The following is a 54,600-nucleotide window of genomic DNA, read 5'->3' on the forward strand; positions in this document are numbered from 1 at the left end:
GGCGAGGCGCTGCAAAGCGACGACGAACTGCGTCAGTTCGTCCGCGACAACGCCTGGGGCCACCATGCCTCCTGCAGCTGCGCGATCGGCGCGCGCGAAGCCGGCGGCGTGCTGGACAGCCGCTTCCGGGTTCATGGCGTCAGCGGCCTGCGCGTGGTGGACGCCTCGGTGTTTCCGCGCATCCCCGGCTTCTTCATCGTCTCCGCGGTGTACATGATCGCGGAGAAGGCGGCGGAGGCGATTCTGGAGGATGCCAGGCGTTGAGGGGCCGCTTGGCGTATGGGTCTTGTATCCGCTACGCGGATGATGGGTTTCATTGCCGGGGCTGCCCGGCGGGCAGGAAGGGGAATTTGCTCGGCCAAATTCCCCTTCACCCCAAAGGCCGCCCTGCAAGCCTGGCCTGCGGCTTCCCGTCGGGGCCCGTCAGACCCGAGGCGCGGCTGAACTCGCGATTTGCTAACGTCAAATCGCTCAGACAAAGCAGCCGCTTAAGACCTCGGGTCTGCCACCCAACGGCAGGCTTGAAGGGACCTAGGGCGCATCGGATACGTGATTTCCTCTTGCTTGCCTCGAAATATCCACATCCGCGTGGAAAACAACACCCAAACCCTCGCTCGCGCGGAGGATGCAACTTCCATACCTCAAACATTAAGCCTGTGGAAAGAAGCCGATGAACACCCCCACCCAGCCCTTCTCCCAAGTCCACGCCGACGAACGCGCCGGCCTGGCCGCCGCGCGCGCGAAGGAAGGCGTGGAGCGGCCGGGCGGCGACGACGCGCCGCAAGCCGGCCTCACCTTCTCCGGCGGCGGCATCCGCAGCGCCACCTTCAACCTGGGCGTGCTGCAAGCGTTGGCCAGCAGCCGCTGGCTGCGCGAATTCGACTACCTGTCCACCGTCTCCGGCGGCGGCTATCTGGGCGGCTGGCTTTCCGCGCTCAAGCGCCGCGCCGGCAACGCCGGCATGGAACAGACGCTGCGCGACCATCAGGGCCGCCAGCCGGCCATCCAGTTCCTGCGCGACTACAGCAACTACCTGACCCCCAAGACCGGGCTATTCAGCCTGGACACCCTGTCCGCCGTCATCACCTACTGGCGCAACTTCATCCTCAACCAGATCGTGCTGCAAAGCCTGCTGCTGGCGCTGCTGCTGGGCCCTCATTTCCTGGTGGGCCTGGCGCGCAATCTAGCCGACTGGCCCTATGCGGGCACCGCCGCGCTGGCCGTGGCCGCCGCCTCCGCCGCGCTGTCCGCGCTGCTGGCGCGCGCCACCACCCGCGACGGCAAAACCGCCGCCTCGCCCACTGCCCCGGCCTGCAGCATCGCGCTCTTGCTGCTCTTCTGTTACGCGATGGCGGTGTTCACCCTCCAGCAACTGGAAAACCGCGCCGACTTCTGGCACCAACTGCCGCTGTGGCGGGTGGCCCTGGTCTCCAGCCTGGCTTACGCCGGCTACTGGGCCTTGCTGGCGCGCGGCTTCAGCCAGCTGCGCGGCAACGGCTATCTGCGCAGCGTGCTGTGGGCGCTGCTGGCCGGCCTGGCCGGCGGCGGCAAGCTGTGGCTCTTGCTGCAGGCGCTGGACTACGGCCTGGGCATCCGCGCGCCGCTGGCCCAGGCCTGGTACGTGGTGGCCGGCGCCTTCGCCGTGCTGCCGCCGGTGTTCGCCCTCAGCGCCGCGCTGCACATCGGCCTGGTCAAGCGCAGCTTCTCGGACCTGCAGCGCGAATGGTGGTCCCGGCTGGGCGGCCTGCTGCTGGCGCTGGACCTGGCGCTGGTGCTGCTGTTCCTCGTGGTGGCGCTGTCGCTGCCGCTGCTGGCGGTGGCCGCGGACTGGCTTCGCGCGCTGACGCTGCCGGCCTGGCTGCTGACCACGCTGGCGGCGGTCTGGCAGGGGCAGTCCGCCAAGACCGGCGGCGGACAGCCCGCCGGCTGGCGCGACCTGGTCGCCCGCATCGGGCCCTACGTCTTCGTCGCCGGCCTGCTGATCCTGCTCAGCGCCGGCCTCAGCTGGCTGCTGGCCGCGCTGGAAATCCGCGCCGACGGCTGGCAACTGCGCCAGCAGCTGTGCGGCTTTCAAAGCTGCGGCCTCGGCGACTGGACCACCCTGCATTTCGCAGCCTCGGAGCGGCTAGGCATGGGCGGCGGGCTGTACGCGGCGCTGATCCTGGCCTTCGTCGGACTGGCCGTGTTCGCCTCCTCCCGCTTCGACATCAATCTGTTCTCGCTGCACAACTTCTACCGCAACCGGCTGACGCGCGGCTATCTGGGCGCCAGCGCGCCGCAACGGGCGGACACGGTCAACCGCTTCACCGGCTTCAACGCCGGCGACGACCTGCCGCTGGCCGAACTGGCCGGCGCGCCCTCCGGTCCGCCGCAGCGGCCTTACCCGCTGATCAACACCACCCTCAACCTGGTGGCCGGCGACGACCTGGCCTGGCAGCAGCGCAAAGCCGCCTCCTTCACCTTCACCCCGCGCTACTGCGGTTACAAGTTTCCCGACGGCGCGCCGGAGGCCATCGACGCCTTCGTGCCCACCCGCGACTATATGCACGACGACGCCACCGGCGCCGAGCAGGGGCCGATGCTGGGCTCGCTGATGGCGGTGTCCGGCGCCGCGGTCAGCCCCAACCAGGGCTATCACAGCTCGCCGGCGGTGACTTTTCTGCTGACGGTGTTCAATGTGCGGCTGGGGCGCTGGTGCCCCAATCCGGGCAAGCCCGGCGCCGCGCTGCAGGCGATGTCCCCGCCGCAGGGCTGGGTCTATCTGCTCAAGGAGTTGCTGGGGCAGACCAATGCACGTTTGGACTTCGTCTACCTCAGCGACGGCGGCCACTTCGAAAACCTGGGCTTGTATGAATTGCTGCGGCGGGAATGCCGGCTGATCGTGATCAGCGACGCCGGCCAGGACGAGCAGATGACTTTCGAGGATCTGGGCAACGCTATCCGCAAATGCCGGATCGACCTGGGCGCGGAAATCCACATCGACGTGGACGCCATCCGCCGGGACCCGGCCACCGGCCTCAGCCGGGCCGCTTTCGCCGTCGGCTACATCCGCTACGCCTCCGGCGCCAGCGGCCATCTGCTTTATCTGAAGCCCTGCCTGCAGGGCATGGAGCCGGTGGACGTGCTGCAATACCGTGCCGAGCACCCGGCCTTCCCGCACCAGTCCACGCTCAATCAGTGGTTCGACGAATCCCAGTTCGAGAGTTACCGCAAACTGGGGCTGTGCATAGGCGAACAGGCGGTGCGCGAGCTGGACCGCAACGGCGCGGGCTGGCTGGCCGCGGACGGCGGCGGCGCGGAAACAGGCTGAACGTTTCCGGTCCGCCGGATACGCGCGCCTTGGCTGGGTTCGCCTTGAGGCGAACCCAGCCAAAACGCCGTGTGGCGTCTCACTATACGCAGTGGATCATGAACAGGCGCTTAGGCCATGTCCTTTCGATGCGCCACATCGATAGGGAGCCTAAGCTCGCTATAGTCGGCAGGCATTGGTGCTTTACTTTCAGGCATGCCTTTAATCTTATGTAACATATCTTTGCTTGGCAATATAAATTGCCCATCGTTTCGGGACAATATCAACTCATTGATCATTCCACCACTCTTTAAATGCTGAATGACCTCATCAATACCAAATGCGCGCGACTCATTTAAGGGGTGATCCCCTTTGTTCACCCAAATATGCAGATGCAAGGTAGCGGTTGAAGGCGCCACCGGAAAATGGAAAAACAACTTAACCTTATCTTTTTCAGCAGACACCCCATAGGTATCAACTAAACACTGAAGGCTATCCCGCTTTAGTTTTTCCAGCATTCCAACATCGCTTTGTTCCAAATCCAATATAGAAGTCAATGACTTCACGCCAGATTTTAACTCGGCGTTATATTGATTTAATTCCTCACTCTGCTTAACCGCTACTTTTTCTATTGAAGGGTCACCCTTCATTTCCTGAATCAAGTCATGTGGTAAAGCAGGATGAACGGCCCAGGCCGTCAGCTGGATGCCTTCTGGCCTAGTGGCCAAATCCGTGACTTGTCCAGCGGTGTAGGTTTGCGACATGTAGGGAATATTTGGATAAATCAGAAACCCATTACCCATCCCCAACGGGGCAGAGTAATGGAAGATATCTGGATTTTTTTTATACACCTCATTGTATACCTTATCGCCAGGTTCCCGGCTGTTACCGCGTAGCAGCTCAACCAGGAACTGGGTAGTATTTTCGTTTTTGTACGTTTCCTGGAGTTGTGCCAGATTTGTTGTTGTCAGCCTTACCTGAGCCAGGTCCTTAGTTTGATACTTTTGCAAACCTCTTGGGTTTAGCCATCTGAAACTACCATAGTCGTCTTCAGATTGTTTGGATATATAGACACCATGGGTTAAATCGGCGGCACCGGAGTTGTCTTGCTTAATCAACACATGATACCTGTCTTGATTTAGCTGGCTCAGGATTTTCCGGTTGTCATCAATGCCGTAAGCATCCAATGTTCTGCGGATCGCAGAGTTTTCGTGTTGTGTCAGGCTGGCCTGAGAGTTACGTACTGCCTGTACATCTAGGGTCTCATGGCATAAGCGACTCGAGTCAGCGGGCAAAGTCGCAGCAGAAGGCCGCAACGCTTGAATTGAAATCATGAGTTATTTCCTGTAGTTGTCATGTTGCACGTTGCAGGTGCGTTGGCTGCACTTAGTCACTCAGGCTTACTGATCGCACTCCAACGAACAAAAGGCCAAGTATAAATATTACAAAGGCAGATTTAGAACATTGTCGTGCACGCCTTTAAATGGAATACCGCTAATATCCTTAATGGAATCTGAGGTCGGCAAAAAATAATTCCCCCCGTTTCGGTCAAGAACAAGATCGCTAATCTCTTTCCCAGACTTAAGATGCGCAATAATCGCGTCGAGATCGAAAGACCTTGGTTCATTCAAAGGGTGATCGCCTTTGTTTACCCAGGTGTGCAAGTGAAGCGTGGCGGTTTTCTCTGCAACGGGAAAATGAAAAAACATTCTGGTATTGTCATGTTCATTTACAGCATATACATTTCGAAGATGTTGCACTGTCTCTTGTCGCAATTTTTCGAGCTGCGGAAGATGCTCTTGTTTTAAACTTAGAATGCTGGTCAAGGAGTCAATCTGTGTTTTTTCATCAATCATCTTTTGTGGCGTCTTCTGGCTTGCCTCAAGCCTCTCAGGGCCTGATTGATGATTTCTCGACTCCAGAAATGAGGACTGTATACCCGGATGAATCGCGTAGGTGCACAAGATGATGCCATGTTTGCTATTTTTGAGTTTTTCGGGAGCGTTGACATAGGCATCCAACACTTTTGCATCGCAGTACGGTGTATTGGGACTAATGAGATATCCATGTTGCGTGCTGTCAATTGGCGAAACAAACTGCGCCAGACTCTCATTCCGGCGATAAAGATCAGTATCTAGGCAGGCCTCTGCATTAAGTACCTTGGTGAGAAAATCCGGCAAGGGAGTCTTCGAATAGGTCTCGCTAAGCTGTGTTAACTGATCTTTATTCGTAAAGCTGATAACAGCGACATCTGGGGTTTGATATTTCATCAGCCCCTTTGGATTTAACCAGTTAAAGTTGCCATAGTCATCCTCACCCTGTTTGGATACATAGGCACCATGGGTTAAATCAGAATTACCTGAGTGGTCTTTTTTAATCAACACATGGTATTTATCCTGATTTAGCTGGCTTAACACTTTCCGATTATCATCTATACCGTAGATGTCCAGCGTTCTGTGCATCGGCGAGTTTTGAGTATTGTGCACTGCCAGCACATTTAGGGACTGGTTGCGCTGATGACTTTGCTCAGTCGGTGTAATAGAGGTAGAACGATGCAATGTTTGAACTTGGATCATTATCTATATCCTAATAGAATGCGTTTGTATTATCAGACTCCCACCTGGCAAACAACACCGTCAACCAGAATACTTCCTCACCAGCGCCTTTATATCACCCTGCGCGATAGACTTGGCGTGGATATCGAGCTCGTCAATATTGACGCCTTGCGCCGCCAATCGAGCTAAAAGATGTTCTAGTTGAGGCCGCTGAGGCATATAGTGTCCGGAATCCAGATGGAATGATTTCGCTTTTCCCTGTGCAATGAGTATCATACCCGCTGATAAAACCGGCTTACCTTCTGTCGTCGAAGTATGCTGCCATTTTCCTTTTTCATATGGATGAACAAAGATATTTCCATCTCGATGGACAACAATAGCAGCGTGGCCCTCCATCCCCGCCTTGCCTGGCAGATGTGTCGTATCTAATAATTTATCCCCTATTTTCCAATCACCCTGTGAAAGCGTTACCCGATAATTAGCGGCTTGACCTGAGGATAGATAATTGATATAGCCAACATCCTGCGACAGAGGATGCTTAGGTTTATTCTTGAGCGTATTGATTTCAACATCGGGATGCTGATCAATCCACTGAAATAGTCCAACCTTGCTATTAGCGTCTTCCTGCCATGCGCTTAATGCACCGGACTGGGCATCAAGACCATTCAACGAAACCCTATCGCGATGCTTCGGATCTTTAATTTCCAGCCAGTATTTTGGGTTAGCACCTGCTTCCCCACAGCTTTTTCTTGGCATCATTTCCATAATGAATTGTGCGGCTTCTTTGAAACGCATCATGCCTGGGGAGTTTTTTATTGTTTTAACCGGCAGTAACTGAGGCTCACCCTGCTGTTCTGCTTGGCATCTGCCGACCTGGGCGATGTGATTGACTTTAATTTCCAGCATTAAACATCCTTCCTCATCGGTGGCTAGACACAACCTTTAGCGCGCCATAAAAACCATAAATAACTTCACTGAATTTATTTTCAACCAATGCACTCGGGTTAATCAATGCTTTTAATTCGAAACCATCATTGCACTTACCCAATGTTAAGTGGCCCGTTTCAACATATTCCATTACAGTTGTGAGAACAGGCATGATGTGCCTGGCATTGTCTATCAACAGCTCCTCACCAATAGGGACAAATGACCAAATGAAGAGGCGATCGTCGACCAACGAAACATTAATAGATAGCCCTTCATTTAGATCAATGGCTATGGTTGAGTGAGAGTCAAAGCCATGCAACAATTGGTCTGAAACGCCCAGCTCGGTCAGTGCATCGCGAACCAACGAACTAAGTTCATGATGAATATTTTGAGAGAATGATAATGAACTGTAGGTCACAGAATTCAACGACCTGCCCAAGGATTGGGTTTGATCATCCATTTTTTCGCTCATGGCATTTCCTTTTTCTGTGCCGCACGGCCCAGTGGTTTGTCCTCAGACTGCAAGCCGGCCTTCAATTGACTGAACAAGCCGCGTAGTTGTTTTTCCTGCTGATATTGCTTGGCATCCGGGAATAGCGTATTCACTTGTTCGCGGACTTCCTTATTCACCGCGTAAGCGCCGAATTGTTTCGAATCCACCCACAAATTCACCCTGCTGTTCGTGTTTTTCCCCGACCCTCCGCCCAGACATTTCTGCTGGCTGTCGCCAGGCTTGGAGCCAAGCCAAACCATATGGATTTCCGACAACACTGCCTTGAAATCGCTCTTATCGTAAACCTGAGCAAAACGCTTGCTGGCCTGCACCGATTCCACGCCGGCATTGGAGGACGAGGTTTGAAGCAGACGAACTCCGACTGAATTCAGCATCATGTCCGCGACTCCTGAAAATTAAGAAAATAAAACAGTCGGAAGTATTTAAATCCAAGCCAAGATCAAGCACTTCCAAAAAGCGCTCACCTAAGCCGCGGGCGCCGAGCTGACATAAAAAAACGGCGCGCCAAATTGGCGCGCCGCTTGCGTCTGAAACCGTCCCGGCTTTAGTGTCGGGCCTGGCGATAGGGCGCCAGCACCTCGGCCAGTTCCGCCCTGTCTTCGTGCGGAGCCAGCACCGCCAGCTTGGACAGATCCATTTTGCCGTCCAGGAAGGCCAGCAGCCGTTCCAGATCGTCCAGATCGCTCATATAGTGGCCGGACGACAACACCAGCGACCGGGCCTTGCCGTCGCGCAGCTCTATCATCGCCGCCGCCCGCACCGGCTTGCCGGCGCTGGTGCTGGTGTGGTGCAAGCGCCCCAGCACCGCGTCGTGGACGAACAGCCTGTCGACTCGATCCAGCACCAAGATGGCGTAACCGGGCATGCCCAACTTGCCGTTGGAGCCGGCGGTGTCGATGAGCGCGCCGTCCGGCCGCCGCCATACGCCGTCGGCCACTTCGGCCAAATAGGGCTTGAGCGCGGCGGCGTCGCTCAGATAGCTGACTTGCGGCGCGTCGCCCAGGCGCGCCATGCGCGGCGGCTGGCCCGGCCTCGCCAGATTGATTTCCAGTTGAGGGCGGGCATCCATCCAGGCGAAGAAGTTTTCCCTGGCATTGTCGCCGCTGGCCACCCATTGCCGGTGCGCCGGCTGCGCGTACTCCCGGTAGCGATGTCGCGGGTCGCGCGCTTCACGCAGTTCTTCGTCCACCAGTCCGGTTTCGCCTTCTCTGGGCATCAGGGCGGCGACGAAGCGGGCGGCGTCGCGGAAACGCTCCAAGGGGCGCGGCGCGGGTTCGCAAACGCTATCGACGCCCTTGACCGCTTGCGCCAGCCGGCTGTACGCCGCCGGCGGCGCTTCCGGGCGCGGCGGCGGCGTGGCCGCGCCGCTTGCCGTGATTCTCATCAGAATGTGTCCTCTTGTTCGTTGTCCATGCCCGCTAGCGCGCCAGCGGCAGTTCTTCCCAACCGGCGAAACTCTGCTTGTCCGCCTGCCATAAGGGGAGCTGGCGCTCCATCATCGCGTCCAGAGCGTCCAGCGCGGCGTCCCCGGCGCGCCTGGAGCCGCTGGCTGCGAAGCGCTCCATCGCGGCGAAGAAATCCGCGCCGTCCACGCCCTGGCGCTTCAGGTAGTAGCCGGCCTCTTGCCGCACCGCGGAGTCCGGTTCGGCCAGCTTGCGGCATAGAGCTTCCAGCGCCGGCCGCTGCGCCTCTCTCATGGCCGGCCAGCGCTCGCTCTCATCCACCGCCTTCAGGTGCAAATAGTGCATCAGCGGCGCGCTCAGGCTGTTGTCGCCCCAACGCTCGCCCAGCACCGCGGTGGCGGAGGAGCCTGCGTTAAGGCCCAGTTCCAGCGATACCCCCGGCTGCAGCGGCACGCCGCCGGAGGCGGACACGCCGAGGTTGCCGCTGGCGCTGACCCGGCTCAGTTGCAACCGGAAGCCGGCGGCTTCGGCCGGGAAATCCGCCTGGGTCTGGTATTGCGGCCGATAGAAGCGCAGCAGCAGGGTCAGCGCGCCGCCGCCTTGCAGCCCCACGGAACTTTGCAAGCCGGCCAGCGCCGCCGGCACTTCGGCGGCCAGGCCGTGAGGCGCAAGCTGCGCGCTCAGCGCGTCGCGCAAGGCGTCCAGCGGCCAAGAGCCGCCCAAATTGCCGGACAAGCTCAGTCTCACGTCCTTGTAATCCCCCGCTCTCACCGGGTTGTGGTGCACCCGGGTTCGTTCGGTCAGCGAGGCTTCCGCTTTCAGGCACAGCGGGCCTAGCGCGCCGCCCAGGTCCAAGGCGACGCTGCGGTCGCGGATCTGCAGGCGCAGCACGTCGTGAAAGCTGGTGCGCTTGGCCAGCGCCGCCGCGTCGTGGCGGATGGGCGGCGCGTACAAACGCGGCGCCAACTGGTCCAGGCTTTGCAGCAGGGTCTCGTCGCCCTTGCCCGCCGCGGTCAGCGTCAACGCGGCATGGGCCAACGCCATATTGGCCAGCGTTTCCTCGCGGCTTCCCGCGCGCCAGGCGGCCTGAATCGAGCGCTCCACCGCCGCGCCGCCCTGGCGCTTGCCGATGCCGGCGTCCAGTTGCTGGGCAACGGCGCAGAAATGTTCGAATTCGGCGCGCAAACCGTCCGCCGCGTCGCGCAGCTTCTCCGGCGCCAGTTCGCGCAGCGCCGCCATGTTCTGCGCGCCGCTAAGTCCGCTTAGCGGATGATTGCGCGCGTCCGCGCCCATCAGCGCGGCGGCTTTTTGTTCGATGCCGGCCAGCCGTTGCTGGGCGATCGTCGCGTTGCGCGCCGCGCCCTGCTCCTGGCGCAGGCCTTGCCAGATCGGCGTCAGCGCGTCGGCCTGAATGTCGATGCGCTCCACCGCCGCGCCAACGCCGGCCCCGACGCCGACGGCTTCGGCGCGGGCGGAAGCGCTGCCCTTGACGCTGTCCACCTTGCTGGGCGGCAGATAGGGTGCCTGCGCGCCGGGCAGGGACGCCGCGCTGTCGCGCTGCCCCAGCCAGCCCAGCAACACGCCCAGCCGTTGTTGTTGATCCGCAGCCTGCTGTTGCAGTTGCTGGTACTGACGCAATTCATTGCCGTGGCTGGGGCGAAACAGGCGGATCAGCGCGCCCACCGCGGTGCGGGCGCTGAGGCCCAAGGTGTCGCGGCGCGAGCCGTGAGCCAACTGGTCCGCCTTCAGTTTGACGAAGGCGGTGGCGCTGGCATATTCGGTCGCCACGGTGCGCTGGCGGCGGCCTTCCACCGCGCCGGACAAGGAGGCGACGCCGACGCCGCCCTGAACCCCGGCGCGCGCGGACACCGCCTTGCCTTGGTTCTGGAACACGAAGCCTTCGTCGTCGTTGTCCATTCCGCGGCTCCAGGCCAGGCCCACGCTGAGAGTGGCCTTGGCCCCGGCTCCGGCTTCTCCCAGCCCCAGGCCGACGCCGACCGAACCGCCGACGCTGCGCTCCTGGCTGGCGCCCGGCTGATCAAAGCGCTGGAATTGCGGCAGCAGCTGCGCTTCCGCCTCCGTCCGCGCCAATTGCGCCCAGGCCGCCTGGCCCAGCAGAGCCAGCCGCTGGCTCAGCTCCGCCAGCGGACTGCCCGGCGTCGCCGCGCGCGCCAACGCCTCCATGTCCAGCGACAGCCGCGCGCATTCCTTGATGTCCAGCGGCGTCCGCGCATCGCCGGCCGCCAGCGTCCGCCGCAAGTTTTCCACGATGGCTACCGTCTTGGGCGTCACTGCGTGGCTGCGCGGAAGGATGTTCAGCGCCTGCACCCAGCGCGGCCAGCGCGAGCGCTCCGGCTCCGCCTGGCGGTAGGCTTCGCGTTTCATCGCCAGCAAGGTCTGGCCCAGGTCCTCGCGCCGCAAACGCAGCTTGTCGTCGCTGAGCACCACCTGGCTGCCCCGCGCCGGCGGCGCGTCTTCCACGCTGCGTTCCGCCGCGCCGCGAGCGCCGTTGAACGCCGCGGCCAGGCCTTGTGCAGGCCGCGAGGCCGAAGATTCCGATAAACGGCGGAAGCCCTGCAACCGCACCGTACCCGCCCCGCTTGCAACTGTGTCCAACATGGATGCCTCCTCGCGCCGCATCGCGGCTCAAACGCCGGGCCTGGCCCGCGCGTCTGCCTAGTTTTCGCCGTTTCCGGCCTTTAAGTTCGCGGCCAGCGCCAGCGGCGACGGCCTTTCCGACTGCAACTCGCGCCCCATCTCCGTCAGACGCAGCAGCAGCCCTTGCAATTGCCCGCGCGTCTCAGGGCTGACTGTCCCGTCTTTCACGCCCTGGGCCGCCAAATCGCGATATTTGGCGCAATCTCGAGCCAGATCGGCTCTCACGGCCTGCCAGGCGTCGGCGTTGTTGGGCGCCGGCTTCTGTTCGACAGCCGGCGCCTGCGCTGTCATGCCGCCGCCACGCAACGCGGCCGCGAACAGGCTTTGCGCCGGCGCGGACGCCGCGCTTGGCTGCGGCTCGGACAGTCCCGCCAAACTGGGGGGATTGGCGGTCGGCTTCGACGAAACATTAAAAGACATTTCAAACGCTCCTGATTTGGCGGCGAGGCCAGAACGACGGTGATGAGAGGCCGCCGGCGCATGCTCGGCGACAGCGTCAAACTACCCCAACGCCCGTGTCCAAACTTGCATAAATCGGCCGCGACCCGGCTCCCGCCGCCCCCTCGTTTTTGAGAGTTTTCCCATTTGTAGCAAGTACTCCCTCACGTAGTATTCCTACATACCCTAAATTTATGCGAAGGAAATCAAAACCCTACTTATCAATCCAATGGCATAAGAACAGGACAAACAACACCATGTCATTCGCTGAACATTTTTTGCAAGCTGGCCCTCGTCGGCAAAAGTACCATCCACTCTCTCTGTTTTTATGACCGGATAAAGGCTTTGAGCGTCAGTTGACGACACTGGCAATTCCAGGCGATAGCGGGCGGGAAGCGGCGGATACACGCCGCGCGATGCGAATCCGCAGCCGGCCCCAAGAACCAGCGCAAATCACCCAACAGATCCACCGAACAAAAAACACGCCGACATGCAGCGATGCTACGGGGAATAGCACACAAGTCGCGGCATTGGTCGACTCGATCCGCATGGTCCGCCATGCGCTATTGCGCCGTGCGCGCAAGAGGAACTAGAAGATGGCGTTACATAAAGATGGCTTCATGAACAGGCAATTTGTATTTGGCGATTTCGTCTTGCACTTCGACGGCATGCTGCTGCATCGCGAGCAGCAAATCAGCATTCCGCCCAAGGAATTGGCGGTGCTGACCACCCTGCTGGAAGCAGCGGGAGAGCTGGTCAGCAAGGACGCGCTTTTGGACCGCGTCTGGCCGGATGGCGAAGTCAACGAAGAATCGCTGACCCGCTGCATCTACGCGCTGCGGCGCATCCTGCTGGAAACCAAGGACTGCCGCTACATCGACACGGTGTACGGCAAGGGCTATCGCTTCAGCCGTCCAGTGGCCATGGTGTCCAAACCGACGCCGCTGGCGGCTCAATGCTCGGTGGCGGTGCTGCCTTTCCGCACTCACCCACAGCTGGACGCGGTCAGTCTGCACAACGCTCTGGTGCAATGTCTGTCGCGCTACTCGCCGTTCGGCCTGATCGTGCTGCCGGCCACCATCACCGAGAACTGCCGCGACGTCACCGACATCGTGGCAATGATCGACCAGCTGCGCCCGGACTATTACCTGGCCGGCCAGACTCTGCAGCAAGGCGGCGTCTGGAAGCTGCGGGTGGAATTGGTGCGCGCCGCCGGCCATCAACTGATCCACCATGAAAGCATAGAGCTGAGCCCGGAACAGCCCATCACCGCGCTGCAGACCCGGCTGGCCAGCCTGCTGCCGCAACGCATTCCCGGCCTGCGCTGGAATCAGGGCCAAAACAACGAGCTGGGCTCGCTTGACATGGCCATCACCTATTTGAACGGCCGCCACGAACTGCAACAACACACCCCGTCCAGCCTGCGCCGCGCGCTAATGCTGCTGCGCCAGTGCGTCAACGCCGGCCCCAGCCACGCACTGCCTTACTGCAGCTTGGCCGAGTGTTATCTGACCCTGGCCCAGTTGGGCCTGTTCGACCAAGCCCAGGCGCTGATCCAGGCGCAGCAGGCGGTGAACAAGGCGGTGGAGCTGGACGCGGCCAACCCCCAGGCGCTGGGCTTGCTGGCCCTGCTCAGCAGCATGCGCTCTCAGCAGGCGGTGGCAGAGGCCCTGTTCGAACAGGCGCGACTGCTGGCGCCGGACGCCGTCGACATCCATTACTACCACGCCTGGCATTTATTCCTGTCCGGCAAGCTGGCCCAGGCGCAGCAGGCGCTGGACGCCTGCCTGGAACGCGACCCTTCGCGCATCTCCGCCAGCATTCTCAAGCTGTGGCTGACCTATTACGAGCGCCGCATCGAAGACGCGGTATCGCTGGGCAAACGCCAGCTCTGCCAATACGGGCAGAACCACCCGGTGCTGCAAAGCGTGCTGGCGCTGCTGCTGGGACTGCAAGGCCAGCACGCGCAAGCCGACGAACTGGTCCAGGCGGTGCGCGACTCCGGCGAGGAGGCCGGCCTGCTCGCCCTCAATCACAGCTATGTGGACTACTGCCGGCGCGGCGACGCCGCGCTGCCGGCGCTGCGCGCCTTCCTCGCCAAGGTGGACAGCCGCCAGGTGCGCTCCAGCCTGCTGCCGCTGATTCTGGCCGCGCAGGGCCCGGAGGCCGCAGTCCAGCATTGGCGCCAGTTGCAGGCCGAAGGCTATCTGTGGATCAAGGCCTGGCGCCATGATCCGCGTCTGAGCGAACTGGCGGAACACGCCCAGCCTTGCCAGCCGGAGGCGGCGTGATCCGCGTCTGTCTGCTGTCCGCTCTATTGTTATGCGCCGGCGCGGCGCGGGCGGACTGCTGGGATCGTGCCGGCCGCATGTTCAATATCGCGCCGGACTTGCTCTACGCCATCGCCCAACAAGAGTCGGGGCTCAAGCCGGACGCGGTGGGACGCAACCGCGACGGCAGCCGGGACCTGGGCCTGATGCAGATCAACAGTGTCCATCTGCCGCGACTGCGCCAGTTGGGCGTCACCGAACCGCAGTTGATGGGCGACGCCTGCCTGTCCGTGGTCGTCGGCGCCTCCATCCTGGCCGAGATGATGAAACGCTACGGTTATTCCTGGGAGGCGGTGGGCGCCTACAACGCCGGCACCGCGCCCAACCGCCGCGCCTTGCGCATGCGTTACGCCGAGCAAGTGTGGCGGCGCTACCAGAAACTGCGTCAAGCCGCCCCACCCCCAAGCAAGGAGCTCTCATGATTCGCTCGCTTCCCCCGCCGCGCCCGCAGCCCGCCGCGGCCCCGGTCGCCGCCCCAAGAACCTGTCCGCAGCCGGCCTGGACCGCCCAGCTGCGCGGCGTCAGCCAGGCGGCCTCGCCTCAGCCCGCGCCGCGCACGGCTCAGCCCAGCCGCTCCGTCAGCCAACTGCGGCAAGCTTTTCAACAAGCCACGCCCCAGGCTCGCGCGGAAATATCGGCGCGGCCCATGGGCAAACTGCGGCAGGCCATGGCACAGGTGAACGGCGGGCCAGCACGCGCCGACGCCGCGCCGATGCCCAAGCGCGATCCGATGGCGCTACAGCGCATGTTGAAGATGTCGCCCGAGACCTTCCTGGCTTTTCAGAAAAGCCTGGAGGGCAGCGCCGGCAAGCGCGCGCCGGCCAAGGAGACTCCAATGCCGGCCGCCGTCGTGCAAACCGCGCCCACCGCGCCCCCCGCTCCGGTGCTGAGCGCCGCGCCGCAGCCAACGCAGCCCGGTCAGATTCCACCGCCGCCACCGCCACCGCCGCCACCTCCCCCACCGCCGCCGTCCGTCAACGCGGCGGCCCCGGCGGCCGGCCCGGCGCGCGCCTGGAACAAGGTCGCGGCGGCCAGCGTGGCCGATATCCAGCAATTGCGCGACGAGCAGAGCCAAAAACTGCGCAAGGAGCCGAGTTCAAAACCCTCTACCGCCACGCCGGAAGGAACGAAACTCATCAATGAATTGAAAGAAAGAATAGCGGCGCGGGCCGATAGCGCCCAAGAGCGCTGAACCCGCGCCATCCCCGATCCCCCTTTACATGGCGGCCGCCGCTTCCGCGGCACGCCGCCATGCTTTTTCCCTCCTCCCCGAATCTGATTCCCCTCCCGAGATTTCATCGGTTTTCCATCAGGAATCCGTTCCGGCTTGTCCGTAAAGTGAATGCCAACATCGCAGAACCTTGCGCACTCACCGACAGACACCATGGCAGCTGAAGACATCACTCTCTCCGCGCCGGCGCCCATCGTGGTCCGCCTGCTCAACAGCCCGCTGCGCGGCTGCGAATTCCTGTTGCAACCGGGCAAGACCTTGTTTCTGGTCGGCCCGGCCGCCGCCCTGACCGAAGCAGGCCAGTTGCCGGAATTGCCCGCCGACGCTCTGTTCATTCCGCTGGAACAGGGGGGCGTCAATTTCGAAGTGCTGATCGATCGCGCCGAGCCTGACCAAGTGACTTTGCGCGAACTGCGCGACGCCGGCATTGACGAACGTCCGGCCGAATTCAACCGTCCGCTGCGCATCGGCGCGCTGGAACTGGCGTTGCGGCCGGAACATCTGTCCTGGTCGCCGGAAGTGCTGGGTCACGGCCAAGACGCGCCCCCGCCGGAACAAAAACCGGCGCGTCGCCACGCCGCCGCCGCGGTGGCGCTGGCGGTGATCGCCGCGCTGTTGCTGGCCAGCGGCGGCTACTGGCTGTGGAACACCCCCCAGCGCCAGGCCTCGGAATTGAACGCCTTGCTGGGACGCGACAGCCAGCGCTTCCAGGTGCTGCCCGGACGCGACGGCGTGTTTTACGTCTCCGCCGCCAATGAGCGCGACAGCGCCTGGGCGCGGCAAGTGCTGGCGCGCGGCGACTACAACCGCCCGGCGCGGGTGCTCAGCCCTCAGCAGGAAAACGAACGCGTCGGCCGCTGGCTGGCGGATCACTACCCGCACCTGCCCTACTACCGCTTGCAGCTGGACAACCCGCGCCGGCCGCAGCTGTGGGTCAGCCAACAGCGCGCCGCGCTGGGCGGGCCGGCCAGCCAGGCGCTGTCGCAGCGGCTGGCAGAACAAATGCCCTACGCCGACGCGGTGGACATCGTGCCGGTGGACGACGCCGCAGCCGCGAGCCAGGCCGAAACCGGCCTGTCGCGCCAGGCGCTGCCCTTCACGCGCAGCGAGCAGCCCAACGGCGTCACCTTCGTGATCCAGGGCTCGCTGGACGACGGCGAACTATTGCGCGCACGCCGCTTCGTCGACGACTACTACCGCCAATGGGGCGGCCGCTACGTGCAATTCGCCATTGAATTGAAGGACGACTGGCTCAAGGGCAAGTCCTTCAAGTACGGCAACCAGGGTTACGTCAAGATGGCGACTGGCCACTGGTATTTCCCCAAACCCCTGTAAATCAAAGGAAAATCACCATGCCAATTATCTCTAATCCGGATTGGACCCTCAGCGACATGTCCAAGGAGTTCGACACCGGCACCAGCAAGCTCCAAACCGAACTGACCGACGCGCTGAAAAAGTTGAACGGCAACCCGTCCAACCCCCAGTTGCTGGCCGATTACCAGAGCAAGCTGTCCGAGTACAACCTGTACCGCAACGCGCAGTCCAACACCGTCAAAGTGTTCAAAGACATCGACGCGGCCATTATTCAGAACTTCCGCTAAACCCCGACGCCGGCCACGCGCCGGCGCTTCAGGAGTCCGCCCATGACCCCCATCTCCACCCTCTCTCTGGATTCGCTGACCGCTCAGGTCAGCGACATCACTCGCTCCGAACACAATCTAGTGTCGCTGGACGACCGCCTCATCCAGGCCTTCTCGCAAAACGCCGTGGGCGTAGGCATGGAGAAGGACGCCATTCTTCAACGGCTGGAACAGCCGGGCCTATTGAGCAATCCGGCCGTGCTGATGGAGCTGCAGCAGCGCACCTCCAATTACAACCTGGAGGTGTCCATGATCAGCACCCTCACCCGCAAAACCGTGGGCGCGGTAGAAAGCCTGCTGCGCTCATGATCCGCCATGGTTTCAAAGCCGTATTGCTGGCATTGCTGCTGACAGGCTGCCAGCAGAAGGACTTGCTCAAGGGCCTGGATCAGCAGCAGGCCAATGAAGTGATCGCCGTCTTGCAGCGCCACAATATCGAGGCCGACAAAACCGACCGCGGCAAGGCCGGCTTCAGCATCGCCGTGGCGCAGCCGGACTTTGCCGCCGCCGTGGACTGGCTGAAGGCCTACAACCTGCCTTCGCGGCCGCGGGTGGAAGTGGCGCAGATGTTCCCGGCGGATTCCCTGGTGTCCTCGCCGCGCGCGGAAAAGGCGCGGCTGTACTCCGCCATCGAGCAACGGCTGGAGCAGTCGTTGCAAACCATGGACGGCGTGCTGTCCGCGCGCGTGCACGTCAGCTACGACCTGGATTCCGGCGAAGGCGGCCGCGCCGCCAAGCCCATCCATTTGTCCGCGCTGGCGGTGTACGACCGCGATGTGGATCCGGAGCAAATGGTCAACGACATCAAGCGCTTCCTGAAGAACAGCTTCGCCGACATCGATTACGACAATATCTCGGTGGTGCTGTCGCGGCGCAGCGAAGCGCAACAGCAGGCGCCCACCGCGCCGGCGGAAGAGCGCGGTTCCGGCCTGAGCTGGCTGATGGCCGGCGTGGCGCTGATCGCGCTCTTGGGCGCCGCGGCGGCCTGGCTGTGGCAACGCCGCGCGCCCAAACCCGCGGCAGCGCCGCCCGCCGCCGAGCCGCAGACCGGACATGAATAAGCCGCCCGCCGCCCGTTCCCCGGCGCTGCAAGCGCTGCTGTACGACCCGCTGGCCTACCTGCACCCGCGAAGGCTGGTCCTGCCGTCGTCGCTGACCGCCTCCGCCGCCGCGCGCGCGGCGGCCAATGAACTGGTGATTTCCGCCTATCGGCTGGACAGCGACTGCGCCGACGCCCAGTTGGACCCGCTGGCGCGGCAATGGCTGCGCCACTGGCGGCGTCTGCCTCAAACCGCCTATTTGCTGGGCTGCCACGCCTTGCGCGCCGGCTTGGGCTGGCAGGCCGGCCTGCTGCGGCTGCCGGACTGGGCGCAGGAATTCGCCGCCGTTGCGCTGCCGCCGGACGCCGCCGCCGCGCAACGGCCGGCGCTAAGCCACGGCGCGCTGCTGCTCACCGGCTACGGCCGCCTGCAAGCTTGGCGCGAGCGGCTGCCGCGCCCCTTGGCGCAACGCTTGCCGCTGCAGTTCCCGCCGGAGGCCGACGCCGCGCCGCCGCAACCGGCCGCCGACGCCCTGATTCTGACCTTGGCCCTACAACATGCCCAGAGACATCCCCACACCCCGCCCGCCGATCGCCGCTGAAGGCGTGCTGGTGCGCCGCGGCCAGCTGCGCCGCGCCGCCCGCGCCGACCAACTGGAGCGCGACGCGCGGCAACAGGCGCAGCGCGTGCTGCGCGAAGCCGAGCGCCAGGCCGAATCCTTGCGCCGGCAAGCCAGCCAGGAAGGCTACCAGCAAGGCATGCTCGCCGCGCTGGAACACGCGGCCGCCCATCTGGCCGCCAGCCAGGCCATGGCTTGGAACTGGCGCGAGCGGCTGGAGCAAGAGGCGCGCGCCATGCTGGCCGCGGCGGTGGACCACCCGGACACGCTGCTGCTGCTGCTGGACGAATGGCTGCGCGGCCTGGATCAGCCGGACGCCACTCTTTACCTGCAACTGCCCAAGCGCGCCCGCGCGCTGCAGCCGCAGCTGATGACGCTGCTGGCGGAAAACTGGCCCGGCGCCATCCAGATCGACTACCACGCCGACGCGCGCTTCATGATGCGCTGCGCGGACCAGGCGGCGGAGTTCTCGCCGGAGCAATACGTGGAACCGGCCAGCCGCCAGCTGCTGCAATGCCTGGAGCCTTTGCCCCAAGACTGCCGCCGTTTGTCGGAACAGGCGCTGCGCGGCTTGATCGCGCAACTGGAACAAGATCTGGCGGCCTTGGCCGCCTCAGACAGGAGCCCGGAATGATCCCCTCGCTGACCCCCTCCGCCTTGGGCCGCGCCGCCGCGGCCGGCGACGACCTCATCCCGCTGCAGCAACGGCTGCTGGCCGCGGCGCAAGACGCCGACGGCGCCCCGCCGCCAACGGAAACGCCGGAGGCCGACGACGCCAAGCCGGTGGAGCCGCCACCGCACAAATGGCCGGACTTCGAGTCCGACCCCGTCGCGGTGGCCTTCCTCGCGGCGCTACGCGAGCTTCCGCCGCCGGCGTCCGACTCTCAAGAGGACAAACAGCGCTATGCCGACGCCGTCGGCAAGCTGCTGGGCGAGTTCAAGGACCCGGCCACCGGCGAACAGGCCTTCACCACCTTGAAGCAGAAAAACGACATGATCCAGCGCACGCTGGAACAGATTGACGCCGCCTCCCCGCTGCACACCGCCCTGATGACCTCGCTGGTGGGCAATATCGGCGTTGCCGGCATGATGCAGCAATGGATGCAGGACGCGATCATGTCCGGCGGCGTGCCCAAGGAGATGGAAGACTGGTGATTCACACCGCGTCCCACAAGGCCCGCGCCGCCGCCGCGTGATAGAAGACGTCGCCGCTGCGCTGGAACTCCCGCCGGCAGGCGTACACCAGCTTGATCACATGCTCGTTGCGCACATTCAGCGCGCGCTGCAGCAATAAGGGCCAGGCCGGCTGCTCGTCCGGCAATTCCTCCGCCTCCAGCGCCGGCGCGCCGATGGACACATAGGCGACGCAGAAGGTCTGCCACAAGGCGGGACGCCACTCCTCCGCCGGCAGGCCGGGCAGATGCTCCAGCACGTCGCGCAGCGCCAGCGTCGCCGTCACCATGTGCAGGGCGGTGAAGTTGTCGGTCTGCCAGTACACCCGCAGCGCCGCCCGCGCCAAGGCGTCCAGCCAGTCCGGCGTTTGCGGCGCGCCGGGCAGCGCTGCGGCGAAACGCGAATCGGCCAGCACTTCTTCGAACCGCTCCTGTATCCAGTACTCCGGACTGTTCCAGCCGGCCAGCGCCTGCGACAAGCGCTCCAACCCATCCTCCGCCGAGGCCGTCGGCGCGTTCGCGTCCAAACCGGCGGGCAGGCGCAGATAGCTGCTCAGATAATAGGCCAGGGCCGCCGCCGCCTCGCCGGCATGGCCGGCGCGCAGGGCGAAGGCCAGCCGGATCAAGGGGTGGAAAGCGCCGCCGCCGGGTGAAAACGGCAGGCTGCCCAGCACCTCGCGCGCGGTTTCTTCCACGCCGCGCGCCGCCACTCTCTCCTCCATCACCCTGAGCAGCGCCGGGAAAGCGTCCAACCGCCCCACTGCCTCGTCCCAACGTCCCCAGCCGATATCGTAGTCCGCTGCTTCCGCGGGCTGGGCGCGCTCGCTTTCCCAAAAATCGAAAAATGCGCGCAGCTGGTGCGGCTCTGCCCCCATTTCCGCCAAGGCGGTCAGCGCCATCGGGCAGTGGTTGGTGGTGTCGCTGTGCATCAGCGAAAACTCATGGTTGGCGTCCAGCAAGGCATGCAGTTCGGTGTGGCGGCTTGGCGCGTTCATGGCGTCCTCCTTGAAAAAATCATGACCTTACGATAAAAGTTAAAGTCAACTTTAAGTCAAGCGAGTCCGCGCATGCCCGCCGCTCCCACTGCTAAACCCTTCCCCTGGCTCAGCATAGGCGAGCTGGCGCGCCGTTCCGGCGTGGCCGCCAGCGCCCTGCGCTACTACGAAAGCCAAGGCCTGCTGCACAGCGCCCGTTCCGCCGGCGGCCAACGCCAATACCCGCGCGACGCGCTGCGCCGCGTCGCCTTTATCCGCGCGGCCCAGATCGTCGGCATCAGCCTGGACGATATCCGCGGCTCGCTGGCCGCCCTGCCCAGCCAGCGCACGCCGACGCCGCGCGACTGGGAGGCGCTGTCCGCTAACTGGCTGCCGCGCCTGCAGCAGCGCATAGACGAACTGACCCGGCTGCGCGACCGGCTGGGCAACTGCATAGGCTGCGGCTGCCTGTCGCTGAGCCAGTGCGCGCTGTACAACCCCGGCGACCGCGCGGCCAGCCTGGGCGAAGGACCGCGCTATCTGATAGGCGAACCGCCGACGGAGGCAGCCGACCAAGACGACGGCTGAGAACGTGTTTACGATCTCGCGAGCTAGAGCAGGACAAGGCGTTGCGGCTGAACAAGCAGGGTGCGCGCGCGGCACGTGAGCATTTCGAAGACGGCTCTCATCGCATAAGGGCTCAGTTGCTCGTAAACAGGTTCTGAGCGCTTCCTGAAAGCCGCCGCCGGCGCGGCGCGGTGTAATGGCGGCCATTTTCAACGCCACTGGAGCGCCATCATGCTATTGCCTCTCGGCTTTCCCTCCGTCCGGCCCCACGCCAGCCCCTCGCACGCTCCGGCCCCCGAAACCCCCGCCGCCCAGACCGGCAGCCTTAACGGCAAGCCGGTGCGCATCGACGACAGCGCTGAAAGCCGCGGCAAGGCTCACGCGGTCTTGAGCGAATGCCTGTCCGACGTACGCCGCTTCTTCCAGCCGCTGACCGGCCGGGTCTCCCGCTTCTTCGGCGCGATCCCGGACTGGGTGCGCAAGCTGACGGGTCAGGCCAAGCCGGCCGACGCGGCCACGGCCGTCACCTCCCCTATCGCCAGCCCCATCTTCGCCGGCCAGTTTCAGCAACTGTGCGCGGAATTCACTCAACGCCTGGCGCGGCATGAGGACATGAGCGGCGCCTTCCGCAAATCCGACTCCCTCACGGAACAGAACAGCCTCAAACAAGCGATGATGAACGGCAAAGCCGATATCCCATCCTTGACCAATGTGCAAATGGCCGCGCTGATCAAGGACATCGTCAAGAACCAACTGCCGCTGCCCAGCGGCACGGCCTTGGAGACTCACGTCAAGCAGAGTGACGATCCTTGCGCACTGCACCGCGAGATGCTGAAGCAGCTCGACGGCCCGGCAAAAGACTGCGCCGAGGCCGCCATGACGGTGCTGGCCCAGGCCTACCGCGAAGCGCGTGAGAATCCTCAACCAGAATTCTACGCCCCCGCCCTGCTGACCTGCCTGACCCTGCACACGGACGACTACCGCTACGATAGCAACTTGGATCCTTTGGAAAACTCGATGCTCGGCACGCAGCGCTCGGAGACTCAATCCAATATCCGCAAAGCCATCCTGCAAAGTTGGCTGAACACGCCTGCCGCCCCTGCGGACTCGTCAGCCGAGCATCCTTCCTCCCCGGCGGATAAACCCGTCACGGCGGAACCGTGGCGTGCTCAGTACGCCACGGTCATGAAGCAACTGCTCACCCAGCGTCCACAGCGCTCGGAATAAGCGCCATGCCCCGGCCGCCGCCCGCGGCCGGCTTCCATCCACCCGTCCAAGAAGAAAAAAACATGTCCACGCCTTTCCAACACGCCGTCGTCGAACTTTGCCAATCCCTGTCGCTTCCGCCTCCGGATCAGATGGACGACAGCCTCTTCACCCTGCAAGTGGGCGAACACGCGGTGCATCTGAGCGAGCAGCCCGCGCGTCAGCTGCTGATGTTCTGCTGCCTGTCTCCGCAGCAGGCGCAAGCGGACCCGTCGCCGCTGCGGCAGAACCTGTTCAGCGACGACCCGCTCAAGCCGGTGATCGGCCAATCCGCGCACAGCCAGGACTGGGTGCTGTGGAACCGCCAGCCGCTGGCGCATTGCGACGCCGCGGCGCTCCAGCGGCAACTGGAACGCATCAGCGACTGCGCCGAGCGGTGCTGCCGCGCGCCGGAACCAACAGCGCCGGCCTTTGCGCCGCAAGCGCTGCGCCAACGCCACGCCCGGCTGCATTGCTGAGAGCCTGTTCATAATCTGCTGCGCTGCGTGGAGCGTTACACGGTGAGTGCAACCTCGAAATGCTCATGTACCACTCGTACATTCCGCTTTCTCAGCGGTTTTCGCCTTGTCTCGCTCTTGCTCGCGAGATTTTGAACTGGCTCTAAGCCACACCGCGGCAAGCCCAAAAGGAAAAAGGCCGAGGCCGCCGGTATACGCCAGTACACCGGCCAAGCCTCGACCTCGCTCAATCAGCGTCAAGCGCCGCCTACAAGGCCACCACCGGGAAATCGATCTCGGTACCGGCGATCAGATTGGCGTAATTGGTCAGCGTGTTCAGCGCCACCGCGGCGATCACCTCCACCAGCAGGCCGTCGTCGACGCCGGCGGCACGCGCCGCGGCCAGGTCCTGATCCGATACCACCCCGCGCTGGCTGACGATTTGCACGGTCAGGCGGGCAATCGCGTCGGTCTGCGCGTCGGCGGCCTGGCCGGCACGCGCCGCCTGGATGTCCGCCTCGCTCAGGCCGGCGCCCTTGCTCATCAAGGTATGGGCGGACAAGCAATACTGGCAGGCGTTGGCCTGGGCGGCGGCCAAGGCGATCACTTCGCGCTGACGCGCGCTGAGTTTGCCCTTGGTCAAGGCCTCGGAGAAGCCCAGATAGGCGTTTAACACCGCCGGCGCTTGGGCGAAGGTGGCGAACAGATTGGGCACCATGCCCAGTTTGGCCTTGACGGCGTCCAGAGTGGCGCCCAGTTCCGGGCTGACTTGATTGCGGTTTACGGTGGGGATGCGGGACATGACTGACTCCTGAATCTCAAGTTGAACGACGATGGGGACTGCACAGAAGCCATCTTGCAATACAATCAGACGTCTATCGTCTCGAAAACTTTGCAGATCGTATCGAAATGGACCTGTTGACGCCCTTGTTGCAGCAAAGCGCGTTTTCCGCGCGCGTGTTCCACCATGGCAATCTATGCCATCTGGTCGATTTCGACCCCGGCGCAACGGCCGGCCACCTGCACTTGCTCAAGGGCGGCCGCCTGAGTTGCACGCTGCGCGACGCGCTGGTGCTGGATACCGACCGCCCTTGCGCGCTGCTGTTTCCGCGCCCCAGCGCCCACACCCTGCTGCCGGTGGGCGAACGCGGCGCCGACCTGGTCTGCGCCACGCTGGACCTGGGCTTCAAGACCGGCGGCCCGCTGGCGATGGCGCTGCCGGAATGCCTGGTGCTTTACCTGGACGACGCCCCCAACCTGCTGCCCACGCTGCAACTGCTGTTCGACGAAGCCTTCTCCGAGCGCTTCGCCCGTCAAGCGGCGCTGGACCGGCTAATGGAATACTTTCTGATTCAAGCGATACGCGCGGTGATAGACAGCGGCCAAATCCACAGCGGCATTTTCGCCGCCATGACCGACCCCAAACTGGCGCGCGCCGTCAACGCCATCCATGCGCGCCCGGAGCGCGGCTGGACCGTGGAACTGCTGGCGGAACAGGCCGGCATGTCGCGCGCGCGCTTCGCCGCCCGCTTCCGCGAACAAGTCGGCCTCCCCCCGCTGGATTATCTGACCGACTGGCGGCTGGCCGTCGTCCGCCACCAGTTGCGCCAGGGACACGCGATCAAGCGCATCGCCGCCCAAGTGGGCTACGCCAGCCCCGCAGCGCTCAGCCGGGTGTTTGCCCAACGACTTGGGCTGCCGCCCAGCGATTGGTTGAAACAACAGGCGGCAATTTGAACAGCGCGACGCGTGGAACTTTGGAATCCGCCCCCCCATCTGACTCCAGACCGCGGCGATCCAATGGACGCGCCGCGCCGAATCCACCATAGGGAAACATCATGAATGCACCACGCCTCGCCGCCGCCGGCCTGATCTGCGCCGGCTTGTTCAGCCTGCCGGCTCACGCCGCCACGCTGTGCACCCTGCTGGCCGACGCCAAAAGCGGCGATATCCTGCTGCAGCAGGGCAACTGCGAACAGCGCTACACTCCGGCCTCCACCTTCAAGATTCCGCTCAGCGTGATGGGCTTCGACTCCGGCCTCCTTCAGAGCGAACACCAGCCGGCGCTGCCTTATCGGGACGGCTATGTGGACTGGGGCGGCGATAACTGGAAACAGCCCACCGATCCGGTGCGCTGGCTGAAATACTCCGTGGTGTGGTATTCGCAGCAGATCGCCCAGGCCTTGGGCGAAGAGCGGCTAAGCCGTTACGCCGACGCCTTCGGCTACGGCAACGCCGACTTCAGCGGCGACCCGGGCAAGCACAACGGCCTGGAGCGCGCCTGGATCGCTTCTTCGCTGAAAGTGTCGCCGCTGGAACAGCTGGCCTTTGTGCGCAAACTGGTCAACCTTGAACTGCCGGTGTCCAAGCGCGCGCAGGAACTGACAATGAAGATCGTGGAAACCAGCGCCGCGGCGGACGGCTGGCAGGCTCACGGCAAAACCGGCATGGCTTATCCGCGCAAGGCGGACGGCGAGTTCGACGAAGAACACCCTTACGGCTGGTATGTGGGCTGGGCCAATAAGGGCGAGCGCTCGCTGGTCTTCGTGCGCCTGATACAGGACGACAAGAAAGAGCCGGGCACCGCCGGCGTGCGCTCGCGCGCGGCTTTCCTGGAGGAGCTGCCGGCGCTTGCCGCAGCCCCCTCCACCGCTCAATCCATCAGCCGCTGATACAAATACACCAGCACCCGCGCAAGTTCCTGCGCGGTCTGTTCCTGGCCGGCGTTGCCGCTGTGGCCGCCGGCCTCGGTTTCCAATAGCAGCGCGTCGTGGCCCAACTCCCGCATCCGCGCCACCATCTTGCGCGCGTGCGCCGGATGCACGCGGTCGTCCTTGGCGCTGGTGGTGAACAGCGCCAACGGATAGGCCAGATCGCCGCGCAACCGGTGGTAGGGCGAGTACGCCGCCAGCGCCGGCCGTTGCGCCGGATCGTCCGGGTCGCCGTATTCGTCTATCCAGCTGGCGCCGGCCAGCAGCTCGGTATAGCGCAGCATGTCCAGCAGCGGCACTTCGCATACCACCGCGCCGAACAACTCCGGCCGCTGCGTCATGCAGGCGCCCACCAGCAGGCCGCCGTTGCTGCCGCCCTCGATGCCCAGCCTGGCCGGCGCGGTCAGACCGCGCGCCACCATGTCTTCCGCCACCGCGATAAAGTCATCGAAGCTCACCTGGCGGTTCACCCCCTGCGCCGCTTGATGCCAGCCGGGGCCAAACTCGCCGCCGCCGCGGATGCAGGCCAGCGCGAAGGCGCCGCCGCGCTGCAGCCAGTGCGGGCCAAAGTTCTCCACGTAGTAAGGCATCATCGGCACTTCGAAACCGCCGTAGCCGTACAGCAAGGTGGGCGTGGAGCCGTCCAGCGGCGCGTCGCGCCGACGCACCACGAAATAGGGAATGCTTTCGCCGTCCGGCGCGCGCGCCTGCCATTGCTCGGCGATGAAATCAGCCGGATCGAAAGCCTCCGGCTGACGACGCAGGCATTCCTGCGCGCCGCTGGCCACGTCCAGCCGGTACAGACCGGTGGGGGTGAGGAAGTCGCTGAAGCTGTAGCACAGAATATCGCTGTCCCAGGGCTGATCGGCAAACTCGATCACTCCGCCGCTGGGCGTGGGCAGGGCGCGCTCGCGCCAGACGCCGTCCGCCTTGTCGAAAGCCAGCAGCCGGCTTTTAACTTGGTCCAACAGATTGACCACCACGCTGGCGCGCGTGGTCTCCACCGACTCCACCGCCAAGCGCGGCTGCGGCGCCACCAGCAATTGCGCGGCGATCCGCCCCTGCCGCAACGGCTCCAGCGCCACCGCCAGCAAGGCGCCAGCCGGATAGACGGTTCCGGCGGCGTCCCAGTCTTCGGCCAGCTTGACGATCAAATCACCGTGCAGATAAGCCTCCAGCTCGGCCTTGGCCGGCAGCGGCAGCGCCTGGGTTTCCAGTTCGTCGTCGATCAGATGGTAGGTTTTGCTGTAGAAGCTGTCCGAGCACTCAATCAGGTCCAGCGGCGCGCCGTCGGCGTCGAGGAAGCGCCAGGCGGCCACCATCATCGCGTCCTCGCCGGCGGCGAACACCTGGCTCCAGGCATGCCGGCCTTCCTCGCCGCGCTCCACCAGCCACACTTCGCGCGGGTAGCCGGAACGGGTCAGCGGCGCGCCCGGCCAACCGGGGCAGACCCAGGCGCTGTCCGGATCGCGCCAGGCCACATGGCTCTTGCCTTCCGGAAAGCTGAAACCGTCCGGCCGCCAGGTTCCGGCGGCCAGATCGTATTCGCGCGCGATGCCGGCGTCGCCGCCGCCGGCGGTCAGGTGCACCATGGCTTGCAAGGGCGCCAGCGTGCAATGGGACACGCCGTCCAGATACCAGTCCTCGTCGGCGGCCTCGGCCAGCGCGTCGATGTCCAGCACGATCTGCCAGTCCTGCTCGGCGGCGCGGTAGGCCGCCAGCGTGGTGCGGCGGTAAATGCCGCGCGGATGCGCTTCGTCCTGGTGGAAGTTGTACAGCCAGCCGTCGTGCTCGGCGCAGAACGGGATCTGGCGGGTGTCGCGCAGATGGGCGAGGATTTCGTCGCGCAGGCCGGCGAAACGCGGGTCGGCGTCCAGCAGCGCCTGGGCGCGCGCGTTCTGCGCGGCCACCCATTCGGCGGCGGCGGGATCGTCCAGGTTTTCCAGCCAGGCGTGGGGATCGGGAGCGTTATAGTCGGACATCGGCGTCATCACGGTTGCGGATCAATGGCCGCGAGGTTAGCACCCCGCGCCGCCAACGCCAAATGCGCCACACCCGCTGCTCCCGAAGTTCAGACCGCGGTGATCTCCACCCCCTCCCCCCGTAGCTGGCGACAGGCCTGTTCCGGGTCCAGCAGCGCCTCTCCCAGATAGACGCCGGCGGGCGGCGCGTCCGCCCCCAATAAATGCTCGATCTGCAAGACGGCGCCCAAGGCGGTCAAGTGCGACTGCCCCAAGGGATCCGCCAACTGCACGGTTTTTTCGCACGGCCGGCCGGCGGCGTCCTTGCCCGCAACGGCAATGCGGATGCGGTGAGCCGCGCCCGGCCCCGGATTGTAGAGCAGCGCCCGCCGCGCGCTGTTGAACATCGGTCGCGACAGCAGCCGCCATACGCCGCTGCGCACCAGCAAATGCAGCAAGGCGGTGGCTTTGCCGTCGTCGAAACCTATGCGCGCGTCCACCTGCGCGGCCCCGATGATGGCGGGCAAATTCGCTTGATCCGGAGTATCGAAACGGTAAACCCGGTGGCGGCCGCCGGCGCCGAAGTCGGCGGCGTGGCCATCTAGAAAACCGCTGCGCTGAACCCACTCCCCTCGCTCCATAGTGTGGAAAGGCTCGGACAGCCGATCCATGTAGGCAGTGGAGTTGGGCCCCGCCTGATCGGCCATCGCGAACAGGATGTCGATGCCGACGCGCTCGACCTCGGCGATGGCTCTCGCCGCGTCGCGCGCCGCCAGGCTGGCCACGCCGGCCATCCAGGCCGAAGACAGGACCACCGGCGCGCTGGGCCGTCCATGGGCGGCCACGGTCAGCAACGCCTGCTTCAGTCTCTCCGTCCAGAGCGTGATGTCCAGGTAGGCGTGGCCTTGAGTCAGCGCCAGGCGCAGCAGCCGGTCATGCGCATCGTTGACCAAACCGACGATGAGCGCGCCTTTCAGATGCGCCGGCAAGACGGGCGCGTCCACATCCATCGCCATCGCCTCGGCGCCATGCCGCGCCGCCACCGTCTGGGCCGCGTCTAGACGACGGCCGGCGATGACGAGATTGAGATCCGGCCTGCGCCGCGCCAGCAAAGACGCCACTTGCGCCCCCACCACGCCACTGCCACCAACAAGAACAACGCTTGGAGAAGTCATGCCTCACCTCAGTTTTGGTCAATTGACCAATATTTAAACATGAACTTGGTCGTTTGAACAATTAAAATAGCGGCCAGCAATTCCAGGCGATCACGGAGGAGAAAAGATGTCGGCCAAAGGAGAAGAAAGACGCGAGGCGATTTTGCGCGCGGCGATGCGGGTATTGACCCGCGACGGCGGACAGGGCTTCCGCATGCGCGCCATCGCGGCGGAAGCCGAGGTGGGCATCAGCCATGTCCAGTACTACTTCAAGAACATCGACGCGGTGATGGAAGGCGTCATGGTTCGCTATCTGGAAGACTGGGATGAGCTGATGCTGGACGCGCCCGCCAGCCTGGTCGGCGCGCTGGACTTTGTGCTGGCGACACAGCTTCAGCAGGGCGGCTGCGCCTTGCTCTGGGAGCTGTGGGCGCTGTCCAGCCGCAACGAGGCCGCCGACGCGGCGCTCAAGACTTTCTACGCCGGCTATACCGACCGGGTTTGCATGCTGCTGCGCCGCGAGGCTCCGGCGGACGCGCCCGACAGCGTCGTCAGGGAGCGCGCGGTGCTCATCGTCGCCTTGATCGAAGGCCTATCCATCCTGCGCGGCAACGGCCGGGAACAAACGCTGGCGCCGCAAGCCCAGCGCCATGCCGTAGAGGCCGTGCTGGCCTTGACGGCCTTGCCGCTGCCGGCCGCCAAGGCCTAATCCACGCTCCGCGCGGCGGCCTTGAATCGGGCGATAACCTCCGGCGCGGTGCCGCGATTGAAGGCGGCGTAGAGCGCGCTGTCCAGTTGCGCCAGCTTCATGCCGCGCCGCACCAGCGCCGCGTCCAGCCCCAGAGACTTGAGCTTGCTGCGCATGCCGATCTCGGTGGCGGGCAGCAGGTCGCAACGGCCGGACACCAGCTTCTTGACGTTGATGCTGGAATCGGAAGTCGGATCCAATCTCGGAAAGCCTTCCGTCTTCAGATACTCTTGCCGGTAATCCCCCAGCACCACGCACACCGAGTAACGCTTGGCCGCCGTCAGCGTCGGCGCCTGGATATCGCGGCGCGACGCCAACTGATAGAAATACACGTCGGAATCCAACAGCTTGACGGCGAAGTTCAGGTGCTTGAGCCGCTCCCGGGTTTTGGCGATCGGAAAGATCGCCGCGCCCGGCCGGGTCTTGGCTTCCTCGTAGGCGCGCGCCCACGGCACCGTCTCGATGCGCGACGGCGGCAGGCCGAGATGGTCCAGAATGGCCAAAACAGGCGCCACCGCCAGTCCGCCGCTGATCCGGCCATCCGGCCCCACTTCCACATAGGGAGGATCGCCGCTGCTGAACAGCCTCACCTCGTCCAGAGAGCCCGCCAAAGTGCCGCCGCAAGCCAGCGCGGCGCAGCAGGCGCTGAGCCATTGTTTCATCCCGCCTCCTTTTTCCACGCCGCAACTGCTTAATTTATAGCCGCCGGGCTTCCGTTCAGTCGGACAACACCCGTTGCAACGCCTCCACCAGCCGGTCCAGGTCCTCGCGCCGCACCTGCCAGTGGGTGACGATGCGCATCAGCCCGCCTTCGGGCGGATTGGCCTTAACGCCGGCCTGGCGCAACGCGGCCATCAACTCGGCCACGTCGATGTCGGCGGTAAAGCGGAACCAGACCATATTGATGTGCACGTCTTCCAGCTTCACCTCGACGCAGGGCAGCACGGCCAGCCGCTCGGCCAGGTAGCGGGCGTTGGCGTGGTCGTCCTTGAGCCGGTCCACCATCTCGTTCAGCGCCACGATGCCGGGCGCGGCGATGACCCCGGCCTGGCGCATGCCGCCGCCCAACAGCTTGCGGTTGCGGCGCGCGCGGGCGATGAAATCCGCGCGGCCGGCCAGGATGGAGCCCACCGGCGCGGCCAAGCCCTTGGACAGGCAGAACATTACCGTGTCGGCGTATTGGGCGATGTCTCGCGCATCGCAGCCCAAATGGGCCGCGGCGTTGAAAATACGCGCGCCGTCCAGATGCACCGGCACCTGGTGGCGACGCGCCACCTCAGCGCTGGCGGCCATCGCCTCCAAGGGAATCACGCGGCCGTTGCAGTGCGCGTTTTCCAGACAGATCAAGCCGGTCCGCGGCCAGTGGATATCCTCGCCAACGCGGATGCGCTGTTCAATCGCCTCGGGCGACATCACGCCATCCACGCCGGCGATGGTGCGCAGCTGCACGCCGCCTATCACCGCCGCGCCGCCGGTTTCGTGCCAGACGATGTGACAACCCTCTTCCAGAATCACCTCGTCGCCGCGCTGACAGTGGGTGAAGATGGCCAGTTGGTTGCCGAAGTTGCCGGTGGGCACGAACAGCGCAGCCTCCTTGCCCAGCTTCTCCGCGGCCAGTTGTTCCAGCGCTTGCACCGTGGGATCGTCGCCGTAGACGTCGTCGCCCACCTCGGCGTTGAACATCGCCTCGCGCATCGCCGGCGTCGGTTGGGTCACGGTATCGCTGCGCACATCAATCCATTGCATGATTAGCTCCTTCGCTAAGTGGAAATCTCGGGCCCTTGCCGCGGCAAGGTCAGGTAGGCGGCCAAGGCCGCCGCGACGCAGCGCGTCAATTCCGCCTCGTCCGGCGCGTCCTCCAGCGCCAAACCGTGAATCAGGCTGTCCGCCATCCGCAGCAGGCGCGGCGCGCGCTCGGCGGGCAGGCCGCCGCCGGCCAGCCATTCGGCCACGCAGTCCTGCAGCGCCGCGTCCAAGGGATTGTCCTCCGGCGGCGCGTCGAACTGCGGCCATTCCCGCTCCAGCACCCGGTGCAGCCCGGGCGCGGCCAGATGCAGACGCAAGCAAGCGGACACCAAACACTCCAGTTGCGCCTGCCACGGCAGGCCGTCGCTCAGGCGCAAAGCCTCCCGCGCCGTGGCCAGGGTCTCTTCGCCGTGGCGGCTATGCAGCGCCGCCACCAGCGCCTGTTTATTGGGAAAGTACTGATACAAAGAGCCGATGCTCACACCGGCCAGTTCCGCCGCCTTATTAGTGGTCAGCCCGGCATAGCCGTCGCGCTCCAGAATGCGAGCAGCCGCCTCCAGAATCGCCGCCACCACGTGGCGGGAGCGGGCTTGGCCGGGTTGTTTTCGGGCTTGCGGAATCATGGGCATGCGGCGGTCCGTAAGGGCGGGAGGCCTGCCCCGCGGCAACGGGGCCTGCGGCGAGAAGACGGCGACAAAGGCTTAGCAGAACACGAGTTTTGCCGGCTGACAAGGGCGGATACATTGAAAGCGACTCCAACCCACCCTGAAAGCGGAACCATGAGCCAAAGCTACGCCTTCTTCGCGCTGCTGCGCGTCCATCCCAACTGGCTGCGCTTGAGCCGGCCCGAACGCCGGCAATTCGAAGCGGAAACCCTGCGTCCGATCTACGCGCGCTATCCGGCGGTGCGCATGCGCTGGTTCGACGCCGAAGCCTTCACCACCCGCTGCAGCGACATCGCGCTCTTTGAAACGGAATCGATCAAGGACTTCTATTACCTGATCGACGCGCTGCGCGACAGCAAACTCGTCACCGAGCCTTATTTCGAGTTCGTCGACATTCTGCCGGCGGTGGAAGACGGCTTCCGCGACTACGACGCGCAGCTGTCCGCGGGCTGAACCACCCGCTCCGCCAGGCCGGGCAATACAAACGGCGACCTTGCGGTCGCCGTGTCGCTGCTGCGGGAGGCCGGGTTATGCCCGGCGAATCCGGCCCGGAACGACCGGTGGAAACACTCTCAGATTGTCAGCAGTGGCTTAATGGATTCGATACGATTGCTTGATCTCGCTTACGCGGCGCTCGGCCTGTTGAACGGTCAGCGGACTCATGCTCACATGAGCGCCGCAATGGCAGCGCAACACGCTGTCGGGGTGCAGGGACTTGAGATGATGACGGATTTCATGGCCGCATTCCTCGCAGGCGACCACAACGGTGGCGTTGTAATGCTTGTCCAGATCAATATCGAATCTTTGCTGCTTCATGGGAATCTCCCTTGCTGTGACAAAGGCCGGCCGGCCAGAGGAAGAGCAGGAAGCGCTTCATGGCCGACCTGAAATGAAGGATAGCCCCGCCGACGAAAGGTTCCCAGCAATCAGCCACTTAACTGTGGTTTTTTTGACCGTTGGCAAGCCCCGCGTCCATGGCCGACGCACTGGCCAGTTGCCGGGGCTTGCAGTATCCTTCGCCGATTTGATTGTTGACGATTGCAAGCATGGACACCCACAACGCAGATCTGGAACGCCGCTTCGGCGGCATCGCCCGTCTTTACGGGCAGGAGGCGCTGGCCCGCTTCCAGGCCGCCCACGTTTGCGTGGTCGGCGTCGGCGGCGTCGGCTCCTGGGCGGTGGAAGCGCTGGCGCGCAGCGCCATCGGCAAGCTGACTCTGATAGATCTGGACAATATCGCCGAGTCCAACACCAACCGCCAGTTGCCCGCGCTGGACCCCAACTACGGCATGGCCAAGGTCACCGCGCTGGCCGATCGCGCGCGCGCGATCAACCCCGCCTGCCAGGTAATAGAGATCGAGGACTTCGTCACCGAGGATAATCTGGAGCAACTGCTGGGCCAGGGTTACGACTTCATCATCGACTGCATCGACAGCCTGCGCATCAAGACCGCGATGGCCGCCTGGTGCGTGCGCCGTCGCCAGCCTTTCATCGTGTCCGGCGGCGCGGGCGGCCAGACCGATCCCACGCTGATCCGGGTCGCGGACCTGGGCGAGGTCACTTACGACCCGCTGCTGTCCAAGCTGCGCTACAACCTGCGCCGTCACCATCAGTTCAGCCGCGAACCCGGCAAGAAGCTGCACGTTCCCTGCGTGTTCTCCACCGAACAGCTGGTTTATCCGGACACACCGGAACAACAAGCTTGCGACGCGACAGCGGCGCGCGGCCCGCAGGGCCTGTCCTGCGCCGGCTTCGGCGCGGCGATGACGGTCACCGCCAGCTTCGGCCTGGTGGCGGTGGCGCAGGCGCTGAAGCAGCTGGCCAAGCCGCCCAAGGCCAAACGCCACTAGCCTCGGTCCCGGCAACAAAAAAGCACCGCCTTGGCGGTGCTGTTTGCTTTCGGGCGAATGCCTCTTACATGCTCTGGATCTGCTTTTCCAACTTCACCGCGCGGTCGCCCGGCGCCGGGTGGCTGGACAACAGGCTGCTGTCGTTGCCATACAGGTCAGCCAGCTTGCGCAGCGCGGCCGGGCCGCCTTGAACATTGTAGTTGTGACGCTTGAGGAAGCCCACCGAGTAAGCGTCGGCGTCACTTTCCTGAGACTGGGAGAACTGCGCGTTCACCACGGCTTCGGCGAAGCCGCCGAGCTCGGATTCGGACAGGTTGGCGGCCACGGCGTTGCCGCTGCCGGCCGCGCCTTTGCGCGCAGCGGAGGTAGCGTAGGCCAGTTGCATGGCTTTCTTGGTGTGGCCCAGTTTCACGTGGCCGATTTCATGGCCGATGACGAAGCGCACTTCATCGTCGTTCATCTTGTCCATCAGGCCGCTGTACACGCGCACGGTGCCGTCGGCCATGGCGAATGCGTTGACTTCCTTGGTCAGATAAACCTTGAAGTTCAGCTTGGTGCCGTCTTCGCTGTCCAGGCCTTTGACCATCTTGGCCAGGCGCTTGGAGTAGGCGTTGGAGGCCGGAGCCACTTTGTTTTTCTTATCCATTACCACGCTGGATTCGGCCGCCATGGCTTTGACGTCGGCGTCGCTGAGCGTGGCGGATTTCACCAGGTCGGAACCAGCGCTGATCATGGAGCCTAGATCGAAAGCGTGCGCCGGTGCGGAGAAGCAAGCAGCAGCCAGAACTGTCAGAGCGAATGTTTTCATGTTGTCAGTCTCATTTAGTTTACAAATTCAATTTACAAACAAAGCAGACGGATGCTATCCGCTTTGTCCCCGCTTGAAAAGCGATTGGCATAACTACCCGCCATTCCCGATTCACGGTCTCCAAGGCGCTTAACCGGCAAGCCCTTGCCAGCGCAAAGGTTTTTCCGGAACCGAGCTAGCCTGGTGGAGAAGCGGGATACGAATGGTTGTCGCGGAGACGCAACGCATACGAACCATTAGCAGGCTCGCCCCGCTCGCCGGCGCGCAGCGCCGAGCAGGCGTGGTCCTGCAACTCCTCGACCGAGGCGCGGTTGGCGCCGATCAGGCTGGCGCGGCTGCTCAGCAGAATGAAGCCGTCGCGGCCGTCGGCCAAGCGCGTCGCCACCAGCGCCAGGCCGTAGCGCCCCATGTCCAGGCCGGCTTCCGGCAGGCCGGCCGCCAGCGCCTTGAACGGATCCACTTCCGGGCCGCCGTCAGCCTTGGCGGCCAACGTGCGCGCCCAGTAGGCGTGGCCTTGCAACTCCACCGGCAGTTCCCGCCACTCTTCGTTCAGGCTGTCCTTCAGATCGTCCAGCTGCTGGCGCACGGTGGCGTCGGTGCAGGAGATGTGGATGTGCAACTGGTTCTGGGTGCGCCCGTATTGGGAGTTGATCGTCAACGACAGCAGTTCGCGCGGGATAGCCCGGCCATAGCGCTGTTCCAGAAAGCTGCGCGCGCGCCAGGCCGCCTCCCAGTAGTCCGGCGCTCTCTCGTTCAGCAACTTCGGGCTTTCGATGCCGCTGAGGCGGACGGTGGGAATCAGCAGGTATTGCAGCCAGCCGTTGCGGTCTTTCAGCACCGCGTAACCGCCGCTCAGGTCCACTTCGGCGCAGGGCGCCGGCTGACCGGCGGCTTGCTGATTGGGCACGCACTGCCGGTTGACGATGTTCCACAAGGCGTCGGAATCGGCCCACAGCAGCGCCGAGTACCCCAAGGCCAACGCGGCCAGCAGGCCGGTGGCGATTTTGCACGTGGTTTTCATGTTTGGATTTTTACTTGATGCCACCTCGCCACTATAGCGAAGCTCGGGGCCTTGAGAACGTGTTTACTATCTCGCGAGCAAGAGCGAGACAAGGCTAAGACAGCTGAGACAGCGGAATGGTCGAGTGGTACATGAGCATTTCGAAGCGGTGCTCGCCGTGCCACGTCTCACGACGCGCAGCAGATCGTAAACAGGTTCTGAGACGAAAAAACCGCCCCTAGGGGCGGTTTGTCGCAGGGGAAAGTCCGGCTCAGGCCAACAGGCAAGAGGACTGGCTCTGCTCGCTGACGCGGCGCAGCGGCGTGGCCTGCTGAGCGCAGCGCGCCTCCGCCTGCGGGCAACGGGTGCGGAACACGCAGCCGGACGGCGGGTTGATCGGGCTGGGCAAATCGCCTTGCAGGATCTGAATCACCTTGGTCTTTTCCAGCTTCGGGTCCGGGATGGGAATCGCCGACAGCAAGGCGCGGGTGTACGGGTGCGACGGCGCGTCGTACAGCGCGGACTTTTCCGCCAGCTCCATTTCGCGGCCCAGATACATCACCAGGATGCGGTCGGAGATGTGTTTGACCACGGCCAGATCATGGGCGATGAAAATCAGCGCCAAACCCATTTCGCGCTGCAACTCCTTGAGCAGATTGATGATCTGCGCCTGGATGGACACGTCCAGCGCCGATACCGGCTCGTCGCAGATGATGAGCTTGGGCTCCAGGATCAGCGCGCGGGCAATGCCGATGCGCTGACACTGGCCGCCGGAGAACTCGTGCGGATAGCGGTTGATCATCTGCTCGCGCAGGCCCACCTTGGCCATCATCGCCTTGACCCGGCGCATCACTTCCTCCGGCCCCAACTCCGGCTTGTGCACGCGCAGCGGCTCGCCGATGATGTGGGCCACGGTCATCCGCGGATTGAGCGAAGCCAGCGGATCCTGAAAGATCATCTGGATGTCCTTGCGCACCGCCAGCCAATCCTTGTCGCTGCCCTTGCGCAAATCCTTGCCCATCCAGACGATTTCGCCGTCGGTGGCGGGAATCAGGTTCAGGATGGCGCGGCTGAGCGTGGATTTGCCGCAGCCGGATTCGCCCACCACGCCCAGGGTTTCCCCGGCGTAGAGGTCGAAGCTGACGCCGTCCACCGCCTTCAGGGTTTTCTTGGGGCTCCACGGCCAGCTGTCGTTGCCCTTGACCTGGAAGTGCACTTTGACGTCGCGCACCGAGAGAATGGCCTGTTTGGCTTGTTCAGACATGGGCCACCTCCTGGGCTGCTTGCGCCAGCTCGACGGCCGGCTTGTGACAGGCGCGGATCACCTGCGGATTGTGGCTGCTGGCCTGCAGCAGCGGCAGTTCGTCGGCGCAACGCTCGGTGCTGTGCTGGCAACGTTCGGAGAACGGGCAGCCCTTGGGCATGTGCGCCATATTGGGCGGGTTGCCGGGAATGCTGACCAGCTCGCTGCCGTCGTGGTCCAGCCGCGGCAGCGCGCCCAGCAGGCCGATGGTGTAAGGATGGCTGGGGTGGTAGAAGATACTGTCGGCATCGCCGTATTCCATCACCCGGCCGCCGTACATCACCATCACTTTTTCGCACAGGCCCGCCACCACGCCCAAATCGTGGGTGATCATGATGATGGAGGTGCCGAAGTCGCGCTGCAGATCCTTCAGCAGAGTCAGGATTTGCGCCTGCACCGTCACGTCCAGCGCGGTAGTGGGTTCGTCGGCGATCAACACTTCCGGCTCGCACAGCAGCGCCATCGCTATCATCACCCGCTGGCGCATGCCACCGGAAAATTCATGCGGATACATATCCACGCGGCGCGCCGCCTCCGGAATGCGCACCGCTTCCAACAGCTCGATCGCGCGCTTCTTGGCCGCGCGCCGGCTCATGCCCTTGTGCAGTTCCAACACCTCGGTCATCTGCCGCTCCACCGTCAGGTAGGGGTTGAGCGAGGTCATCGGGTCCTGGAAGATCATGGACACGCGGTCGCCGCGGATGGCGTTCAGTTCCGGCGCGCCCATGGTCAGCAGGTCTTTACCGTGAAACAGCACTTCGCCGCTAGTGGAACCGTTGCGGGCCAACAGCCCCATGATGGACAACACAGTCTGGCTCTTGCCGGAGCCGGACTCGCCGACGATGCCCAGGGTCTGGCCTTTGTCCAGTTCGAAGCTGACGCCGTTGACGGCATTGACCATGCCGTCGTTGGTCTGGAACTGGACCCCGAGATTGCTGACTTTCAAAATGCTCATAGTGGTTCTACCTCGGGCTCATCGATCTTTCGGGTCCAGCGCGTCGCGCAGGCCGTCTCCGATATAGTTGGCGCAGTACAGCGTCAGCGACAACATGCCGGCGGGGAACAACAGCTGCCAGGGCTGGGTTTCCATGGTCTTGGTGCCGTCACCGATCAAGACGCCCCAGCTGGTCATCGGCTCTTGCACGCCCAGGCCCAGGAAGGACAGCACCGATTCGGTCAGAATCACCCCCGGCACCGTTACCGTAGTGTAGATCACCACAATGCCCAGCAAATTGGGCACGATGTGGCGGGCGATGATGGTGGAGGTGGACACGCCGATGGCGCGCGCGGCCTCCACGTACTCTTTGGACTTGATCGACAGCGTCTGGCCACGCACCACGCGCGCCATGTCCATCCAGCCCAGGATGGTGATGGTCAGCACCACAAGATAAAACTCGCGGCCCAGCAGGGTCACCATCAGGATGGCGATCAGCAGATAGGGCACCGCGTACATCATGTCCACGATGCGCATCATCAGGTTGTCTATCTTGCCGCCGAGGAAGCCGGCGCTGGCGCCCCACAACACGCCTATGATCACCGCGGCGACGGTGGCCAACGCGCCCACCATCAGCGAGATGCGGCCGCCTATCAGGGTGCGCACCAGCAGGTCGCGGCCCAGATCGTCGGTGCCGAACCAGTGCATGCCCTGCCAGGTGGGCGCCAGGCTGATGGCGTCCCAGTCGGTGTCGTCATAGGTATGGGGCAGGAACATCGGTCCAAAGATGCAGGCCAGCACGATCAGCGACAGGATGATCAGACTGACCACGGCCGCGCGATTGCGGAAAAAGCGGATGCGCGCATCGCGCCACGGGCTGCGGCCTTCTACGGCGGCATCGTCCAGACGGGTCTCCAGCGCGATCGCCGCTTGCTTCTGTTTGCTTCTCAACATGGGAAATCCTTCGCGGTCACGCGCGTCAGTAGCGAATCTTGGGGTCGAGGAAGGCATAAGCCAGGTCGACCAGCAGATTGAGCAGCACGGCAATCACAGTCACCAGCACCACCAGGCCCAGCACCAGCGTGTAGTCGCGGTTGGCCGCGCCGTTGACGATGAGCTTGCCCAGGCCGGGCAGCGAAAAGATGGACTCGGTGACCACGGCGGAGGTGATGGAGGAGATGGTCAGCGGCCCCAGCAGCGTCACCACCGGCATCAAGGCCGGCTTCAAGGCGTGGCGGACGATGATGGTGCGCATCGGCAGGCCCTTGGCGCGCGCGGTGCGGATGAAGTTGCTGCCCAGCACCTCAATCAGGCTTCCGCGCATCACCCGGCCTATGGTGGCCACGTTGATGAAGGTCAGCAGCGCCACCGGCAGAATCATGTAGCGCGGATCGAAATCGTTCCAGCCGCCGGACGGCAGCCATTGCAGCGTAACGGCGAAGATCAGCACTAGCACCGGCCCGATGATGAAGGACGGGAAGGCGCTGCCCATATTGCTGATCAGCATCACCAGATAATCCACCACGCTGTTCTGACGCAAGGCGGCGACGATGCCTAGCGCCACGCCTATCACCAGCGAGATCAGGATGGCGCTGCCGCCAATGGCCGCCGACACCGGCAACGCCTTGGCCACCAGGTCGTTGACGCTCCAGTCCGAATAACGGAAGGAGGCGCCCAGATCGCCTTGCAGCAGGCTCTTCAGGTAGTACAGATATTGCTGCCACAAGGGCAGGTCGAGATGGTATTTGGCCTGCAAATTGGCCAATACCGCCTCGGAAACTTTGCGCTCCCCGTCAAAGGGGCCGCCAGGGGTCATGTGCAGCAGCAGATAACAGACGGTGATGACGGCCAACACGGTGGGGATCGTCAACAGTACGCGTCGTAAAGTGTAGGACCACATTGCAAATTACTCCGACTCGCCGCGCCCGACGCGAGCCGGCGCGATGCGCGGGCTGCGGACGGACCAACGGCGATTGACACCGACAGTCACGGGCGGGCGCCGTTTGCCACGGCCGCCCGCTCAACACATCGGGGTTGCCCCCGTTTTCAGATCAGAGCCAGACGCGCGTCCGCCCGCGCGCCTCCGGTCCCGCGCGGGACTGGAGGCGTTCAGGCGTCGGCGCGGGGCCGGCGATCAATGCTGGATGATGTAGAGTTCCTTGCTGCGGTAGCGATCCACCGGGTTCTTCAGCGAGTAGCCGCCCACATACGGTTTCACCAGGCGCGGCAGCGTGTACTGCAACACCGGGATCATCGGGTAGTCGTCCATCACCAGCTTGGTGGCCTGTGTCAGCAATTGGGTGCGCTTGGCCTGATCGGTGCTTTCATTGCCCTGCTTGATCAACTCTTCCGCTTTCTTGTTGCAGTTGAAGTTGTCGTTCTGGGTATTGCCGCACTGAACCAGCGCCAGGAAGGTGGTGGCGTCGTTATAGTCGGCCAGCCAGCCGTTGCGCGCCACCTGGTAGTCGCCGTCGTGGCGTTTCTTCAGGAAGACTTTGAACTCCATGTTTTCCATGGAGGTGTTGAAGCCCAGCTTGCTCTTCCACTCGGAGGCCACGAAGATGGCCATCTTCTTGTGGTAGTCGCTGGTGTTGTAAGACAGCTTGAGCGTGGTGCCCGGCTTGACGCCGGCCTGGGCCAGCAGCTTCTTGGCCTCGTCCACGCGCTTGGCCATCGGCCATTGCGCCCAGTCGTAGCTCGTGGGCAGGCCGCCGTGCACGCCCTTGACCATCACGCTGTAGGACGGCAGTTGGCCGTCGCCGGTGATTTTCTTGGCCATCAGATCGCGGTCCACCACCATGGACAGCGCCTTGCGCACGCGCACGTCCTTCAGCAGCGGATCCTTGTTGTTCAGGCTGTAATAGCGCAGGCCCAGGATAGTGGAAGTTTTCAGGTCCTTGGGCATGGAGCTCTTGAGCTTGTCGAAGCTGCCCGGCGGGATCTCATAGGTCATGTCGGTCTGGCCGGACTGATACAGCTTCTGATCCGCGTTCTGGTCTTCGATCGGCAGGAAGCTGACGCGGGTCAGTTGCACGTTCTTGGCGTTCCAGTACTGCGGGTTTTTCTCGATCACCACCTTGCTGTTGACTTGCCAGTCTTTCAGCACGAAGGGGCCGTTGCTGACCATCTTGCCCGGCTTGACCCAGTCTTTGCCGAACTTGTCGATCACCGCCTTGGGCGCGGGGCCCAGTTGGGCGTTGGACATCAGTTCCGGCAGGTAGGACACCGGGAAGGCGGTATCCACTTGCACGGTGTATTTGTCCAGGGCCTTGACGCCGATGGCGGTCACCGGCTTCTTGCCGGCCACGATGGCCTCGCCGTTTTGGAAGAAGATGCCGAAGGTGCCGGCGTAGGGAGCGGCCAGCTTGGGATCCACCAGCCGGCGGATGCCGTAGACGAAATCGTCGGCGGTGACGCCGCTGCCGTCGGACCATTTGGCGTTCTTGCGCAGCTTGAACACCCAGGTAGTGGGCGCGGTCTGTTTCCAGGATTCGGCCACGCCGGGCTGGAGCTTGCCTTCGTTGTCGGTGGCGGTCAGGCCTTCGAACAGGTCATGAGTAATGATGTTGGCGGGCACGCCCTCCACCACCATCGGGTCCAGCGATTCCGGTTCGGAGCCGTTGGAGCGCACCAGTTCCTGCTTGGCGGCCAGTTTGGTGCCCGGCGGCACGATGGCGGCCAGGGCCGCGCCGGAAGTCAAGGCCAACGCCACGGCGGCCGCGATTGTCTGTAGCGATTTCTTATCAGCCATCTCGCCTACTCTCCTAAGTATTGTCGATCCCGTCGATATCGCGGGACGATCAGAATCTTCACTCGATTGTATCCAGAGTGGTTGGCGGCCATTATGCGCTGAGGATTTTGAATACTTCAAGTGCTAAGCACGACGCCACGGCGAGCGATTTAACGTTTTAGTCGCAAATTGACTATCCTTGCCCGCATTAGCTGCCACAGCCTTCTGATTTCGCGATGTTTTTTCACTTTACTCGTCATGGCATTCTAAAAATTATTGGCTCTCATACACATTGCTCATGGCTAGGCAGAATAAGCCTATACAATTAATCCAAAGACATATCAACGTAATCTAATTTTCTGTTTGGCGGCTTTTTCCAAAATCATTAACGCTTTTGCGCTTGGCGAAAACGGAGGGGCTTGAGTAAGCTCGACCCGTCGCATGCCGCGCGCCGCGCCGGCTCCCCGGCCGCATCCCCTGGCGTCCAGACCGCGCCGCCAACGCATCTTACTGATCCGCAAGGCTTATTCAGCCCTATCATTCCAATGAGCGGACGGAGTCCGGCCCGGTCTCCCGGGCCGCGCGATCGGCGACGGAGGAACGCCCTGGAAACGCGGCCCGTCGCCGGACTCATGTCCGCGGCAAGCGGCGACGCCGACATGCGCCGACAGGTATCGATGGGACGACGCCTGGCATCCACACGGCGGGTTAGGCGCCCGCCCCAAGAGCGAGAATAAAAGATGAAGAAACGAGTCGTTGCAAGCGCTGCCGCGCTTGCTCTGGCTGCAACCGGTCTGGCCGGCTGGTATGGCTCCAGAACGACCGCGGCAGCAGCAAAAACCGCGGCGCGACCGCCGGTTGCCGTTGGCATCGCCAAAGTGGCGGCGGAGGACCTGCCGATAGAGCTGAACGCCACCGGCAATGTCACCGCCATTGAAAAGGTGGAGGTCAAGCCGCAGGTGTCCGGCGTGGTGGCCAAAGTCCATGTCAAGGAAGGCCAAAACGTGGTGCCGGGCCAATTGCTGTTCACGCTGGACGCGGCGGCGGAAACCGCCCAGTTGAAAAAGGCCCAGGCGCAGATGCTCAGCGATCAGGCGCAGCTGAAAAACGCCGAACGCGACCTGGCGCGCAGCCGCGACCTGCTGGTCAAGAACTTCGTTTCGCAAAGCGTGGTGGACGCCAATCAATCCAAGATGGACGCGCTCAGCGCCACCGTCGCCGCCGATCGCGCCCAGGTGGACGCGGCGCGGGTGGCGCTGGACTACAAGACGCTGCGCGCCTCCATCGGCGGGCGCATCGGCGTGATCGGCGTCTATCCGGGCACCCTGGTGCAGCCAGGCATGACCGCGGCGATGCTGACCATTACCCGCATTCATCCGATCAACGCCACCTTCACCCTGCCTGAACGCGAGCTGGGCGCGGTGCGCGCCGCCCAGACCGCCGGCAAGCTGCTGGTGCGCGCCACGCTGCCGGACAGCGGCGACAAGGTGGACGGCAAACTGGTCTTCATCGACAGCGCGGTGGACAGCGCCAACGGCACGCTGACGCTGAAGGCCGAATTTTCCAATCAGGACGGCAAGCTGTGGCCGGGCCAGTTCGTCACCGTCTCGCTGGGCGCCGGCCGTTACCAGCAGGCCACCACCATCCCGGTGGCGGCGCTGCTGACCGGGCCGGACGGCAAATTCAGCTACGCGGTGCAGGCCGACGGCAGCGTCAAGCGCGTGTCGGTGGAACTGCTGGCCATCCATAAGGAAAGGGCCGTCGTCAAAGGGCTAAGCGTCGGCGAGGCCGTGGTGTCCAACGGGGGCCTCAATCTGCGCCCCGGCGACAAGGTGCGTCCGGCCAAGGCCGGCCCGGCCAGCGGGGGCCAGTGATGCAAATCTCCGAACTCTGCATCCGCCGTCCGGTGATGACGGTGCTGCTGTGCCTGTCGCTGGTGGTGGCCGGCCTGATCGCCTATCAAAAACTGCCGATCGCCGCGCTGCCCAGCTTCGACACCCCCACCATCAACGTCTCCGCCAGCCTGCCCGGCGCCAGCCCGGACAGCATGGCCTCCTCGGTGGCCGCGCCGCTGGAGAAGCAGTTTTCCACCATTCCCGGCATCGCGGTGATCAGCTCGTCCAGTACCCTGGGAAGCACCTCCATCACGCTGGAGTTCGACAACGACCGCAATATCGACCTGGCGGCGGTGGACGTACAGGCGGCGCTGCTGCGCGCGCAGCGCTCGCTGCCGACGGAAATGACCTCGATGCCGTCCTACCGCAAGGTCAACCCGGCGGATTCGCCTGTGCTGCTGCTGGCGCTCAATTCGCCGGCGATGTCGCTGTCCAATCTCAACGACTACGCCGAGAACTGGATCTCGCCCAATATCGCCACCCTCAAGGGCGTGGCCCAGGTCAACATCTTCGGCCAGAAGCGTTTCGCGGTGCGGATCAAGGCCGATCCGGGCAAGCTGGCCTCGCGCAATCTGACGCTGGACGACGTGGCCGCCAGCATCCGCGCCGCCAACGTCAACACCCCGGTGGGCACGCTGGAGGGCAAATCGCAGTTGATGACGGTGGAAGCCAACCGCCAGCTGCAAAACGCCGCCCAGTTCGCCAATCTGGTGATCGCCAGCCGCAACGGCCTGCCAGTGAGGCTGTCCGACGTGGCCTCGGTGGAAGACAGCGTGGAAAACCTCAAGACCGGCAGCTGGGTCAACGGCGAGCGCTCCATCGTGCTGGCGGTGATGCGCCAGAGCGACGCCAACACCGTGGCGGTGGTGGACGCCATCCGCAAGGAGCTGCCGCAGTTGCAGGCGCAGCTGCCCGGCTCGGTGCGGCTGAACCTGCTCAACGACCGCTCGCAGTCCATCCGCGAAGCCATTCACGACGTCAAGCTGACCCTGCTGCTCACCATCGCGCTGGTGATCATGGTGATCTTCATGTTCCTGCAGCGCATGGCGGCCACGGTGATTCCGGCGCTATCGCTGCCGATCTCGCTGATCGGCACCATAGGGCTGATGTATTGGCTGGGCTACAGCCTGGACAATATCTCGCTGCTGGGCATCACGCTGGCGGTGGGCCTGGTGGTGGACGACGCCATCGTGATGTTGGAAAACATCGTCCGTTACATCGAAGAGGGCTTGTCGCCGATGGAGGCGGCGCTGAGGGGCTCGCGTGAAATCGCCTTCACCATCGTGTCGATTTCGCTGTCGCTGGTGGCCATCTTCATCCCCATCTTCTTCATGCAGGGCGTGATTGGCCTGCTGTTCCACGAATTCGCCGTGGTGGTGTCGCTGGCGGTGCTGGTGTCTGCGGCGGTGTCGCTGACCCTGATCCCCCTGCTGTCCTCGCGCTTTCTCCGCGCCGATTCGGTTGGACACCAGGCCCGGCGCGGCCGGCTGGCCGCCGCGCTGGAGGGCGGTTTCGACGCGGTGCTGGCCGGCTATCGCCGCACGCTGGATCTGGCGCTCAAGCATCGCCGGCTGACCCTGGCCGGCGCGCTGTCCACCTTCGTACTGACCGCGCTGATGTTCAACGGCATTCCCAAGGGCTTCTTCCCCACCGAAGACACCGGCCAGATCATGGCCAGCACCGAGGCGGCGCAGGACATCTCCTACGACGCCATGCTCAAACTGCAGCAACGCGCCGCCGCCATCACCCAGGCCAACCCCAACGTCGCCTTCGCCACCTCATCGCTGTCCGGCGGCAACACCGGCCGCATGTTCATCCAGCTCAAGCCGCGCGGCGAACGCGCCAAGCTGGATCCGACGATGGAAAGCCTGCGCCGCGACCTGCGCGCGGTGCCTGGGCTCAGCGTCTACCTGAACCCGACGCAGAACCTGCGCCTGGGCGGCCGTCAGAGCAAGAGCCGCTACCAGTACACCTTGCAAGGCATACAGGCGGAGAGCCTGAACACCTGGTCCGACAAGCTCTTGCAGCGGATGCAAGTCGATCCCATCTTCCGTGACGTCACCAGCGACTCCCAGCTCAAGGGCCTGCAAGCCAAGCTGAACATAGACCGCGACAAGGCCAACCTGCTGGGCGTGGACATCCAGAGCATACGCAGCGCGCTGTACAGCGCCTTCGGCGAGCGGCAGATTTCCACCATCTACACCCCCAGCGACAACTATCAAGTGATCCTGCAGGCGGACGACCCGTTCAAGGTCAACGAGTTCGACCTCTCGCGGCTGCGGGTGCGCGCCGCCGACGGCCAACTGGTGCAGCTGTCCAGCATCGCCTCGGTGGAGCGCACCGTCGGCCCGATCTCGGTCAACCATCAGGGCCAGTTGCAGGCGGTGACGCTGTCCTTCAACCTGGCGCCCGGCATCCCGCTGAGCCAGGCGGACCAACACTTGCGCCAGCTCAAAGAGCGCATCGCCCTGCCCGCGTCCATCGCCACCAGCTACAGCGGCGACGCCGCCGCCTTCGAGGAAACCCAGGGCAGCCAAATCCTGCTGCTTGGCATCGCGGTGGCGGTGATCTACGTGCTGTTGGGGGTGCTGTACGAAAGCTATATCCACCCGCTGACCATTCTGTCCGGCCTGCCCTCCGCCGCCATCGGCGCGCTGGGCACGCTGATGCTGTTCGGCCAGGAACTGACGGTGATCGCCAGCATCGGCATCCTGATGCTGATCGGCATCGTCAAAAAGAACGCCATCATGATGATCGACTTCGCGCTGGAAGCGCAGCGCAAGCAGGGCATGTCGCCGGAGCAGGCCATCCACGCCGCCTGTCTGCTGCGTTTCCGGCCCATAATGATGACCACCTTGGCGGCCTTGATGGGCGCTTTGCCCATTGCGCTGGGCCTGGGCGCCGGCGCCGAGTTGCGGCAGCCCCTGGGCCTGGCGGTAGTGGGAGGCCTGGTGTTCTCACAGGTGGTCACGCTCTACATCACCCCGGTGCTCTATCTGTACTTCGACGCGCTGGCTCAACGCCACGCCGCCTGGCGGGAAAAACGGCGCGCGCTGCGCGCCTGACGCGACAAGGCCCGCGCCGGACTCCGGCGCGGGCCTTGCTCTAAAAATCTCGTGAGCAAGAGCGAGACAAGGCAACAACGAGCGAAAAAGCAGAATGTATAAGTGGTACATGAGCACTTTAAGCCGCGTCCTCCTTGCAATCCGCCTCTAGCCGGGCATAATGCAATCATTGCTATCAAACACAGGGAGGCAGGCCATGGCCAATCTGATCGTGCGCAATATCGACGATGAAGTCGCCGCGGAGCTCAAGCGTCGCGCGGCGGCCCACGGCGTCAGCGCCGAAGCCGAGCATCGCCGCATTCTGCGCAGCGCCTTGCTCGCCCAACCCAAACGCCGCAGCTTTGCCGAAGTCCTGGCCAATATGCCCGACGTGGGCGAAGACGCCGACTTCGAACGCAGCCGGGAATAGGCCGTGTATCTGGTGGACACCAATATCGTCAGCGAGGCTCGCAAAGGCGGCAAAGCCAATGCAGGCGTGCTCGCCTTCTGGCGATCGGCGGACGCGGACAGCCTCTATCTGTCCGCCATCAGCGTGGGGGAAATTCGCCGCGGCATAGAGAATCTCAAGCATCGCGGCGACCTCAAGCAGGCCGGCCTGCTGGAACAATGGCTGGACACCATCACCCAGGAATTTTCCCAACGCATTCTGAACTTCGATGCCGATTGCGCCCAGGTATGGGGCAAGTTGATGTCCCCTCATCCCCAGAACGCCGTCGACAAGCAAATCGCCGCCATCGCGCTGATCCACGACCTGACGATCGTGACCCGCAATAGCGGCGATTTTGCCGGCACCGGCGTCAAACTATTGAATCCGTTCAACCCGATCTAAAAAACTCAGCCCTGACGCAAACGCTTGAGCGCCTCCTCGGCGTCGCGCGGCGCGCGCTTATCCGGGCAGGCCAGGTCGCGCAGCGAACGGCGCAGCTTGTCGTCATGTTCGATCTTGCGCCACACCGCCTTGTTGGAGCGGATCCAGTTTTTATCGATGCTGTTGCCAAAAGCGTAGGCGCGGTAGCTGCCCTCATTGCACAGCAGGCCCTCGAAGCTCAGATTCTCCGCGCCGGCCGGGCTCTTCACCCGCACGATCATCCGCACCACGCCGTCCTCGCCCGCGCTCAGCGTCTTGGCGTCGACGAAATACTGGTTGGTCTGCAGATTATCTGTGCTCACGGCGATCCAGTCCGGTTGCGCCGGATACGGCGGCAACTGGTAATCGCCCTCCTGCCACGGCACCTCCGGCGCGAAATCGATGTTCTTCTTGATTTTGTTGTCGGCCAACGCCGGCTGCGCGGCGCAAAGGGCCAGCACGATGATGGCGGCAAAGGTCTTCAAATCACTACTCCTCGTTCAGCGCGCCGGGGCCGCGCTTGGCTGGCCCGGACGCAAAGTGAAACGGCGACGGCCGGTTTCCCTGCCGGCCAAGCCCCAACTCAACTCCGAAAACTGCATATCGCCGCGCGCCGACACCGTCAGCAGCATGGACGCGCGGGTGCCGTAGTCGCGGCCTTTGATGAAGATGGGCGACAATACCCGCTCCAGCGCGGAGCCGATGCGGGTGTTCGGCAACTGTCCCGGCGGTGCCGGCGTGCCGTCGGACAGGGCGACGAAAGCCTGATCCTCGGTGGGCACGCGCTGAAACTCGCGCAGATATTCAGCCAGCCGCTCGCTCTTGAACCACGGCGTGTCCAGCGTGGCGTTGGACAAGGTGTGGATGCCCGGCGTCACCCGGGCGATCTGGCCGCCGCGGCTGTGGAAATGAAACAGGTCCGAGGTATAGCCGAACAGCAGGTTAAACGGCGCGTAGCGGCCTTGCTCGGCGCGCAGCCAATCGGCGAAGGCGAACGGATCCTCGTCGCCGGCGACGAAACGCTCCACCAGCTCCCCGCGCGAGCGTTCCGCTTTGACCGGATGGCCATCGCGGATATTGGTCACCGCGGCAATGCGCCCTCGGCCGTCCACCATCAGCCAGCTGCCGCCGGACTCGGCGTCGCGGCCGCCCAGCGTATTCTGATATTGCGGCCACCAATCCAGCGGTTCGGTCGGACGCGCATAGTATTCGTCCCGGTTGGCCAGCAACACCAGCTGGCCCAGTCCGGGGGTCTTGTAGGCAAAAGCGATCACGCACATGATGAAGACCGATTTGAGGATGGCTTGGCGACTCGCGTAAACTTAGGGTTTAGGGAGCAGCCACGGACAGTTCCGACCAGGCCTGTATTCCGCTCAATGTCCGCCGCGCGTTGGCGATGCGGCCTCGAACGGATTCCAAGCGGCCGGGCTTCTCTCCATTGTAACTGATAAGGCTGAGGAAGCCGGACCATGAATTTCGACAAAACCATAGACCTCTCCGGCCTCAACTGCCCGCTGCCCATCCTGCGCGCCAAGAAGGCGCTGGCGGAAATGGACAGCGGCGCGGTGCTGGAGGTGATCGCCACGGACCCCGGCGCGCCCAAGGACTTCGAAGCCTTCTGCCGTCAGACCGGCAACGCGCTGTTGACCTCGGACACCACGGCGGAAGGCAAATTCCGCATGGTGCTGAAACGGAAATAACCCCGATGGCTCAGAGCCTGTTTACAAGCTCGCAAGCAAAGGCGAGACAGCGCGATAGCGGCTGAAGAAGCGGAATGTACACACGGTACATGAGCATTTTGAAGACGCACTCACCGTGCCACGTTTCACGACACGCAGCAACTTGTAAACAGGTTCTTTTTGGCCGCCGCCTTTTTCATCGCTACCCGCAGGCAAGACCATGACGCAAACCCTGACCCTGATCCGCCCCGATGACTGGCATCTTCACCTGCGCGACGGCGCGGCGCTGGCCGCCGTATTACCCGACACCTGTCGCCAGATGGGCCGCGCCATCATCATGCCCAATCTCAAGCCGCCGGTGACCACCGTGGACGCCGCGGCCGCCTACCGCGAGCGCATCCTGGCCGCGCGCCCGGCCGGCAGCCGCTTCGAGCCGCTGATGACGCTGTACCTGACCGACAACACCTCGCCGGCGGAAATCCGCAAGGCCAAGGCCAGCGGCTTCGTCCACGCGGTCAAGCTCTACCCGGCCGGCGCCACCACGAATTCGGACTTCGGCGTGTCCGACGTCAACAAAGCCATGCCGGCGCTGGAAACCATGGCCGAAACCGGCCTGCCGCTGCTGGTTCACGGCGAAGTCACCGACCCGGCCATCGACGTGTTCGACCGCGAGGCGGCCTTCATCGCGCAGGTGTTCCAACCCTTGCTGGCCAAACTGCCCTCGCTGCGCGTGGTGTTCGAACACATCACCACCCGCGACGCCGCCGAATACGTGGCCGCCGCGCCGGACAACGTCGCCGCCACCATCACCGCCCACCACCTGCTGATGAACCGCAATGCGCTGTTCGTCGGCGGCATCCGCCCGCATCATTATTGCCTGCCGGTGCTCAAGCGCGAGCTGCACCGCCAGGCGCTGCTCAAGGCCGCCACCAGCGGCTCCGCCAAGTTCTTCCTCGGCACCGACAGCGCGCCGCACGCGCGCCACGCCAAGGAGAGCAGCTGCGGCTGCGCCGGCATGTACACCGCCAACGCCGCCATCGAGCTGTACGCCGAGGCCTTCGAGGCGGCCGGCGCGCTGGACAAGCTGGAAGCCTTCGCCAGCCTCAACGGCCCGGCCTTCTACCGTCTGCCGGTCAACGCGGAGCGCGTGACCCTGGCCAAGCAAGCATGGACGGTGCCGGACGCGTTGCCCTACGACGGCGACGCGCTGGTGCCGCTGCGCGCCGGTGAAAGCATGGCCTGGAAACTGCTGGACTAAGAACCATGGCGAACAACACCTGGCCCCAGCGCCGGAGTGTTGTTCGCCATGCCGCCTCAATCATCGCGGGTCAGCACTTCCAACAGCTCGATCTCGAACAAGAGATTGGAATTGGGCTTGATGCGGGCGCCGATCTGGCGCTCGCCGTAAGCCAGGCGCGCCGGCACGTACAGCCGGCGCTTGCCGCCCACCTTCATGCCCATCAACCCCTGGTCCCAGCCTTTGATCACGCGGCCGGTGCCGATCACACACTGGAACGGCCTTCCCTTCGCGTAGGACGAATCGAACTCGGTGCCGTCCTCCAGCCAGCCGGTGTACTGCGTGGTGATCAAGGCGCCCTTGACCACCTCCTTGCCTGCGCCCTCCACCAGATCGGTGATTTGCAGTTCATCGCTCATCTTGCTTCCTCGCCTTTTAATCCGCCGCGGATGATAGCCGACTCGCCCCGTCGCGACGAGCCCGACTCGCCGACCAGCGCCGTTGTCGCGCGTAAAACTTTTTCTACAAATACATTAATCATTAAATGCAATTCAAATACTGCAAGGGCAAACTTTCCCATTTGACATACATCATGACAAATCAGTAGGATGCAAACACTTGAGAACGGCTGGTCCAATACAAAATAGCCGTCGGAGAAATAGCAGGAGCCGTTGGGTCAACTCCCATGAGTACGCGTGACCGACGGGCCAGGAGAAACCCTATGTTGCTGGATTTGCCATGGCAGGACCTGAGCGCCATCTTTGCGGCGGTCACCATTGCTTACGTGATTTTCGGCGTGGCCGGTTTCGGCACCGCCCTGGTCGCCAGCCCGGTGCTGGCCATTTTCATCCCGGTATCCAAGATCGTGCCGTTGCTGGCGCTGATGGACATGTTCGCCGCCTTCAGCAATATCCTGCGCGACGGCCGCAAGGCGGACCTGGGCGAACTGAAACGCCTGATTCCGCTGATGGTGGCCGGCAGCCTGATCGGCGCCGCCATCTTGCTGAAAACACGGCCGGACGCGCTGCTGCTGGCTTTGGGCGTGTTTGTGGTGGCTTATTCTCTTTATTCGCTCAGCGGCCTCAGTCCCAAGCGGCAATTCCAGCCCCGCGCGGCGGTCCCCTTCGGCCTGGTGGGCGGCGTGTTCAGCGCGCTGTTCGGCAGCGGCGGCTTCATCTACGCCATTTACCTATCCGGCCGCATCGAACAAAAAGAACACTTGCGCATCACCCAAACCACGCTGATCGGCCTGAGCACCCTGACCCGGGTCGTGCTGTTCGCGCTGGCCGGCGTCTATATGGATGCCTCCCTGCTGCTGCTGGCGCTGATTCTGGCGCCGGCCATGCTGTGCGGGGTGTTTGCCGGCCGCCACATCACCCTGCGGCTGACACGTGAACAATTCATCCGGGTGATCAATACCGTCGTCCTGTTTTCCGGCATCGTCCTGCTAGGCCGTTACTTCAGCCACTGAGAATGTGTTTACGCTCTCGCAAGCCAAGGCGAGATCAGGTGAAAACCGCTGAGAAAGCGGAATGTACAGATGGTACACGAGCATTTCGAAGGGGTTTCCAACGCCGTATCGCCAATGCGCAGCGATCGTAAGCAGATGCTGAGCGGCCCCCACTACGCAATACCGCTGTAGCCATCCCCCGGTCGCGACCACGCGCGGCCGCGCTCATGGCGCCGATTCTCTCATCCCTGACGGGAGGGCCCGCTGTCGCCCGCAGTCCGGGAGTGTGTTTGCTGCTCTTACAATGATGAGGAGTGCCAAGTGAATCATGCTGCATTGAACGAAATGATGACGCCGGAAGAGTATCTGGCCAGCCTCAACGACGGCCGCGAAGTTTACATCTACGGCCAGAAGGTGGCGGACGTCAGCCGGCACCCGGCTTTCCGCAACAGCGCCTACTCGATGTCGCGGCTGTACGAGGCGCTGCACCACCCGGACAGCCAGGAGTTGATGACCGACATCGACCCGGAAGGCTATCGCACCCACCGCTATTTCATGCCCAGCCGCTCCTGTGATGACTTGCTCAAGGCGCGCGACGCCATTGCCCACTGGTCGCGGCTGACTTATGGCTTCATGGGCCGCACCCCGGACTACAAGGCCGGTTTCACCGCCACGCTGAAATCCGACCCCCATCTGTACGCGCCCTTCCACGACAACGCGCTGAACTGGTATCGCCAGAGCGCGCGCAAGGTGCTGTTCCTCAACCATGTGCTGGTGAACCCGCCGGCGGGCCGCGCCCGCGCCGCCTCGGAGATGCGTGATCTTTACCTGCACGTGGAGAAGGAAACCGACGCCGGCATCATCGTGCGCGGCGCCAAGATGGTGGCCACCAGCGCCGCCATCTCCAACGCCACCTTCGTCGCCCAGAACAGCGCCGCCCAATACCAGCCCGGCGGCGAGGAGGACTTCGCGCTCTGCTTCATCCTGCCGATGAACGCGCCCAACCTCAAAATCATCTGCCGCCGCTCCTACGAGGCCTCGGCGCTCAGCCCATTCGACAACCCGCTGTCCAGCCGCTTCGACGAAAACGACTCGGTGCTGATCTTCGACGGCGTGTTCGTGCCCTGGGAAAACGTGCTGATCTACCGCGACATCGAGCGCGCGCGCAGCTTCTATTCCGCCTCCGGCTTCCTCAACCGCTACCCGCTGCAATCCGGCACCCGGCTGGCGGTCAAGATGGACTTCATCTGCGGCCTGCTGGCCAAGGTGCTGGAGTCCAACGGCAGTGACGGCTTCCGCGGCGTGCGCGCCCGGTTGGCGGACATCGTGGCGCTGCGCAACCTGATGTGGTCGCTGACCGAATCGCTGTGCCACAACCCGGAACCGCGCCGCGACGGCTCGGTGGTGCCGCGGCTGGAAGCCGCCGCCACGGTGCGCTATTTCGGCACTCAGATGATGTCCCAGCTCAAACCGGTGTTCAACACCATACTCGGCGGCTCGCCCATCATGCAGGTATCCAGCTGGCTGGACCTGGCCAATCCGGAGCTCAAGGACCTGATCGGCTGCTACTTCCAGGGCACCGATCAAGAGGCGGTGGACCGGCTCAAGCTGATCAAGCTGCTGTGGGACGCGCTGGGCAGCGAATTCGGCGGACGCCACGAGTTGTACGAGCACAATTACGCCGGCAACAACGAGCAAGTGCGGCTGGACATGCTGCGCCACTGCGAGAGCAGCGGCGTGCTGGAGCAATGCCGCGCGCTGGTGGACGACTGCATGGCCGACTACACGCCGGACGGCTGGGCGCGTCCGGGCTGGCAGTTCGACGGCGCTTGCCGCGACCGCGTTTGAACCGGACCGGAAAGGAGGCAAGCATGCTGTACGCAGGCAAATGGGACCGCGCCGGTCTGGATTACCAGGCCTTGAAGAACCAATGGCACGTGGTGGCGCGCGCCGACGAAGTCAGCGCCGAACGCCCCAAGGCGGTGCGTCTGCTGGGCGAAGAACTGGTGCTATGGCGCGACGGCGCCGGCCAGATCCACGCCTGGAAAGATTATTGCGGCCATCGCGGCGCCAAGCTGTCGCTGGGCTGCGTCAAAAAGGGCGAGATCGAATGCCCGTACCACGGCTGGCGCTTCGACGCCGGCGGCCAGTGCACGCGGGTGCCCGCCCATCCGGACCAAGCCACGCCCTCGTCGGCGCGCTTGATCTTCCGCCACCACGCGGCCGAACGCTACGGTCTGATCTGGGCCAGCCTGGACGCGCCGCAGCGGCCGCTGCCGGTGTTCCCGGAATGGGAGGATGGCAGTTTCCGTAAAGTATTCGCCGGCCCCTACCGCTATATGGGCAACGCTTTGCGCTCGGTGGAAAACTTTCTCGACGCCTCGCACTTCCCCTTCGTCCACGCCAATCTCAACGGAGACCCGGACGCGCCGGAACCGCTGCCGGACTACAAGGTGTTCAAGGACGAACACGGGCTGCGCACCTCGGAAATCTCGGTGTTCCAGCCCTACGGCGACCACCGCGGCATTCCGGTCACCGCGCGCTACACCTACTCGGTGTTCAACCCCACCACCGCCTACTTCGTCAAGAAGACCGGCGACACCGAACGCTTCTGCACTTTCCTCAACGCCACCCCGGTGGACGAGGCCGAGTGCGTGATCTGGCTGATCGTCGCCATCAACTTCGGCGCCGACTTGAGCGAGGAAAAAATCCTCTACCGCCAGGACATGGTGTTCGAGCAGGACCGGCTGATCGTGG

56 protein-coding genes (2 of these 56 only partly in view) are annotated in these 54,600 nt (G+C 63.7%); 29 read left to right on the forward strand and 27 right to left on the reverse strand.

Annotation, left to right across the window (positions count from 1 at the left end; translation table 11 throughout):
* Both GYH29_RS21390 and GYH29_RS24570 read left to right on the forward strand, forming a co-directional pair.
* Positions 1 to 264 carry the final stretch of a GMC family oxidoreductase gene (locus GYH29_RS21390; RefSeq protein WP_161524365.1) on the forward strand. It extends 1,611 nt beyond the left edge of the window, so 264 of the gene's 1,875 nt are visible here — the last part of the coding sequence; its start codon lies off the left edge, out of view; the stop codon is at positions 262 to 264.
* A gap of 406 nt (positions 265 to 670) precedes the next feature.
* Positions 671 to 3,310, forward strand: a complete 2,640-nt coding sequence (locus tag GYH29_RS24570; protein ID WP_162533442.1) for a hypothetical protein — start codon at positions 671 to 673, stop codon at positions 3,308 to 3,310.
* A 110-nt stretch (positions 3,311 to 3,420) separates the two neighbouring features.
* Here GYH29_RS24570 and GYH29_RS21395 read toward each other — a convergent pair whose 3' ends face one another.
* From GYH29_RS21395 to GYH29_RS21430, 8 genes are all read right to left on the reverse strand, one after another.
* Positions 3,421 to 4,623, reverse strand: a complete 1,203-nt coding sequence (locus tag GYH29_RS21395) for a m7GpppX diphosphatase (RefSeq protein ID WP_161524366.1) — start codon at positions 4,621 to 4,623, stop codon at positions 3,421 to 3,423.
* A gap of 108 nt (positions 4,624 to 4,731) precedes the next feature.
* A complete protein-coding gene (locus GYH29_RS21400; protein ID WP_161524367.1) occupies positions 4,732 to 5,865 on the reverse strand; it encodes a hypothetical protein in 1,134 nt (377 codons plus the stop codon).
* 60 nt (positions 5,866 to 5,925) lie between these two features.
* Positions 5,926 to 6,750, reverse strand: a complete 825-nt coding sequence (locus GYH29_RS21405) for a hypothetical protein (protein WP_161524368.1) — start codon at positions 6,748 to 6,750, stop codon at positions 5,926 to 5,928.
* Positions 6,751 to 6,763: 13 nt separating this feature from the next.
* Entirely contained in the window at positions 6,764 to 7,243 is a 480-nt protein-coding gene (locus GYH29_RS21410; protein ID WP_019101261.1) for an InvB/SpaK family type III secretion system chaperone, read from the reverse strand.
* Positions 7,240 to 7,662: a hypothetical protein gene (locus tag GYH29_RS21415; RefSeq protein ID WP_019101260.1), complete on the reverse strand. Its 423-nt coding sequence runs from the start codon at positions 7,660 to 7,662 to the stop codon at positions 7,240 to 7,242. Before GYH29_RS21415 ends, GYH29_RS21410 begins: the two co-directional genes overlap by 4 nt.
* A 167-nt stretch (positions 7,663 to 7,829) precedes the next feature.
* A complete protein-coding gene (locus GYH29_RS21420) occupies positions 7,830 to 8,669 on the reverse strand; it encodes a hypothetical protein (protein WP_161524369.1) in 840 nt (279 codons plus the stop codon).
* 34 nt (positions 8,670 to 8,703) lie between these two features.
* Positions 8,704 to 11,307 carry a hypothetical protein gene (locus GYH29_RS21425; protein WP_161524370.1) on the reverse strand — a complete coding sequence of 868 codons (2,604 nt, stop codon included), beginning with the start codon at positions 11,305 to 11,307 and terminating at the stop codon, positions 8,704 to 8,706.
* A 57-nt stretch (positions 11,308 to 11,364) separates the two neighbouring features.
* A complete protein-coding gene (locus tag GYH29_RS21430; protein ID WP_043589662.1) occupies positions 11,365 to 11,766 on the reverse strand; it encodes a hypothetical protein in 402 nt (133 codons plus the stop codon).
* 614 nt (positions 11,767 to 12,380) lie between these two features.
* Here GYH29_RS21430 and GYH29_RS21435 point away from each other — a divergent pair.
* The 10 genes from GYH29_RS21435 (at position 12,381) to GYH29_RS21480 (ending at position 19,799) form a co-directional block, all read left to right on the forward strand.
* Positions 12,381 to 14,075, forward strand: a complete 1,695-nt coding sequence (locus tag GYH29_RS21435; protein WP_052051886.1) for a HilA/EilA family virulence transcriptional regulator — start codon at positions 12,381 to 12,383, stop codon at positions 14,073 to 14,075.
* Entirely contained in the window at positions 14,072 to 14,536 is a 465-nt protein-coding gene (gene iagB / locus GYH29_RS21440; RefSeq protein WP_051002580.1) for a type III secretion system invasion protein IagB, read from the forward strand. The genes GYH29_RS21435 and iagB overlap by 4 nt, the downstream gene beginning before the upstream one ends.
* Positions 14,533 to 15,306, forward strand: coding sequence for a hypothetical protein (locus GYH29_RS21445; RefSeq protein ID WP_161524371.1), 774 nt, complete (start codon positions 14,533 to 14,535; stop codon positions 15,304 to 15,306). Before iagB ends, GYH29_RS21445 begins: the two co-directional genes overlap by 4 nt.
* A gap of 192 nt (positions 15,307 to 15,498) precedes the next feature.
* Positions 15,499 to 16,680, forward strand: a complete 1,182-nt coding sequence (locus GYH29_RS21450) for a PrgH/EprH family type III secretion inner membrane ring protein (protein ID WP_161524372.1) — start codon at positions 15,499 to 15,501, stop codon at positions 16,678 to 16,680.
* Between the two features lie 17 nt (positions 16,681 to 16,697).
* Positions 16,698 to 16,946: a type III secretion system needle complex protein gene (locus tag GYH29_RS21455; RefSeq protein ID WP_107732058.1), complete on the forward strand. Its 249-nt coding sequence runs from the start codon at positions 16,698 to 16,700 to the stop codon at positions 16,944 to 16,946.
* A 42-nt stretch (positions 16,947 to 16,988) separates the two neighbouring features.
* On the forward strand, positions 16,989 to 17,294 hold the full coding sequence (sctI, locus tag GYH29_RS21460; RefSeq protein WP_019101638.1) for a type III secretion system inner rod subunit SctI: 306 nt from the start codon (positions 16,989 to 16,991) through the stop codon (positions 17,292 to 17,294).
* Positions 17,291 to 18,046 (forward strand): EscJ/YscJ/HrcJ family type III secretion inner membrane ring protein, encoded by a 756-nt coding sequence (locus GYH29_RS21465; RefSeq protein WP_043589656.1) that lies wholly within the window; start codon positions 17,291 to 17,293, stop codon positions 18,044 to 18,046. Before sctI ends, GYH29_RS21465 begins: the two co-directional genes overlap by 4 nt.
* Positions 18,039 to 18,626 (forward strand): type III secretion apparatus protein OrgA/MxiK, encoded by a 588-nt coding sequence (locus GYH29_RS21470; protein ID WP_043589655.1) that lies wholly within the window; start codon positions 18,039 to 18,041, stop codon positions 18,624 to 18,626. Before GYH29_RS21465 ends, GYH29_RS21470 begins: the two co-directional genes overlap by 8 nt.
* Positions 18,583 to 19,278, forward strand: coding sequence for an oxygen-regulated invasion protein OrgB (locus GYH29_RS21475; protein WP_141113263.1), 696 nt, complete (start codon positions 18,583 to 18,585; stop codon positions 19,276 to 19,278). Before GYH29_RS21470 ends, GYH29_RS21475 begins: the two co-directional genes overlap by 44 nt.
* Positions 19,275 to 19,799 carry a hypothetical protein gene (locus GYH29_RS21480; RefSeq protein ID WP_019103483.1) on the forward strand — a complete coding sequence of 175 codons (525 nt, stop codon included), beginning with the start codon at positions 19,275 to 19,277 and terminating at the stop codon, positions 19,797 to 19,799. The genes GYH29_RS21475 and GYH29_RS21480 overlap by 4 nt, the downstream gene beginning before the upstream one ends.
* 1 nt (position 19,800) lies before the next feature.
* Here the strand turns inward: GYH29_RS21480 and GYH29_RS21485 are convergent, their stop codons facing one another.
* Positions 19,801 to 20,811, reverse strand: coding sequence for a questin oxidase family protein (locus tag GYH29_RS21485; protein WP_019103484.1), 1,011 nt, complete (start codon positions 20,809 to 20,811; stop codon positions 19,801 to 19,803).
* A 72-nt stretch (positions 20,812 to 20,883) separates the two neighbouring features.
* Here GYH29_RS21485 and soxR point away from each other — a divergent pair, with 72 nt between their 5' ends.
* The 3 genes from soxR (at position 20,884) to GYH29_RS21500 (ending at position 23,081) form a co-directional block, all read left to right on the forward strand.
* On the forward strand, positions 20,884 to 21,378 hold the full coding sequence (gene soxR / locus GYH29_RS21490) for a redox-sensitive transcriptional activator SoxR (protein ID WP_019103485.1): 495 nt from the start codon (positions 20,884 to 20,886) through the stop codon (positions 21,376 to 21,378).
* Between the two features lie 210 nt (positions 21,379 to 21,588).
* Entirely contained in the window at positions 21,589 to 22,584 is a 996-nt protein-coding gene (locus GYH29_RS21495) for a hypothetical protein (RefSeq protein ID WP_161524373.1), read from the forward strand.
* 62 nt (positions 22,585 to 22,646) lie between these two features.
* The gene (locus GYH29_RS21500) at positions 22,647 to 23,081 is read left to right on the forward strand and encodes a CesT family type III secretion system chaperone (RefSeq protein WP_157222172.1); all 435 of its coding nucleotides are present in this window, start codon (positions 22,647 to 22,649) and stop codon (positions 23,079 to 23,081) included.
* A 247-nt stretch (positions 23,082 to 23,328) separates the two neighbouring features.
* On the opposite strand, the gene GYH29_RS21505 is transcribed toward GYH29_RS21500, so the two are convergent.
* Positions 23,329 to 23,862 carry a carboxymuconolactone decarboxylase family protein gene (locus tag GYH29_RS21505; RefSeq protein WP_019103488.1) on the reverse strand — a complete coding sequence of 178 codons (534 nt, stop codon included), beginning with the start codon at positions 23,860 to 23,862 and terminating at the stop codon, positions 23,329 to 23,331.
* A 107-nt stretch (positions 23,863 to 23,969) separates the two neighbouring features.
* Between GYH29_RS21505 and GYH29_RS21510 the strand changes: the two genes are divergently transcribed.
* Together GYH29_RS21510 and blaOXA are read left to right on the forward strand one after the other, a co-directional pair.
* Positions 23,970 to 24,797, forward strand: a complete 828-nt coding sequence (locus tag GYH29_RS21510; RefSeq protein WP_161524374.1) for a helix-turn-helix domain-containing protein — start codon at positions 23,970 to 23,972, stop codon at positions 24,795 to 24,797.
* A gap of 101 nt (positions 24,798 to 24,898) precedes the next feature.
* Positions 24,899 to 25,732 carry a class D beta-lactamase gene (gene blaOXA, locus GYH29_RS21515; RefSeq protein WP_161524375.1) on the forward strand — a complete coding sequence of 278 codons (834 nt, stop codon included), beginning with the start codon at positions 24,899 to 24,901 and terminating at the stop codon, positions 25,730 to 25,732.
* On the opposite strand, the gene GYH29_RS21520 is transcribed toward blaOXA, so the two are convergent.
* Both GYH29_RS21520 and GYH29_RS21525 read right to left on the reverse strand, forming a co-directional pair.
* Positions 25,714 to 27,753, reverse strand: a complete 2,040-nt coding sequence (locus GYH29_RS21520) for a prolyl oligopeptidase family serine peptidase (protein WP_161524376.1) — start codon at positions 27,751 to 27,753, stop codon at positions 25,714 to 25,716. The two genes, blaOXA and GYH29_RS21520, sit on opposite strands and share 19 nt — an antisense overlap.
* Before the next feature lie 89 nt (positions 27,754 to 27,842).
* The gene (locus GYH29_RS21525; RefSeq protein WP_161524377.1) at positions 27,843 to 28,907 is read right to left on the reverse strand and encodes a saccharopine dehydrogenase NADP-binding domain-containing protein; all 1,065 of its coding nucleotides are present in this window, start codon (positions 28,905 to 28,907) and stop codon (positions 27,843 to 27,845) included.
* A 106-nt stretch (positions 28,908 to 29,013) separates the two neighbouring features.
* On the opposite strand from GYH29_RS21525, the gene GYH29_RS21530 reads away from it, so the two are divergent.
* Positions 29,014 to 29,595, forward strand: coding sequence for a TetR/AcrR family transcriptional regulator (locus GYH29_RS21530; RefSeq protein WP_019101732.1), 582 nt, complete (start codon positions 29,014 to 29,016; stop codon positions 29,593 to 29,595).
* On the opposite strand, the gene GYH29_RS21535 is transcribed toward GYH29_RS21530, so the two are convergent.
* Genes GYH29_RS21535 through GYH29_RS21545 form a run of 3 tightly spaced genes read right to left on the reverse strand, consistent with a single transcriptional unit; the run spans position 29,592 to position 32,009 of the window.
* Positions 29,592 to 30,296, reverse strand: a complete 705-nt coding sequence (locus GYH29_RS21535; protein ID WP_019101731.1) for a substrate-binding periplasmic protein — start codon at positions 30,294 to 30,296, stop codon at positions 29,592 to 29,594. The two genes, GYH29_RS21530 and GYH29_RS21535, sit on opposite strands and share 4 nt — an antisense overlap.
* Before the next feature lie 55 nt (positions 30,297 to 30,351).
* The gene (gene ltaE, locus GYH29_RS21540) at positions 30,352 to 31,380 is read right to left on the reverse strand and encodes a low-specificity L-threonine aldolase (protein ID WP_019101730.1); all 1,029 of its coding nucleotides are present in this window, start codon (positions 31,378 to 31,380) and stop codon (positions 30,352 to 30,354) included.
* Between the two features lie 14 nt (positions 31,381 to 31,394).
* Positions 31,395 to 32,009 carry a TetR/AcrR family transcriptional regulator gene (locus GYH29_RS21545; protein ID WP_052051882.1) on the reverse strand — a complete coding sequence of 205 codons (615 nt, stop codon included), beginning with the start codon at positions 32,007 to 32,009 and terminating at the stop codon, positions 31,395 to 31,397.
* Between the two features lie 150 nt (positions 32,010 to 32,159).
* On the opposite strand from GYH29_RS21545, the gene GYH29_RS21550 reads away from it, so the two are divergent.
* The gene (locus GYH29_RS21550; protein WP_019101728.1) at positions 32,160 to 32,498 is read left to right on the forward strand and encodes a darcynin family protein; all 339 of its coding nucleotides are present in this window, start codon (positions 32,160 to 32,162) and stop codon (positions 32,496 to 32,498) included.
* A gap of 138 nt (positions 32,499 to 32,636) precedes the next feature.
* On the opposite strand, the gene GYH29_RS21555 is transcribed toward GYH29_RS21550, so the two are convergent.
* Complete coding sequence (locus GYH29_RS21555; protein ID WP_019101727.1) at positions 32,637 to 32,861, reverse strand: hypothetical protein; 225 nt, start codon at positions 32,859 to 32,861, stop codon at positions 32,637 to 32,639.
* A gap of 230 nt (positions 32,862 to 33,091) precedes the next feature.
* On the opposite strand from GYH29_RS21555, the gene tcdA reads away from it, so the two are divergent.
* Positions 33,092 to 33,895: a tRNA cyclic N6-threonylcarbamoyladenosine(37) synthase TcdA gene (gene tcdA / locus GYH29_RS21560; protein ID WP_161524378.1), complete on the forward strand. Its 804-nt coding sequence runs from the start codon at positions 33,092 to 33,094 to the stop codon at positions 33,893 to 33,895.
* 64 nt (positions 33,896 to 33,959) lie between these two features.
* Here the strand turns inward: tcdA and GYH29_RS21565 are convergent, their stop codons facing one another.
* The 7 genes from GYH29_RS21565 to GYH29_RS21595 all read right to left on the reverse strand — a co-directional run bounded on the left by GYH29_RS21565 (position 33,960) and on the right by GYH29_RS21595 (position 41,691).
* Complete coding sequence (locus GYH29_RS21565) at positions 33,960 to 34,703, reverse strand: M48 family metallopeptidase (protein WP_019101725.1); 744 nt, start codon at positions 34,701 to 34,703, stop codon at positions 33,960 to 33,962.
* Positions 34,704 to 34,878: 175 nt separating this feature from the next.
* Positions 34,879 to 35,724, reverse strand: coding sequence for a CDP-diacylglycerol diphosphatase (locus tag GYH29_RS21570; protein ID WP_161524379.1), 846 nt, complete (start codon positions 35,722 to 35,724; stop codon positions 34,879 to 34,881).
* A gap of 250 nt (positions 35,725 to 35,974) precedes the next feature.
* Positions 35,975 to 36,967 (reverse strand): murein tripeptide/oligopeptide ABC transporter ATP binding protein OppF, encoded by a 993-nt coding sequence (gene oppF, locus GYH29_RS21575; RefSeq protein WP_081554480.1) that lies wholly within the window; start codon positions 36,965 to 36,967, stop codon positions 35,975 to 35,977.
* Positions 36,960 to 37,961, reverse strand: coding sequence for an ABC transporter ATP-binding protein (locus GYH29_RS21580; RefSeq protein WP_019101722.1), 1,002 nt, complete (start codon positions 37,959 to 37,961; stop codon positions 36,960 to 36,962). The genes oppF and GYH29_RS21580 overlap by 8 nt, the downstream gene beginning before the upstream one ends.
* Before the next feature lie 18 nt (positions 37,962 to 37,979).
* Entirely contained in the window at positions 37,980 to 38,894 is a 915-nt protein-coding gene (locus GYH29_RS21585) for an ABC transporter permease subunit (RefSeq protein ID WP_039755096.1), read from the reverse strand.
* A gap of 25 nt (positions 38,895 to 38,919) precedes the next feature.
* Positions 38,920 to 39,840, reverse strand: a complete 921-nt coding sequence (oppB, locus tag GYH29_RS21590; protein ID WP_043589643.1) for an oligopeptide ABC transporter permease OppB — start codon at positions 39,838 to 39,840, stop codon at positions 38,920 to 38,922.
* A gap of 234 nt (positions 39,841 to 40,074) precedes the next feature.
* Positions 40,075 to 41,691 carry a peptide ABC transporter substrate-binding protein gene (locus GYH29_RS21595; protein WP_043589641.1) on the reverse strand — a complete coding sequence of 539 codons (1,617 nt, stop codon included), beginning with the start codon at positions 41,689 to 41,691 and terminating at the stop codon, positions 40,075 to 40,077.
* 719 nt (positions 41,692 to 42,410) lie between these two features.
* On the opposite strand from GYH29_RS21595, the gene GYH29_RS21600 reads away from it, so the two are divergent.
* The 4 genes from GYH29_RS21600 (at position 42,411) to GYH29_RS21615 (ending at position 47,459) form a co-directional block, all read left to right on the forward strand.
* Positions 42,411 to 43,544 (forward strand): efflux RND transporter periplasmic adaptor subunit, encoded by a 1,134-nt coding sequence (locus GYH29_RS21600; RefSeq protein WP_081575943.1) that lies wholly within the window; start codon positions 42,411 to 42,413, stop codon positions 43,542 to 43,544.
* The gene (locus GYH29_RS21605) at positions 43,544 to 46,630 is read left to right on the forward strand and encodes an efflux RND transporter permease subunit (RefSeq protein ID WP_161524380.1); all 3,087 of its coding nucleotides are present in this window, start codon (positions 43,544 to 43,546) and stop codon (positions 46,628 to 46,630) included. The genes GYH29_RS21600 and GYH29_RS21605 overlap by 1 nt, the downstream gene beginning before the upstream one ends.
* Positions 46,631 to 46,826: 196 nt before the next feature.
* A complete protein-coding gene (locus tag GYH29_RS21610) occupies positions 46,827 to 47,039 on the forward strand; it encodes a FitA-like ribbon-helix-helix domain-containing protein (protein WP_019103136.1) in 213 nt (70 codons plus the stop codon).
* A 3-nt stretch (positions 47,040 to 47,042) separates the two neighbouring features.
* Positions 47,043 to 47,459, forward strand: coding sequence for a type II toxin-antitoxin system VapC family toxin (locus tag GYH29_RS21615; RefSeq protein ID WP_019103135.1), 417 nt, complete (start codon positions 47,043 to 47,045; stop codon positions 47,457 to 47,459).
* 5 nt (positions 47,460 to 47,464) lie between these two features.
* Here the strand turns inward: GYH29_RS21615 and GYH29_RS21620 are convergent, their stop codons facing one another.
* The gene (locus tag GYH29_RS21620; protein ID WP_019103134.1) at positions 47,465 to 47,962 is read right to left on the reverse strand and encodes a CNP1-like family protein; all 498 of its coding nucleotides are present in this window, start codon (positions 47,960 to 47,962) and stop codon (positions 47,465 to 47,467) included.
* A 15-nt stretch (positions 47,963 to 47,977) separates the two neighbouring features.
* The gene (locus GYH29_RS21625; RefSeq protein WP_019103133.1) at positions 47,978 to 48,757 is read right to left on the reverse strand and encodes an NRDE family protein; all 780 of its coding nucleotides are present in this window, start codon (positions 48,755 to 48,757) and stop codon (positions 47,978 to 47,980) included.
* A 189-nt stretch (positions 48,758 to 48,946) separates the two neighbouring features.
* On the opposite strand from GYH29_RS21625, the gene GYH29_RS21630 reads away from it, so the two are divergent.
* The gene (locus GYH29_RS21630; protein WP_043589636.1) at positions 48,947 to 49,177 is read left to right on the forward strand and encodes a sulfurtransferase TusA family protein; all 231 of its coding nucleotides are present in this window, start codon (positions 48,947 to 48,949) and stop codon (positions 49,175 to 49,177) included.
* Between the two features lie 199 nt (positions 49,178 to 49,376).
* Complete coding sequence (gene pyrC / locus GYH29_RS21635; RefSeq protein ID WP_161524381.1) at positions 49,377 to 50,414, forward strand: dihydroorotase; 1,038 nt, start codon at positions 49,377 to 49,379, stop codon at positions 50,412 to 50,414.
* Between the two features lie 56 nt (positions 50,415 to 50,470).
* Here the strand turns inward: pyrC and GYH29_RS21640 are convergent, their stop codons facing one another.
* Together GYH29_RS21640 and GYH29_RS21645 are read right to left on the reverse strand one after the other, a co-directional pair.
* Positions 50,471 to 50,812, reverse strand: a complete 342-nt coding sequence (locus GYH29_RS21640) for an FKBP-type peptidyl-prolyl cis-trans isomerase (protein ID WP_019101760.1) — start codon at positions 50,810 to 50,812, stop codon at positions 50,471 to 50,473.
* On the reverse strand, positions 50,809 to 50,973 hold the full coding sequence (locus GYH29_RS21645) for a hypothetical protein (protein WP_161524382.1): 165 nt from the start codon (positions 50,971 to 50,973) through the stop codon (positions 50,809 to 50,811). The genes GYH29_RS21640 and GYH29_RS21645 overlap by 4 nt, the downstream gene beginning before the upstream one ends.
* Before the next feature lie 141 nt (positions 50,974 to 51,114).
* Between GYH29_RS21645 and GYH29_RS21650 the strand changes: the two genes are divergently transcribed.
* The 3 genes from GYH29_RS21650 to GYH29_RS21660 all read left to right on the forward strand — a co-directional run.
* Positions 51,115 to 51,864 (forward strand): sulfite exporter TauE/SafE family protein, encoded by a 750-nt coding sequence (locus tag GYH29_RS21650; RefSeq protein ID WP_043589632.1) that lies wholly within the window; start codon positions 51,115 to 51,117, stop codon positions 51,862 to 51,864.
* 300 nt (positions 51,865 to 52,164) lie between these two features.
* Positions 52,165 to 53,691: a 4-hydroxyphenylacetate 3-hydroxylase family protein gene (locus tag GYH29_RS21655; protein WP_198001612.1), complete on the forward strand. Its 1,527-nt coding sequence runs from the start codon at positions 52,165 to 52,167 to the stop codon at positions 53,689 to 53,691.
* A gap of 23 nt (positions 53,692 to 53,714) precedes the next feature.
* A protein-coding gene (locus GYH29_RS21660) for an aromatic ring-hydroxylating dioxygenase subunit alpha (protein WP_019099911.1) crosses the window boundary here: on the forward strand, positions 53,715 to 54,600 show its 5' portion. It continues 161 nt past the right edge of the window; only the first 886 of its 1,047 coding nucleotides appear in the window; the start codon lies at positions 53,715 to 53,717; the stop codon falls past the right edge of the window.

The organism is Chromobacterium haemolyticum, from assembly GCF_009936155.1.
GTDB classification, from domain to species: domain Bacteria; phylum Pseudomonadota; class Gammaproteobacteria; order Burkholderiales; family Chromobacteriaceae; genus Chromobacterium; species Chromobacterium haemolyticum.

What these genes read in the sequence shown, in the direction of transcription:
- GYH29_RS24570 (WP_162533442.1), top strand. Translation starts at nt 671, where the DNA reads ATGAACACCCCCACCCAGCCCTTCTCCCAAGTCCACGCCGACGAACGC.
- GYH29_RS21395 (WP_161524366.1), bottom strand. Translation starts at nt 4,623, where the DNA reads ATGATTTCAATTCAAGCGTTGCGGCCTTCTGCTGCGACTTTGCCCGCT.
- GYH29_RS21400 (WP_161524367.1), bottom strand. Translation starts at nt 5,865, where the DNA reads ATGATCCAAGTTCAAACATTGCATCGTTCTACCTCTATTACACCGACT.
- GYH29_RS21405 (WP_161524368.1), bottom strand. Translation starts at nt 6,750, where the DNA reads ATGCTGGAAATTAAAGTCAATCACATCGCCCAGGTCGGCAGATGCCAA.
- GYH29_RS21410 (WP_019101261.1), bottom strand. Translation starts at nt 7,243, where the DNA reads ATGAGCGAAAAAATGGATGATCAAACCCAATCCTTGGGCAGGTCGTTG.
- GYH29_RS21415 (WP_019101260.1), bottom strand. Translation starts at nt 7,662, where the DNA reads ATGATGCTGAATTCAGTCGGAGTTCGTCTGCTTCAAACCTCGTCCTCC.
- GYH29_RS21420 (WP_161524369.1), bottom strand. Translation starts at nt 8,669, where the DNA reads ATGAGAATCACGGCAAGCGGCGCGGCCACGCCGCCGCCGCGCCCGGAA.
- GYH29_RS21425 (WP_161524370.1), bottom strand. Translation starts at nt 11,307, where the DNA reads ATGTTGGACACAGTTGCAAGCGGGGCGGGTACGGTGCGGTTGCAGGGC.
- GYH29_RS21430 (WP_043589662.1), bottom strand. Translation starts at nt 11,766, where the DNA reads ATGTCTTTTAATGTTTCGTCGAAGCCGACCGCCAATCCCCCCAGTTTG.
- GYH29_RS21435 (WP_052051886.1), top strand. Translation starts at nt 12,381, where the DNA reads ATGGCGTTACATAAAGATGGCTTCATGAACAGGCAATTTGTATTTGGC.
- GYH29_RS21445 (WP_161524371.1), top strand. Translation starts at nt 14,533, where the DNA reads ATGATTCGCTCGCTTCCCCCGCCGCGCCCGCAGCCCGCCGCGGCCCCG.
- GYH29_RS21450 (WP_161524372.1), top strand. Translation starts at nt 15,499, where the DNA reads ATGGCAGCTGAAGACATCACTCTCTCCGCGCCGGCGCCCATCGTGGTC.
- GYH29_RS21455 (WP_107732058.1), top strand. Translation starts at nt 16,698, where the DNA reads ATGCCAATTATCTCTAATCCGGATTGGACCCTCAGCGACATGTCCAAG.
- sctI (WP_019101638.1), top strand. Translation starts at nt 16,989, where the DNA reads ATGACCCCCATCTCCACCCTCTCTCTGGATTCGCTGACCGCTCAGGTC.
- GYH29_RS21465 (WP_043589656.1), top strand. Translation starts at nt 17,291, where the DNA reads ATGATCCGCCATGGTTTCAAAGCCGTATTGCTGGCATTGCTGCTGACA.
- GYH29_RS21470 (WP_043589655.1), top strand. Translation starts at nt 18,039, where the DNA reads ATGAATAAGCCGCCCGCCGCCCGTTCCCCGGCGCTGCAAGCGCTGCTG.
- GYH29_RS21475 (WP_141113263.1), top strand. Translation starts at nt 18,583, where the DNA reads ATGCCCAGAGACATCCCCACACCCCGCCCGCCGATCGCCGCTGAAGGC.
- GYH29_RS21480 (WP_019103483.1), top strand. Translation starts at nt 19,275, where the DNA reads ATGATCCCCTCGCTGACCCCCTCCGCCTTGGGCCGCGCCGCCGCGGCC.
- GYH29_RS21485 (WP_019103484.1), bottom strand. Translation starts at nt 20,811, where the DNA reads ATGAACGCGCCAAGCCGCCACACCGAACTGCATGCCTTGCTGGACGCC.
- soxR (WP_019103485.1), top strand. Translation starts at nt 20,884, where the DNA reads ATGCCCGCCGCTCCCACTGCTAAACCCTTCCCCTGGCTCAGCATAGGC.
- GYH29_RS21495 (WP_161524373.1), top strand. Translation starts at nt 21,589, where the DNA reads ATGCTATTGCCTCTCGGCTTTCCCTCCGTCCGGCCCCACGCCAGCCCC.
- GYH29_RS21500 (WP_157222172.1), top strand. Translation starts at nt 22,647, where the DNA reads ATGTCCACGCCTTTCCAACACGCCGTCGTCGAACTTTGCCAATCCCTG.
- GYH29_RS21505 (WP_019103488.1), bottom strand. Translation starts at nt 23,862, where the DNA reads ATGTCCCGCATCCCCACCGTAAACCGCAATCAAGTCAGCCCGGAACTG.
- GYH29_RS21510 (WP_161524374.1), top strand. Translation starts at nt 23,970, where the DNA reads ATGGACCTGTTGACGCCCTTGTTGCAGCAAAGCGCGTTTTCCGCGCGC.
- blaOXA (WP_161524375.1), top strand. Translation starts at nt 24,899, where the DNA reads ATGAATGCACCACGCCTCGCCGCCGCCGGCCTGATCTGCGCCGGCTTG.
- GYH29_RS21520 (WP_161524376.1), bottom strand. Translation starts at nt 27,753, where the DNA reads ATGTCCGACTATAACGCTCCCGATCCCCACGCCTGGCTGGAAAACCTG.
- GYH29_RS21525 (WP_161524377.1), bottom strand. Translation starts at nt 28,907, where the DNA reads ATGACTTCTCCAAGCGTTGTTCTTGTTGGTGGCAGTGGCGTGGTGGGG.
- GYH29_RS21530 (WP_019101732.1), top strand. Translation starts at nt 29,014, where the DNA reads ATGTCGGCCAAAGGAGAAGAAAGACGCGAGGCGATTTTGCGCGCGGCG.
- GYH29_RS21535 (WP_019101731.1), bottom strand. Translation starts at nt 30,296, where the DNA reads ATGAAACAATGGCTCAGCGCCTGCTGCGCCGCGCTGGCTTGCGGCGGC.
- ltaE (WP_019101730.1), bottom strand. Translation starts at nt 31,380, where the DNA reads ATGCAATGGATTGATGTGCGCAGCGATACCGTGACCCAACCGACGCCG.
- GYH29_RS21545 (WP_052051882.1), bottom strand. Translation starts at nt 32,009, where the DNA reads ATGCCCATGATTCCGCAAGCCCGAAAACAACCCGGCCAAGCCCGCTCC.
- GYH29_RS21550 (WP_019101728.1), top strand. Translation starts at nt 32,160, where the DNA reads ATGAGCCAAAGCTACGCCTTCTTCGCGCTGCTGCGCGTCCATCCCAAC.
- GYH29_RS21555 (WP_019101727.1), bottom strand. Translation starts at nt 32,861, where the DNA reads ATGAAGCAGCAAAGATTCGATATTGATCTGGACAAGCATTACAACGCC.
- tcdA (WP_161524378.1), top strand. Translation starts at nt 33,092, where the DNA reads ATGGACACCCACAACGCAGATCTGGAACGCCGCTTCGGCGGCATCGCC.
- GYH29_RS21565 (WP_019101725.1), bottom strand. Translation starts at nt 34,703, where the DNA reads ATGAAAACATTCGCTCTGACAGTTCTGGCTGCTGCTTGCTTCTCCGCA.
- GYH29_RS21570 (WP_161524379.1), bottom strand. Translation starts at nt 35,724, where the DNA reads ATGAAAACCACGTGCAAAATCGCCACCGGCCTGCTGGCCGCGTTGGCC.
- oppF (WP_081554480.1), bottom strand. Translation starts at nt 36,967, where the DNA reads ATGTCTGAACAAGCCAAACAGGCCATTCTCTCGGTGCGCGACGTCAAA.
- GYH29_RS21580 (WP_019101722.1), bottom strand. Translation starts at nt 37,961, where the DNA reads ATGAGCATTTTGAAAGTCAGCAATCTCGGGGTCCAGTTCCAGACCAAC.
- GYH29_RS21585 (WP_039755096.1), bottom strand. Translation starts at nt 38,894, where the DNA reads ATGTTGAGAAGCAAACAGAAGCAAGCGGCGATCGCGCTGGAGACCCGT.
- oppB (WP_043589643.1), bottom strand. Translation starts at nt 39,840, where the DNA reads ATGTGGTCCTACACTTTACGACGCGTACTGTTGACGATCCCCACCGTG.
- GYH29_RS21595 (WP_043589641.1), bottom strand. Translation starts at nt 41,691, where the DNA reads ATGGCTGATAAGAAATCGCTACAGACAATCGCGGCCGCCGTGGCGTTG.
- GYH29_RS21600 (WP_081575943.1), top strand. Translation starts at nt 42,411, where the DNA reads ATGAAGAAACGAGTCGTTGCAAGCGCTGCCGCGCTTGCTCTGGCTGCA.
- GYH29_RS21605 (WP_161524380.1), top strand. Translation starts at nt 43,544, where the DNA reads ATGCAAATCTCCGAACTCTGCATCCGCCGTCCGGTGATGACGGTGCTG.
- GYH29_RS21610 (WP_019103136.1), top strand. Translation starts at nt 46,827, where the DNA reads ATGGCCAATCTGATCGTGCGCAATATCGACGATGAAGTCGCCGCGGAG.
- GYH29_RS21625 (WP_019103133.1), bottom strand. Translation starts at nt 48,757, where the DNA reads ATGTGCGTGATCGCTTTTGCCTACAAGACCCCCGGACTGGGCCAGCTG.
- GYH29_RS21630 (WP_043589636.1), top strand. Translation starts at nt 48,947, where the DNA reads ATGAATTTCGACAAAACCATAGACCTCTCCGGCCTCAACTGCCCGCTG.
- pyrC (WP_161524381.1), top strand. Translation starts at nt 49,377, where the DNA reads ATGACGCAAACCCTGACCCTGATCCGCCCCGATGACTGGCATCTTCAC.
- GYH29_RS21640 (WP_019101760.1), bottom strand. Translation starts at nt 50,812, where the DNA reads ATGAGCGATGAACTGCAAATCACCGATCTGGTGGAGGGCGCAGGCAAG.
- GYH29_RS21645 (WP_161524382.1), bottom strand. Translation starts at nt 50,973, where the DNA reads ATGGGAAAGTTTGCCCTTGCAGTATTTGAATTGCATTTAATGATTAAT.
- GYH29_RS21650 (WP_043589632.1), top strand. Translation starts at nt 51,115, where the DNA reads ATGTTGCTGGATTTGCCATGGCAGGACCTGAGCGCCATCTTTGCGGCG.